We start from the raw sequence: 55,602 nt of genomic DNA, 5'->3' as shown, positions 1-55,602 counted from the left end.
CAGTACCAGGCCCGCCAGCAGCATCGGCCATCCCGCTGCACCGCCGCCCCCGCCCCCCCCGCCGGAGCCGCTGCCGGAGGTGCTGCCGACCGCGCCCGGCGAGCCGCCCGCGTCCTTGCCGTCCAGCGTCAGCGCGCCGCTGCCGGTCGGGTCCAGGTGCGCCTTGAGCTGGCCGCTGCTGGCGCTGTTGGCCGTCCAGCCGCGCTCGAAGCGGGCGTAGATGTCGCTGCCGCCCGGATTGCTGCAGCTCGACGAGCCGCCCGACAGCGTGCCCACCAGCCGGCGGTCCTGGTTCCACAGCCCGCTGCCGGAGGAGCCCTGCTCGGTCACGCCACGGGCCCAGCGCACCTGCCAGCCGTCGACCCGGAAGGTATCGATCTGGGCATTCTCGATCGACTGCAGGCTGCTGCTGTAGGTACTGATCTTCTTGTCGTCGCCGCCCGGGTGATGGATGCCGACGCCGGATCGCGCCGCGACGCCGCCGCGCGCGTCCCAGCCGCTGTAGTGGACGCCATAGGAGGACGGAGGCCTGGAGGCCAGTTCGAACAGCGTGAAGTCGGACTCGCTGTCGCGCGCCAGGAACAGCCCGCCGCGGATGTTCTGGTTGATCGGCCCGTCGGCGCTGCTGCCGCAGCTGGACTTCTGCACGTTGAAGTACACCGTGACATCCGACATGCGGGTCGAGGAGGTGATGCCGCAGTGGTTCGCCGTCAGCACCAGCGCCCGGTCGTTCTGGGCGGTGTTGTTGACCATGGCTCCGGAACAGGTGACCAGCGTCGAGCCCACCAGCAGGCGGTTGACGCGCGTGTACACGACCGTGGAGCGGATCTGGTCGCGCCAGCCGTTGCCATCGGAGCAGGCCACGTCAATGTGGCAGTTGCCCTGGGAATCGCCGATGGCCCCCTTGGCCGGCAGGCTGGCGCTGCCCAGCGGACGGAAACCATGGAAGGCCTCGGCAACGCGCAGCCGGAACGCGTCGCGGCCGGCGGCCGGCATGCGCGCCTCCAGCACCGCCTCGTCGTCACGCACGATCGGCAACAGCAGTTCGCCGTCACCGCGGAAGGGGCCCTGGACGTCGCGGCCGTCGGCGGAAGACAGCCAGATCTCTCCGCCCGCGGGCAATTGCAGCTGTTCCAGCCGGGCGCTGAGGTTCAGGGCGCCGTCGGAACCCAGGCGCAGGCGCCAGCGCGCGGTGCCCGGCTGGGGTTCGTCCCAGGCACCGTCCTGCTCGGACAGCGACATCGGCACGCCGGTGGCGAAGGACAGCGGAGCGCTGCGCAGCACCTCGGCGGTGTCCATGCGCAGGCCGGCGGGGAGCAGTTGCAAGGGAACGTCGCCCAGGCTGAGCGCCGCTGGCGCGGCGAAGCTGGTGAAGCCCAGGCTGAGGGCAAGGCAGACGGCGGACAGGCGCATGGAAGGTCTCCCCCTTCGGTTGCCTGCACTATATCGGAGCGCCCCGGTCCTGCGAGGGCTCCCGACGGGCCAAAGCTGCCGTTTGGCCACCCTGGTCAGGGGGTGTCTTTTTCACCGGCAGGCGCCAGCGCCTGCGCCGGGCCCAGCCGCGGGCCGTCGATCGCCGCCAGCGCCAAGCCGTCCGAGCCGGCATGGCTCAGCTGCAGCACCGCCGTCAGCAGCGTGGCATCGCCGTCGGCCACCGCATCCACCACCTCGCCCACGGCCTGGCCGTCGCCGGCGGCGTCATAGACCGCCATGCCCGGCCGCGCATCGACCGGCGCGCGCAGCAGGAACATGCGGCGCTTGAGCTGGCCGAGATAATGCAGGCGCGCCACGATCTCCTGCCCGGTATAGCAGCCCTTGCTGAAGCTGATGCCGCCCAGCAGGTCGATGTTGGCCATCTGCGGCACGAACATCTCGCGGCTCTCGGCGTAGACCGTCGGCACGCCGGCCAGCAGGTCGGCCCGGCGCCAGGCCTCGAAGCCGATCGGGGGCAGGGCGGCCAGGCCGGGGACCTCGCCGTGGACCGACCAGCGCGGCGTGCTGCCCAGGCGCCGGATCACGGTGACGCCGTCCCTGGCCGCGCTCTGCATCGGCTCCTGGGGCAGCGGCAGGCCCAGGGCCTCCAGCCGGCGCGCGCCTTCGTCGCCGATCAGGCCGGTGGCCGGCAATTCGGCCGTGCAGTCCTGCAGGCTGACCTTGGAACGCAGCACGAACATGCGCAGGCGCTTGAGCGTCGATTCGGCGACGCTGCGATGCAGTTCCAGCACGATATCGCCCCCGTGCCGGAACAGCGTCAGCACCGCCAGCATGCGTCCCTTGGGGTTGCTGTAGGACGAAAGCTGCGCACGGTTCTCATTCACCAGGCGCGTGTCATTGCTCAGCTGGCCCTGCAAAAAGCTTTCTGCATCCGCACCTTGCGCGCGGACGTACACGAGTTCATCAAGCGGGATACGAGCGTTCACAGGAATTTCACGTTGCGATGCACAAGAGAAGTTTGTCACACTATCAGGGCTTTGCAGCCCAGAATTTTCCGTGTCGCATTCGCCCGATCCAAATACTGCCGGTGCATCCAAGCCGGATGAAGTGGTTTCCCTCGCGGAACTGCTGGAGAAGACGCAGCCTGCGGCGGAAGCGGAACCCGAGCCGGCACCCGAGGTGGGTGGCCGCAGCGACGGTCCCGATCCGACCCGCTATGGCGACTGGGAAAAGAACGGGCGCTGTATCGACTTCTGAATTCCCCCTGAAGTTCACGTCCCGGATATGGGAGCCGGAATGACCACGAAAACGCCCGCCGACAATCGCCCGCTGTCCCCCTTCATGCTGGGGCAGTATTACCGCTTCCAGTGGACCTCCCTGCTCTCGATCATCCACCGCGTGACCGGCGTCGGTCTGAGCGTCGGCACCCTGCTGGTGGCGGCCTGGCTGATCGCCCTGGCGCTGGGCCCGGTGGTCTACGCCGACTTCGCCAGGCACCTGACCGCCTGGTACGGCCAAATCTTGCTGTTCGGCTGGAGCTGGGCCCTGATGTACCACCTGGGCAACGGCATTCGCCACCTGTTCTGGGACATCGGCTGGGGCTTTGACATCAAGACCGCCGAGAAGACCGGCTACGCCGTGGTCGCCGCCTCCCTGCTGCTGACGGCCGCCGCCTGGGCCGTCGCCTACTTCCTCTGACGGAGCCCCCGATGAGCCTGCGTTCCCCCCTGAGCCGCGCGCGCGGCCTCGGTTCCGCCAAGGACGGCGTCCATCATTTCTGGGTGCAGCGCGTTTCCGCGGTAGCCCTGATCCCGCTGACGCTGTGGTTCGTGTTCTCCGTGGCCAACCTGGCCGGCGGCGACTACCACGCGGTGCGCCATTGGGTCTCCGCGCCCAGCGTCGCCATCACCCTGGTGCTGTTCATCCTCACCATGCTCTACCACTCCGCCCTGGGCGTGCAGGTGGTGATCGAGGACTACGTGCACCACGAGGGCCTCAAGCTGCTGTCGCTGATGGGCCAGAAGTTCCTCCACGCCGTCGTCGCCGCCGCCAGCGTCTACGCCGTCCTGCGCGTCGCGCTGTGACACGAGCCTAAGTTTCCGGGATAAGAAGAATGTCCGCATACGAAATCGTTCATCACGAATACGATGCCATCGTCGTGGGTGCCGGCGGAGCCGGCCTGCGCGCGACGCTGGGCCTGGCCGAGGCCGGCCTGAAGACCGCCAACATCACCAAGCTGTTCCCCACGCGCTCGCATACCGTCGCGGCGCAGGGCGGCATCTCCGCCGCGCTGTCCAACATGGGCAAGGATGACTGGCGCTGGCACTTCTACGACACCGTGAAGGGCTCCGACTGGCTCGGCGACCAGGACGCCATCGAGTACATGACCCGCGAGGCCATCCCCGCGATCATCGAGCTCGAGCACTACGGCGTGCCGTTCTCTCGCACCAAGGAAGGCAAGATCTACCAGCGTCCGTTCGGTGGCATGACCACCGAGTTCGGCAAGGGCCCGCCGGCCCAGCGCACCTGCGCCGCCGCCGACCGCACCGGCCACGCCATGCTGCACACGCTGTACCAGCAGAGCCTCAAGTGCCGCGCGCAGTTCTTCATCGAGTTCTTCGCGCTGGACCTGCTGATGGACGAGGACGGCTCCTGCCATGGCGTCCTCGCCTGGGAGCTGGCCACCGGCAAGCTGCACCGCTTCCGCGCCCACCAGACCATCCTGGCCACCGGTGGCTATGGCCGCGCCTACTTCTCCGCCACCTCGGCTCATACCTGCACGGGCGACGGCAATGCCATGGTGCTGCGCGCCGGCCTGCCGCTGCAGGACCTGGAGTTCGTGCAGTTCCACCCGACCGGCATCTACGGCTCGGGCTGCCTCATCACCGAGGGTGCGCGTGGCGAAGGCGGCTACCTCACCAACCAGAAGGGCGAGCGCTTCATGGAGCGCTACGCGCCGTCCGTGAAGGACCTGGCGCCGCGCGACATGGTGAGTCGCGCCATGGCCACCGAGATCCGCGAAGGCCGCGGCGTCGGTGCCGAGGCCGACCACATCCACCTGCACCTGGAGCATCTCGGTCCCGAGGTCCTGCACCAGCGCCTGCCGGGCATCTCCGAGTCGGCCAAGATCTTCGCCGGCGTGGACGTCACCAAGGAGCCGATCCCGGTCGTGCCGACGGTGCACTACAACATGGGTGGCATCCCGACGCTGTATACCGGTGAAGTGGTGACGCTGAAGAACGGCAACCCGGATTCCGTGGTGCCGGGCATCATGGCCGTGGGCGAAGCCGCCTGCGTGTCGGTGCACGGCGCCAACCGCCTGGGCTCCAACTCGCTGCTCGACCTGGTGGTGTTCGGCCGCGCCGCCGCCATCCAGGCCGCCAAGCTGGTCAAGCCGGGCACCCCGCACCGCAAGATCAGCGGCGCCTCCGAGGAAAAGGCCCTGGCCCGCCTCGACGGCTTCCGCAACGCCAAGGGCGGTACGCCCACCGCCAAGATCCGCCTGGACATGCAGAAGACCATGCAGAAGCACTGCGCGGTGTTCCGCGACGGCCCGCTGATGCAGGAAGGCATCACCAAGCTCAACGGCGTGATCGACAACTTCACGCAGGACGTGAAGGTTTCCGACCGCTCCATGATCTGGAACTCGGACCTCTGCGAGACCCTGGAACTGGACAACCTGCTGGGCCAGGCGCTGCTGACCATCGTCGGCGCCGAGAACCGCAAGGAGTCGCGCGGCGCCCACGCCCGCGACGACATCAAGGACCGCGACGACGGCAACTGGATGAAGCACACGGTCGCCTGGCGCACCTCCGACAAGCAGGTGAAGATCGACTACCGCCCCGTGCACATGCAGCCGCTGGACAACGACGTGGAACACATCCCGCCCGTTGCCCGCAAGTACTGATCGCAAGGATTCCACGTCATGGCACAGTTCACGCTCCCGCAGAATTCCAAGCTCGACAAGTCCGCCGGCAAGCACCACAAGGCTCCGGAAGGCTCGAAGAAGGTCCGCAACTTCAAGATCTACCGCTACGACCCGGATAGCGGCGCCAACCCGCGCATGGACACCTACGAGGTGGACATGGCCAGCTGCGGCCCGATGATTCTGGACGCGCTGATCAAGATCAAGAACGAGACCGACGCCACGCTGACCTTCCGCCGTTCCTGCCGCGAGGGCATCTGCGGCAGCTGCGCGATGAACATCGACGGCACCAACACGCTGGCCTGCACCAAGACCTGCGAGGAAGTGAAGGGCGAGGTCGTCATCTACCCGCTGCCGCACATGCCGGTGGTGAAGGACCTGGTGCCGGACCTGACGCACTTCTACGCCCAGCTGGCCTCGATCGAGCCCTGGCTCAAGACCGACTCCCCGGCACCGACGCGTGAGCGCCTGCAGTCGGAAGAGGACCGCGCCAAGCTCGACGGCCTCTACGAGTGCATCCTCTGCGCCTGCTGCACCACCAGCTGCCCCAGCTACTGGTGGAACGGTGACCGCTACCTTGGCCCGGCGATCCTGCTGCAGGCCTACCGCTGGCTGGCCGACAGCCGCGACGAGGCCACCGGCCAGCGCCTGGACGAGCTGGAAGACCCGTTCAAGCTGTACCGCTGCCACACGATCATGAACTGCGCCAAGACCTGCCCCAAGGGTCTGAACCCGGCCAAGGCGATCGCCGAAACCAAGAAGATGCTGGTGGAGCGCCGGGTCTAAGCGACCCGGCCGTCCCACGGCAGACCGATGATGGAAGAAGGCAAGCTCCGCTGGCTGCTGCGCCGCGGCATGAAGGAACTGGACGTCCTGACGGAGCGCTATTACGCGCAACGCTGGCCCTCGGCCACGGAGGCCGAGCGTGCCCTTTTCATCCAGATGCTGCAGACCACCGAAGATCCGGACCTCTGGTCCTGGTCGATGGGCTACGAGCAGCCTCCCGAGATCTACGCCGATGTCGTCGAACAGCTTCGCCGCCACCACTGACCTGAACTTGCGGCCGTCCTATCGGGCGCACCGCTACCTGTTCGTCCTGCACCTGCTGGGGCTGTGCCTGCTGCTGGCCGCGATGTCGCCGGGCTGGCCGATGCTGCTGCTGATTGCCGCCTTCGGGGCGTCCTGGATCTGGCTGCGCCGCCATGCCGCCTTCGGCTTCGGCCGCCGTGCCCTGGTGCGCCTGGTCTGGCAGGCCGACGGCCAGTGGCTGGTGGTGGACAGCGCCGGCCGCAAGGACGAGGCCGAACTGCTCGGCAACAGCTGCGTCCACTCGCGGCTGATGGTGCTGAACTTCCGGCTCAAGTCCGGCGGTCGCCGCACCCGAGTGGTGCTCGGCGACGAGCTGGGTGCCGATCCCCTGCGCCGCCTGCGCGCCCGCCTGATGTCCTTTGCCTGCGCCGCGGGCGCCTGATCCGGCAGCTCCGCGGTTTCCCCGAGGTGAATCAAGGCCCGCTCCGCGGGCCTTGTCGCTTGCGCCGTTCGCCGGAGATGACGGCAGATGGCCCTTCCCGAGTTGGCATCCCCTGTGCATGCCGAATCCCAGAGGTCCGGACCGGTCGAGGGTACGGGCAGGAAAGGGAGCGAATCGTGATTCTGAATTCCAGGTGGGACCGGATGGGGTTGATCCTCGTTCTGGTGGCGGGGCTGGCCTTTGCCGGCAGCGCGGCGGCGGCACCGACCATGGTGGCCTTCGACCAGATCAGCGCCGGCGATACGGCCTGGATGCTGGCCTCGACCGCCCTGGTGCTGCTGATGACGATTCCCGGGCTGGCCCTGTTCTATGCCGGCATGGTGCGCAAGAAGAACGTCCTGGCCACCACGCTGCAGAGCTTCGCCGTGACGGCCCTGGTCACGGTGATCTGGATCGTGGCCGGCTACAGCCTGGCCTTCTCGCCGGGGTCGCCCTTCATCGGCGGTTTCGACCAGATGTTCCTGGGCGGGCTGAAGTACCTGAAGGAAGCCGGACAGCTGAGCGTCAGCCCGATCGCGCCGACGATCCCGGAGTCGGTCTTCATCATGTACCAGCTGACCTTTGCGATCATCACGCCGGCGCTGATCACCGGCGCCTTCGCCGAGCGCATGAAGTTCGGGTCCATGCTGCTGTTCGTCGCCGCCTGGTCGCTGCTGGTGTATGCACCGGTGGCCCATTGGGTGTGGTCGCCGGACGGCTGGCTGGCCAAGCTCGGCGCGCAGGACTTCGCGGGCGGCACCGTGGTGCACATCAACGCCGGCGCCGCAGGCCTGGCCTGCGCCTATATGCTGGGGCGCCGCAATGGCTATGGCACCGAGCCCTTCATTCCCTACAACCTGGCCTTCACCCTGATCGGTGCCTCGCTGCTGTGGGTGGGCTGGTTCGGCTTCAACGCCGGTTCCGCCGTAGCCGCGGACGGCCGTGCCGGCATGGCGATGCTGGTGACCCAGGTCGCCACCGCCACCGCCGTACTGACCTGGATGGCGGTGGAATGGATCATCCGCAAGCGCGCCTCGCTGCTCGGTGCCTGCTCCGGCGCGGTCGCCGGCCTGGTGGCGATCACCCCGGCCTCCGGCTTTGTCGAAATCCCGGGCGCTCTGGCCATCGGCGCGGCCTCCGGCCTGCTCTGCTACTGGGGTGCCACCGGCCTCAAGCGCCTGCTGGGTGCCGACGATTCGCTGGATGTGTTCGGCATCCATGGCGTTGGCGGCCTGGTCGGCGCCCTGCTCACCGGTGTGTTCTCCAGCAAGGCGATCTCCGGTGCCGAGGCCAGCATGATGGTCCAGGCGGTAGGTGCCTTCGCCACGCTGTTCTACAGCGCCGGCATGACCATCGCGATCCTGCTGCTGCTGCGCTTCACCTTCGGGCTGCGCGTGAACGGTGATGAGGAACAGGCCGGCCTCGACCTGGCGCTGCACGGCGAACGCATTGTCTGAAGCCAGGGACTGGCATGGGAGCGGAGGGAGGTCTGTGGGAGGGTGCGCCGGTCGGGATGAGGCCGGCCGCACCTGGAACAGGAGGGTTTTCGATGACCGACGGTGACAAGCTGGCCCTGGCGACACGTCTGTACGTGCGGCTGCGGCATTGCACCGGACGCATTACCGATGCGATGTGGATGACGCAGAACATGGAGTACGCCCGCGAGATCGTGCGCATGGCGCGCATGGGCGGCGACGACGAGCTGATGCGCCTGGCCGACCGTTTTGAAGAGGTGATCATGGGGCGTCCGCGCGCGATGGTGGCGGCATCGGCCACGCCCCCGAAAACCGAGGGCGGCGAGGCGCCGGCGAATCCGCCGGCGTTCGGCAAGTACACTGGTTCCCTGCGCTAGCGCCAGGACAAGCGCCGGGCAGGGCGCCTCTGCCGTTGCCGCCGATGCTCAGGCGGCCTTGCGTCCGTCCAGGATGGTCGGCATCGCCCGCGCCAGCGTATGCGGGTAATCCAGCGTGTAGTGCAGCCCGCGCGATTCCTTGCGCGACAGCGCCGAGCGTACGATCAGGTCGGCACAGACCACCAGGTTGCGCAGCTCCAGCAGGTGTGCGCTGATGCGGTAGTTGCCGTAGTACTCCTGGATCTCCCGCGCCAGCAGCTCGATGCGGTGCTGCGCGCGCTCCAGGCGCTTGGTGGTGCGCACGATGCCGACGTAGTCCCACATGAAGGTGCGCAGTTCCAGCCAGTTGTGCGAAACCACCACGTCCTCGTCGGAGTCGGTGACGCGGCTTTCGTCCCAGGCCTTGAGTCCCTGCGGCATGGCGCGCTGGTCCAGCGTCGCCAGCAGGTCGTCCGCCGCCGCGGCGGCGAAGGCCAGGCACTCCAGGATCGAGTTGGAGGCCAGGCGGTTGGCGCCGTGCAGGCCGGTGCAGGCGACCTCGCCCATGGCGTAGAGCCCGTCGACGTCGGTGCGCGCACGCAGGTCCGTCAGGACGCCGCCGCAGGTGAAATGCGCCGAGGGCACCACCGGAATCGGCTCCCGGGTGATGTTCAGGCCCAGTTCCAGGCAGTGCGCGTAGATGCTCGGGAAGTGGCTCTTGATGAATTCGGGCGGCTTGTGGGTGATGTCCAGCAGCACATGGCGCAGGCCCAGGCGCTTCATTTCGTGGTCGATGGCGCGGGCGACGATGTCGCGCGGCGCCAGTTCCCCGCGGCTGTCGAAGCGCGGCATGAAGCGCTCGCCGGCGCTGCCGTCCGCATTGGGCAGGCGCAGCAGGGCACCTTCGCCGCGCAGGGCCTCGCTGATCAGGAAGTTGCGCGAGTCCTCGTGGTACAGGCAGGTCGGGTGGAACTGCATGAATTCCATGTTCGACACGCGGCAGCCGGCGCGCCAGGCCATGGCGATGCCGTCGCCGGAGGCGCCGAAGGGATTGCTGGAATAGAGGTAGACCTGGTTGGCGCCGCCGGTGCACAGAGCCACCGCCTTGGCGGCCACCGCCTCGACCCGGCCGCTGTCGCGGTCGAACAGGTAGGCGCCCAGCACCCGCTTCTCGGCGGGGGCCACGATCAGGTCCACGCCGACGCTGCGCTCGCGCACCGTGATGTTGGGATGGGCCGCCGCCAGGGAGGCGAGGGTGGTTTCCACCGCCCGGCCGGTGGCGTCGGCGGCGTGGACGATGCGCCGGTGCGAGTGGCCGCCCTCTCGGGTCAGGTGCAGGCCGCGGCCCGTGGGATCATCCTCGTCGCGGGTGAACTGCACGCCCTGTTCGAGCAGCCAGTGGATGCAGCCGGGGCCGCGTTCCACGGTAAAGCGCACGGCGGCTTCGTCGCAGAGGCCGGCGCCGGCCACCAGGGTGTCCGAGACATGGTTTTCCAGGGAGTCGGCGGCGTCCAGCACGGCCGAGATGCCGCCCTGGGCCCAGAGGGTGGACCCGGAGCTGAGCTGGCTCTTGGAGACGACGCAGACCTTGCGGCCGGCCTGGGCCAGGCGCAGGGCCAGCGACAGGCCGGCGGCTCCGCTGCCGAGGATGAGGACTTCCGTATCGGACATGTGGGGGATGCTAGAATCGCGAATTCGTGTCGAAAACCGCCGTGTTTGCCGTAACGGGCAGGCGGCCATTGATTTTGGGGTCTAACTTAGCCGTTCGCGCCACCCTTGTCGAAAGGCCGGGCGCGGCAGCCTGATGTGCAATGAGCGAAGAACAACTTGACGAACAGCTGGTCGCTCGCGCGCAGAAGGGGGACAAGCGCGCCTTCGAGCTGCTGGTCCGCAAGTACCAGTACAAGATCATCCAGCTGGTCAGCCGCCTGGTCGGAGACGCCGACGCGCCCGACGTGGCCCAGGAAACCTTCATCAAGGCCTTCCGGGCGCTCAACGGCTTCAAGGGCAACAGCGCCTTCTACACCTGGCTGTATCGCATCGGCATCAATACCGCCAAGAACCACCTGGTATCCCGCGGGCGCCGGCCGGCGGGCAGCGACATCGACATCGCCGACGCGGAACTGTACGGGCATACCGAGCATCTAAGCGATGTCGATACCCCCGAGGCCGTGCTGCTGACCGAGGAAATCAAGCACAAGGTCGCCGAGGTGATCTCCGGTCTGCCGCCGGACCTGCGCAAGGCCATCACCCTGCGCGAGCTGGACGGGCTGTCCTACGAGGAAATCGCCGAGATCATGGACTGCCCCATCGGTACGGTCCGTTCGCGCATCTTCCGCGCCCGCGAGGCGATCGACGCGGTCATCAAGCCGCTGATCGAGTAGCCCCCATGCGCACTGCAACAAAATCTCTAGTCGGGCTCCGCGGAACTTTTTGCCGCGGCTGCGGTTAAGCTTATATTCAGGTAGCAAGGTACTTGGCCCATGTCTGAAGAAACCCTTTCCGCCCTGCTCGACGGCGAGTGCTCGCCGGAGGAGCTGGACCGGCTGCTGGACCAGCTGGATCGTGACCCCGGAATGAAGCAGGCCTACAGCCGCCTGTGCCTGTCCCGGGAGGCCCGGGAGGGAACCCGCGTCGCCAAGGAACAGCCCTGCATCTGTGCCGGCGTGATGGCCGGCCTGGACGAGGCGCCCCTGCCGGCCAGCGACAAGCTGGTGGACCTGGACAGCCGCCGCTCCGGCCGCCGTGCCGTGCTGGCGCGCTGGAAGCCCTTGGCGGGCTTTGCCGCCGCGGCGTCCTTCGGTGCCGTGGCGGTATTGGTGACCATGCCGCAGGCGGCCCTGGTCGCCGAGCGTGGCGAGGCCGCCCCGGGGTTTGCCCCGGCCGCCGTGACCGCTCCGGTGTCCCTGCCGCTGCCGACGGCCCGCCCGCAGGGCCTGCGCGCGGTTTCGGCCAGCGCCGCGGAGATCCAGCAGCTGCAGGAAGACGACCTGTCCAACTACCTGATCGAGCACAGCAATACCGCGGCCAGCCGCGGCATGGGCGGCACCTTGTCCTACGCCCGCTTCGCCGCGCACAACGCGGTCTACCGCCCGCAGGCGGAGGGGCAGCGCTGATGCGCGGTCGCGCCTTCCTCGGGGCCCTGGCACTGGCGGCGGCTCCCACGGCCTTCGCGGCGGATCCGGCGGACTTCCTGGTGCGGATCGGGGAGGCGGCGCGCAACAGCAACTACCAGGGCGTGATCATCTACCAGGGTGACGACATGCTCGAGACGATGCGCGTGACGCATCGCTTCAAGGAAGGCACCGAGCACGAGCGGGTCCAGTCCCTCAACGGGGATCCCCGTGAAATCCTGAAGGAAAACAACAAGGTCATCTGCCTGTTGCCCAAGGATCGCAAGCTCACGATGAACCTGCCGACGCCCAAGGCGCTGTTTCCGGCCCTGAGCGCCGAGCGCCTGCAGCAGATTTCGCAGGTCTATGAGTTCAAGGACCTGGGCACCGCCCGGGTCGCCGGCCGCAACTGCCAGGGCCTGGCCATCGCCCCGCGCGACCAGTTCCGCTACGGCTATGAGATCTGGGCCGACCAGCAGAGTTCGGTGCCGCTCAAGGTCAGCCTGATCGGCCGCAACGGCTCGGTGCTGGAACAGATGATGTTCACCGAGATCGAGTTCCCGTCCAGCATCCCCGACAGCGCCTTCCGTCCGCAGCTGCCGCCGGGCGAGACCCGCCAGGTGGTGCAGATGATCGAGAACCCGCCGCTGCCGCAGCAGACGGGGCTGGCCGCTGCTGGCAACGCAGGCCTGCGGCTGGACCGCCTGCCGCCGGGTTACCGGGTTGCCTTCCGGGAGCTGCGTCCGCTGCCGGGCGGGCAGGGCCAGGTGGAGCACGTGGTGCTGTCCGACGGACTGTCGGCCATCTCGGTGTTCAGTGCGATGAAGGCGGCGCCGCCGGGCAACGTACAGGCCCAGAGCGTGTCCCAGATGGGTACGGTCCATGCCTATCGCCGCATGGTCGGGGGATTCCACGTGACCGTGGTGGGCGAGGCGCCGCAGGAAACCGTCCGCATGATCGGCGACGGGGCCAAGCCGGCCGCCCGGGTCGAGGCCGCCGCCGCGGCGCCCTGATCGCTGCGGCCATCCCGCCCCGGCGTGCACGACGCAGGGCCGGGAGTTTGAATTTCCTCTGGTTTTCCTTTGAAATTCGCGTTGCCCCGCTTTTTTGGGCTGTCCGGCCCGGAGTCCTCGATGCGTATTGCCGCCCCCTCCCTGCGGCTGACCGCGCTTGCGGTCGTTGTGCTGCTGTCCGCCTGCCAGCGCGGGCCGGAGGTCGTTGGCGCGCCGGATTTCGCGGACCTGGTGGAGCAGGTGTCGCCCTCGGTGGTGAACATCAGCACCGTGGTGGCCGAACTGCCCGCCGATGCCCCGGCGCTGCCCAACGGCGAAGCCGAGCCGGACAATCTCGAAGGTGCGCCCGACTGGTTCAAGCGCTTCCTCGAGGAGCACCAGGGGGAAAGCGAGGACGAGCCCTCCCTGGAGAATACGCCGCAGTCGCTGGGTTCCGGGTTCATCCTGTGGAAGGATGGCTATGTCGTCACCAACTACCACGTGGTGCGCGACGCCAAGGAAGTGATCGTGCGCCTGCTGGACCGGCGCCAGTTCACCGCCCAGGTGGTCGGCAGCGACGAGGCCAGCGACCTGGCGCTGCTGCGCATCGAGGCCAAGGATCTGCCGGCGGTCAAGCTGGGCGACGCCAGCAAGCTGCGCCCGGGCCAGTGGGTGCTGGCGATCGGCTCGCCATTCGGCTTCGATTATTCGGTGACCGCCGGGATCGTTTCGGCCAAGGGCCGCAGCCTGATCACCGAGCAGTACGTGCCCTTCATCCAGACCGACGTCGCCATCAATCCCGGCAATTCGGGCGGCCCCCTGTTCAACCTCAAGGGCGAGGTGGTGGGCGTCAACTCGCAGATCTATTCCCAGTCGGGCGGGTACCAGGGCCTGTCGTTCTCGATCCCCATCGACGTGGCCGCCAAGGTGGCCGGCCAGCTCAAGGAGCATGGCCGGGTCAAGCGCGGCTGGCTCGGCGTGGTGGTGCAGGAGGTCGATCGCGACCTGGCCATCTCCATGAAGATGGACAAGCCCGAAGGCGCCCTGGTGGCCCGCGTGATGCCGGGCAGCCCGGCCGAGAAGGCCGGCCTGCGCGCCGGCGACATCATCCTGAGCTACAACGGCGTCGAACTGGCCAGCTCGACGGCCCTGCCGCCCATGGTCGGCATCACCGACCCGGGCGAGAGCGCCGAGGTGAAGCTGCTGCGCGAGGGCAAGCAGATGAGCCTCAAGGTCGCCGTCGGCGTATTGCAGCCGGATGCCGAACCCAGCCTGGGCAAGCATGCCCCCGAGCCCTCGCCTCCGGCGGCGCCGGTACCGACCGACGCCCTGGGCCTGACGGTGCGCCCCCTGACCGATGCCGAGCGCCGGGATGCCCAGTTGGGCGGCCCTGCCAGCGGCGTGATGGTGGCCGAGGCCCGCGACGGCCCGGCGGCCCGCGCCGGCGTGCGCGCCGGGGACGTGCTGCTGCAGATCAGCGGCCAGGAGATCGGCAGCCCGGCGCGCTACCGCGAGGTGGCCGGCCGCCTGACCCCGGGGCAGACCGTGCCGGTCCTGGTGCAGCGCCGCGGCGCGCCGCTGTTCCTGGCCATGGACGTGCCGGAAGCCGCGGTTGCGCCGTCGAAGAAGCCATGAGCAGGGGCGCCATCCATGGGGGGACTGTTGCTCGCCCATCTACCCACTGCCCGGCATTTGGGCTGAACGGGAGGCGACATCGAGTCGCTTCCCGCCTGTGCCAGATGCTCCATGGCCGGGCCATCGGCGGCGCAGGCGATGACATCTAGTCATCGCCAAGGCCTGCCTCTGCTGCTGCTGTCGCGGCCCGGCTGCTGTCTCTGCGACGAACTGGAGGAGGACCTCCTGGCCGAGTTCGGCCCCGGCCGCTTTGCGCTGGAGCGGGCCGACGTCGACTCCCGCCCGGAATGGCGGCAGGAATACGGCCTCCGCATCCCGGTCCTGCTGGATGCCTCGGGCCGGGTCCTGAGCGAGGGGCGCCTGGACCCCGAGCGGGTGGCCGAAGCCCTCTAGGCCCGCTCGCTATATACTGCGCGGCCTCGCTGGCGGCCCCCGGCCGCAGATTCCCATGAAACAAGAAAACATCCGCAATTTCTGCATCATCGCGCACATCGACCACGGCAAGTCCACGCTGGCCGACCGCTTCATCCAGCTGACCGGTGGTCTCGAACTGCGCGAGATGACGGAGCAGATCCTCGACAACAACCCGATCGAGCGCGAGCGCGGCATCACCATCAAGGCCCAGGCGGTGCAGCTGCACTATCGCGCCGCCAGCGGCGAGATCTACCAGTTCAACATCATCGACACCCCGGGTCACGTCGACTTCTCCTACGAGGTGTCGCGCTCGCTGTTCGCCTGCGAGGGCGCGCTGCTGGTGGTGGATGCCTCGCAGGGCGTCGAGGCGCAGTCGGTGGCCAACTGCTACACCGCGCTGGAGCAGCACCTGGAAGTGCTGCCGGTGCTGAACAAGGTGGACCTGCAGAACGCCGAACCCGACCGCGTGGCCGACGAGATCGAGCAGGTCATCGGCATCAGCGCGGTGGATGCCCTGCGCATCTCGGCCAAGACCGGCCTCAACGTCCCGGCCGTGCTGGAGGCGGTGGTGGCGCAGCTGCCGGCGCCCAAGGGCGACCCGGATGGCCGCCTGCAGGCGCTGATCGTCGATTCCTGGTTCGACAACTACCTGGGGGTGGTGTCGCTGGTGCGCATCGTCAACGGTTCCATCGCCAAGGGCGAGAAGATCCGCGTGATGTCGACCGGCAAGGACTACGAGATCACGATGATGGGCGTCCATACGCCCAAGCGCGTGTTCAAGGAAAAGCTGGAAACCGGCGAGGTGGGCTTCATCATCGCCGGCATCAAGGACATCTTCGGCGCCCCGGTGGGCGATACCCTGACCCGTGCCAGCGCGCCCTGCGGAGAACAGCTGCCGGGTTTCCGCCAGGTGCAGCCGCGCGTGTTCGCCGGCATGTTCCCGATCGACGCCGAGGATTTCGAGGACTTCCGCGAGTCGCTGCAGAAGCTGCGCCTCAACGATTCCGCGCTGCAGTTCGAACCCGAGAACTCCACGGCCCTGGGTTTCGGTTTCCGCATCGGCTTCCTGGGCATGCTGCACATGGAGATCGTGCAGGAGCGCCTGGAGCGCGAGTACAACCTGAACCTGATCACCACGGCGCCTTCGGTGGTCTACGAGGTGCTGACCACCCAGGGCGAGGTGAAGAAGGTCGACAACCCGGCCGAGCTGCCGGAGCCGGGCAACATCGACGAAATCCGCGAGCCGATCATCGTCGCCCGCGTGCTGATGCCGCCCGACTACGTCGGCTCGGTGATGCAGCTTTGCATGGAGAAGCGCGGCGTGCAGCGCAACCTGCGCTATCTCGGCTCCCAGGTGCAGCTGGAGGTGGAGATGCCGATGGCCGAGGTCGTGCTCGACTTCTTCGACCGGCTGAAGAGCGTGTCGCGCGGCTATGCGTCCTTCGAGTACGACTTCCTGGAGTTCCGCGCCGCGGACCTGGTGCGCCTGGACGTGCTGGTCAACGGCGACAAGGTCGACGCGCTGGCCACCATCGTGCACCGGGACAACGCCTACAACCGCGGCCGCGATCTCTGCGAGAAGATGCAGGACGTCATCCATCGCCAGATGTTCGATATCGCGATCCAGGCGGCGATAGGATCCAAGATCATCGCCCGCAGCACGGTCAAGGCGCTGCGCAAGGACGTGACCGCCAAGTGCTACGGCGGCGACGCCTCGCGCAAGCGCAAGCTCCTGGAAAAGCAGAAGGAAGGCAAGAAGCGCATGAAGCAGGTGGGCTCCGTGGAAATCCCGCAGGAAGCCTTCCTCGCCGTGCTGGGCGTGGACAAGAAGAAGTAAGCTCCCGAGGATAGAAGCCGATGCAGGATTTCCACGTCGATTTCGCGGTGCTGCTGACGGCGGCGACCCTGCTGACCGGCATCGGCTGGGCGCTGAACAAGTGGGTGCTGGCGCCGCGCCGCGGCGAGGGCGTGCCGCCCAATGCCATCGTCGACTTCTGCCAGTCCTTCTTCCCGGTGATCGCCGCCGTGCTGCTGTTGCGGTCCTTCGTCGCCGAGCCCTTCCGGATACCCTCCGGGTCGATGATTCCCACCCTGCTGGTGGGCGATTTCATCCTGGTGAACAAGTTCGCCTACGGCCTGCGGGACCCGGCCTTCCATACCAAGTTCCTGGCCAACGGTGAGCCGCAGCGCGGCGACATCGTGGTGTTCCGCTATCCCCTGGATCCGCGCCAGGACTACATCAAGCGCATCATCGGACTGCCGGGCGACCATATCGCCTACAAGGAAAAGCGCCTGACGGTGAACGGCCAGGAGATGTCCCAGGAGGCCGACGGCGCCTTCCCGGTGCAGGGGCCGCATGCCTCCGGGGTGGTCTACCGCCTGTCGGAAGACCTAGCCGGCGTCCGGCACCATGTCCTGGTCGACCCGGACCGTCCCTCGGATGACTTCGAGTTCACCGTGCCGGAGGGGCAGTACTTCGCCATGGGTGACAACCGCGACGGCAGTTCGGACAGCCGCGTCTGGGGCACCGTGCCGGAGAAGAACCTGGTCGGCAAGGCGTTTTTCATCTGGATGAGCTGGGACAGCGTCCGGACGCGGGTCGATTTCTCGCGTATCGGAACCGTGATTAAATAGCGGTATCCACGGGTAAGGGGAGGGAACCCATGCAGTCTCGTCATCGTCAGAAGGGTATCGGCTGGTTCGGCCTGCTGTTCATTTTCGGGGTCATCGCTTTTGTAGCCATTGTCGGCGCGAAGTGTTTCCCGATCTATATGAATCAGTTCAAGCTTGTTAGCGCATTGAACAAGTTCGCCACTGAAGGCGATGTCAGCAAAGATGACAATGGCTATTCGATGCGTCGTGGCCTGGAGCGATATTGGTCGATTGATGACATCACGCGCATAGACCCAAAGGACATCAAGCTCAAACGCAGTGAGGGCGGTCGCTTTCTGGTCTACGATTATGAGGCACGTGAGAAGCTGTTCTACAACATCTATATCGTCATTCATTTCGAGGGTGAGGTGAAGATGTCGAGTTCTGCGGGCTAGCCTCACATAAGCCCTTGATGGAACTGTCTCGACGCCTTGGATACAACTTCCGAGATTCGGCTCTGCTGCAGCAGGCGCTGACGCACCGCAGCTACGCGCACGGCAACAACGAGCGGCTCGAGTTCCTCGGCGACGGCCTGCTGAACTTCGTGATCGGCGAGCGGCTGTATTCGCTGCAGCCGAAGGCGGAGGAAGGAGCGCTGTCGCGCCTGCGTGCCAGCCTGGTCCGCGAGGAAACCCTGGCGCGGCTGGGGCGCGACCTGCAGCTCGGCGAGCTGCTGCGGCTGGGCGAGAGCGAGCTGAAGTCCGGCGGCTACCGGCGCGACTCGATCCTGGCCGATGCGGTGGAGGCCGTGATCGGCGCCGTCTATCTCGATGGCGGCTTCGAGGCGGCGCGTGCCGTCTGCGAGCGCCTGTATGCGCCCCTGCTGGCCGACCTGCCGGACGCCGAATCCCTCAAGGATCCCAAGACCCGCCTGCAGGAGGCCCTGCAGGCCGATGGCCGTCCCCTGCCGCGATACGAGATCCTGTCGGAATCCGGTCCGCCGCACGCGCGCCGCTTTGCCGTGCGCTGCCTGTTGCCCGACAACGAATCCTTCACCGAGTCCGAAGGGGCTTCCCGCCGCAGCGCCGAGCAGCGCGCGGCCGAACTGATGATTGCCAAGATCCATGCGTAGCGGAATGGTTTCGGTTATCGGGCGTCCCAACGTGGGGAAATCCTCCCTCGTGAACGCCCTCGTGGGCCAGAAGGTGAGCATCGTCTCCCACAAGCCGCAGACCACGCGGCACCGCATCCAGGGCGTGCTGCACGACGAGCGCGGCCAGGTTGTCTTCGTCGATACCCCGGGCCTGCACCGCAAGGAGACCCGCGCGCTCAACCGCGTGATGAACCAGGCGGCCGCCGGTGCCATCCACGACATGGACCTGGTGCTGTTCGTGGTGGAACTGGGGCGCTGGACCGAGGAGGACGCGGCGGTCCTGCAGCGCCTCGAGGGCCTGCCCGTGCCGGTGGGCCTGGTGGTCAACAAGATCGACCGCATCGACGACAAGGAAAAGCTGCTGCCGGAACTGCAGAAGCTTGCAGCCCGGCGCGACTTCGCCTTCATCGTGCCCCTGTCCGCCCTGAAGAAGTCCAACCTCAAGGGACTGGTCGACGAGTTGTTCAGCCGCCTGCCCGAGGGCGACCCCCTCTACCCGGAGGACATGGTCACCGGCAACGACCTGGGCTTCACCGTGGCCGAGGTGGTGCGCGAGAAGCTGATCCGTACGCTGCACCAGGAGCTGCCGTACTCCACCACCGTGGAGATCGAGGACTACAAGCGAGAGGGCAATCTCGATCGCATCCATGCCGTGATCTGGGTGGAGCGCGAAGGCCAGAAGAAGATCGTGATCGGCGAAGCCGGCGAAACGCTGAAGGCCATCGGCAGTTCCGCGCGACGCGACCTGGAGCGCATGCTGGGGCGCAAGATCTTCCTGAAGCTCTGGTGCAAGATCCGCGAGAACTGGAGCGACGACCCGAAGATGCTCAAGCGCTTCGGACTGACGCCCGACTAGGGCCGGCAGCGCCGTCATGGACCATGGGCGCGTCCAGCTGGAACCCTGCTGGCTGCTTAGCGCCAGGCCCTACAGCGAAACCAGCCTCCTGGTCGAAGCCTTCAGCGAACGGCACGGCCGCATCGGCCTGGTCGCCAAGGGCGCACGGGGGGCGAAGTCCCGCCATCGCGCCCTGCTGCAGCCCCTGCGTCCCCTGCTCCTGAGCTGGACCCAGCGCGGCGAACTGGCAGCCCTGACCGGAGTCGAGGCCAACGGCCCGCCTCCGGGACTGGCGGGCGAGCGCCTGTTCTACGGCTGGTATCTCAACGAGCTGCTGCTGCGCCTGCTGCATCGCCAGGATCCGCATCCGGATGCCTACCGCGCCTACGGCGAGGCCCTGGCAGCCCTGCCGGGGGCGGAGGCCGAGTTTGCGCTGCGCCTGTTCGAGAAGGCCCTGCTGGCCGACATCGGCTACGGCCTGGATATCCCGGAGGACATCGACCCCGCTCTGCGCTATCTCTACAGCGAACAGGAAGGATTCCAGCCCTCCGCGCGTGGGCACTGCTCCGGCCGCGCCCTGATCGCCCTGCGCGACGGGGAGCCCGCGGGTGAGGGGGAATGGCGCACGGAGCTGCGCCGCCTGATGCGCGAGCGGGTGCGTCGCCAGCTGGGCGGCCGCGAACTGGAGACTGCCAAGCTGCTGCGGCAGCTCCGCGCAAGGGTATGATGCGGCCCTCCTTGCAGCCGGCTGCCACCATGCCCTCCAAGCTTTCCGCCATCCGTCTCGGCGTCAACGTCGATCATGTCGCCACGCTGCGCCAGGCCCGGGGCACGCCCTACCCGGACCCGGTGGAAGCCAGCCTGGTCGCCGCCAGCGCGGGCGCCGACAGCATCACCATGCACCTGCGCGAGGATCGCCGGCACATCCAGGACCATGACATCGAGCGCCTGCTGCGTGTCAGCCCGGTGCCGCTGAACCTGGAAATGGCGATCACGCCCTTCATGATCGACTTCGCCTGCCAGATGCGGCCGAAGTACGTCTGCCTGGTGCCGGAGAAGCGGGCGGAGCTGACCACCGAGGGCGGCCTGGACGTCGCCGGCCAGCTGGAGGCGGTGAAGGATGCCTGCCGCCGGCTGGAGAAGGCAGGCATCGTCGTGGCCCTGTTCATCGACGCCGACCCGGCGCAGCTGAAGGCGACCCGGGCCGCCGGCGCGCCGCAGATCGAGATCCACACCGGCGGCTATGCCGATACGCGCGGCAGCAAGCAGGCGGCGGAACTGGAGCGCATCATGAAGTTTGCACGCAGTGCGAAGAAGGCCGGGCTGGAGGTGCATGCCGGACACGGGCTGACGGTGCAGAACGTCGGCGCCATCGCACGCATCCCGGAGATCGAGGAGCTGAACATCGGACACAGCATCGTGTCGCGATCGGTGTTCGTGGGTTTCCCGGCGGCGGTCGCCGAGATGAAGCGGGCGATGACGGAAGCGCGGACGCTTCGCTAGTGCTGAGTGCTGAGTGCTGAGTGCTGAGTGCTGAGTGCTGAGTGCTGAGTGCTGAGTGCTGAGTGCTGAGTGCTGAGTGCTGAGTGCTGAGTGCTGAGTGCTGAGTGCTGAGTGCTGAGTGCTGAGTGCTGAGTGCTGAGTGCTGAGTGCTGAGTGCTGAGTGCTGAGTGCTGAGTGCTGAGTGCTGAGTGCTGAGTGCTGAGTGCTGAGTGCTGAGTGCTGAGTGCTGAGTGCTGAGTGCTGAGTGCTGAGTGCTGAGTGCTGAGTGCTGAGTGCTGAGTGCTGAGTGCTGAGTGCTGAGTGCTGAGTGCTGAGTGCTGAGTGCTGAGTGCTGAGTGCTGAGTGCTGAGTGCTGAGTGCTGAGTGCTGAGTGCTGAGTGCTGAGTGCTGAGTGCTGAGTGCTGAGTGCTGAGTGCTGAGTGCTGAGTGCTGAGTGCTGAGTGCTGAGTGCTGAGTGCTGAGTGCTGAGTGCTGAGTGCTGAGTGCTGAGTGCTGAGTGCTGAGTGCTGAGTGCTGAGTGCTGAGTGCTGAGTGCTGAGTGCTGAGTGCTGAGTGCTGAGTGCTGAGTGTAGGAGCCCGCTTGCTGGCGACGGTCGCCAGCAAGCGGGCTCCTACATGCCGAAGACCCCAGGGCGCCTGCTGTTACTCGGCACTCAGTCCTCAGCACTCAGCACTGTCTTTTCACGTCCTCGTCGCCACGCTCTTTCGCGCGATCGCCGTCAGCGTCTCCGCCACCGCTGTGCGCACGGCATGCAGCTGCTCCGCGATTTGCGCATCGCCGGCGATGGCCTGGACGCGCTTGAGGCTATGCTCCAGGGCGGCGGTGCTCTGGCGCAGGCTGGTGAGGTGGTAGAAGGCGGCGGTGCCGTGCACCGTGTGGGCGGACTCCCGCGCCAGGTCCAGGTCGTTGACGGCGCAGGCGGTTTCCAGGGCGGCGAACTGGTGCGGCAGTTCCTCGCGCAGCAGGGCCAGCAGGTCCGGGTCCTCGGTCAGCATCGTCGAGACCGGCGCGCTGGCGGCGGTCGTGGCCGGGACCAGGGCGCGCAGCAGCTGGCGCTCGTCGAAGGGCTTGAGCAGGATCTCGTCGGCACCGGCTTCCAGGAAGTCGCGGCGCTCGTGCGGCTCCAGGTAGGCGCTGATCGCCAGGATGCGGCTGCGCGTGGCGGCCTTGCCCTCCGCTTCCAGCTTGCGCACCTCGCGCGCGCAGGCCGGGCCGTCCATCTCCGGCATGTGCGCATCCAGCAGCAGGTAGTCTCCCGGGCTGCGGCGCCACAGCGTCAGCGCCTCGCGGCCGTCGTTGGCTTCCACCACCTCCAGGCCCAGGCCGGTGCAGAGCGCGGCGATGTAGCGGCGGTTGACCGGATTGTTGTCGGCTACCAGGGCAAGCTTGTCGGACAAGGGCCGTTCCTGCTTGTCCTCCGGCGGCGAGATCAGGCGCAGCAGCTCGGTCTGCAGCAGGCGCCGGCCGATCGACTTGGCGTGGCAGGCAGCGGCACCGGCATCGCGCACGGTCTGGTGCACGTCCAGCGAGGCGGAGGCCACCAGGATCAGCAACGGCGGGCGGTGCTGCCGGCAGAGGCCGCAAAGCTCCATCACCGATTGCTCGTCGGCCTCGATCTCCTTGAGACCGGCGATGGCGACGTCGGGCAGGCGCGTGGAATGCAGCAGGGCCTCGTTGAGTCGTTCCACGGAGTCGAAGGCGCGCACCTGCATGCCCCAGAACTCCAGCCAGTGCGTCAGTGCCAGGCGGGCGATGGGGTGGGCCTCGTGCAGCCAGGCGGATTTCTCCTGCAGGGGCTGCGGCGCCGGCTTCTCGGCGGTGCCGCGGAAGGGCAGCACGGCGCTGAAGATGGAGCCCTTGCCCGGGGTGCTTTCCAGCTCCACGCGGCCACCCATCAGTTCGGCCAGGCGGCGCGTGATCGACAGGCCCAGGCCGCTGCCGCCGCGCGTGCTGCGGCCCACTTGGTGGAAGGGCTGGAACAGGCGCCGCTGCTGCTCGGGAGCGATGCCCACGCCGGTGTCGGAGATCGCAAAGCGCAGCCATAGCCGCTCGCCTTCCTCCTTCTCGCGCATCACGCGCAGCACCACCTCGCCGTTCTCGGTGAACTTGATGGCGTTGGAGATCAGGTTGGTCAGGATCTGACGCAGGCGCGGGCCGTCGCCCACGAGCTTCTGTGGCACGTCGTGGTAGACGATCTGCACCAGCTCCAGCACCTTCTCGTAGGCCAGCGGCGCCAGCAGGGCGGTGGTGTCCTCCACCGTGTCCTGAAGGTCGAAGTTCTCCTCGTTCAGGCGCAGGTGGCCGGCCTCGATGCGGCTCCAGTCCAGCAGGTCGTTGATCATGGACAGCAGCGCGCGCGCCGACTTGTCCAGGGTGTTGAGCTGCTGGCGCTGCTCCTCGTTGAGGCCAGAGCGGCGCAGCAGGTCGGCATAGCCCAGGATCGCGGTCAGCGGGGTGCGCAGCTCGTGCGACAGGTTGGAGAACAGCTCCGACTGGGCCCGGGCGGAGTCCTGGCTGTCGGCCAGCGAGCGGCGCAGCAGTTCGCTTTTCTCGTGGACCCGCTGCAGGTCCTGGCGCAGGCGGGTAGTGGCCTGGCCGACCTGCTGGTCGAGCTGGTCGCGGTACTGGGCCAGCAGGCGGCCGGTCTGGTTGATCTGCAGGCTCAGTTCGCCCGACAGGCCGGGCAGGTCGGCGGCGGCGCGGGTTTCCACCCGGCCGGCGGCCAGCTGCTTCAGCACGTCCAGCTGGCCCCGCTGGGCCTGGCCCAGCCGGCGGTTGGCGATCAGGGCCAGGGCCAGGCCGATGACGCCCAGGCCCAGCCAGAGGGCTATCGCCACCGGGGACTCCCGGATCAGCAGGAATCCCGCGCCCCAGACCAGCCCGCCCGGGGCCAGGAGCCAGGGCCAGCCGGCCACACGCTGCTGCCACAGGGCCTGCAGCCTCATCCAGTCGACCCAGCGGTTAGAATAGACGCCATGAACTTCCCCTCGCTCGCCGATTTTATCGGCAATACCCCGCTTGCCCAGCTCCGGCGCATGCCCGGTACCGGCAACAATACCTTGCTGGTGAAGCTGGAGGGCAACAACCCGGCCGGCTCGGTCAAGGACCGCCCGGCGTATTCGATGATCCGGCGCGCCGAGGAGCGCGGCGAGATCAAGCCCGGCGACACCCTGATCGAGGCCACCTCCGGCAATACCGGCATCGCCCTGGCGATGGCGGCGGCGGTGAAGGGCTACCGCATGGTGCTGATCATGCCGGAGCACCTGTCGGTGGAGCGCCGGGCCGTCATGAAGGCCTTCGGGGCCGAGCTGATCCTGGTGACCCAGCAGCAGGGCATGGAAGGCGCCCGCGACCTGGCGCTGGAGATGCAGGCGGCCGGCAAGGGCAAGGTGCTGGACCAGTTCGGCAACCCGGACAACCCGCGCGCGCACTACGAGGGCACGGCACCGGAAATCTGGCAGGCCACCGGCGGGCGCATCACGCACTTCGTTTCGTCGATGGGCACCACCGGCACCATCATGGGCTGCTCGCGCTTCTTCAAGGAGAAGAACCCGGCGATCCAGGTGATCGGGGTGCAGCCCGACGGCGAGAGTTCCATCCCCGGCATCCGCAAGTGGCCCGAGGCCTACCTGCCGACGATCTTCGACCGCAGCCGCGTGGACCGGGTGATCGAGGTCAGCGCGGCCAATGCGGAGGACACCATGCGCGACATGGGGCGCCTCGAAGGACTGTTCTGCGGCCCCAGCAGCGGCGGCGCCCTGTGGGCCGCCCTGCAGATCTGCCGCGAGGTCGAGAATGCCGTGGTCGTCAGCATCGTCTGCGACCGAGGCGACCGCTACATCTCCACCGGCGTGTTTCCGTCTTGACCGCGCGGGTGTCCCCATGACCCCCCCGGTCCTGGTCTTCGACATCGAAACCGTCCCTGACCTCGAGGGCGGCCGCCGCATCCATGGCCTGGAGGGCATGAACGACGGCGAGGTGGCCGCGGCCATGAGTACGCTGCGCCTGGCCGCCAAGGGCACGGACTTCCAGCCGGCGCACCTGCAGCGCATCGTCGCCATCTCGGTGGCGCTGCGCCAGGGCGAGGGTTTCCGCTGCTGGTCGCTGGGAGAGGAGTCCAGCGACGAGGCCGAACTGGTGCGGCGCTTCTTCGACGGCATCGAAAAGTACCGGCCGGTGATCGTGTCCTGGAACGGCGGCGGCTTCGACCTGCCGGTGCTGCACTACCGGGCCCTGGTCCACGGCGTGCAGGCGCCGCGCTACTGGGATACCGGGCACTTCGACCGCGAGGCGAAGTGGGACAACTACATCGGCCGCTATCAGTTCCGCCATACCGACCTGATGGACGTGCTGGCGATGTACACCGGCCGCCAGAATGCGCCGCTGCACGAGATCGCCCTGCTGCTGGGCCTGCCCGGCAAGCTGGGCATGGACGGGTCGATGGTCTTCGGCGCCTTCCGTGCCGGCAAGCTGCCGGACATCCGCGCCTACTGCGAAACCGACGTGCTCAACACCTGGCTGGTCTACCTGCGCTTCCAGTTCATGCGCGGGCTGCTGGACAAGCCGGGGCTGACGCAGGAGATCGAGAAGGTCCGCGAGTTCCTGCGCGCCAGTCCCGCGGCACACTGGAAAGAATTCCTGGAAGCCTGGAGCCCGGGCTGAGTCTGATGGCACACCGCAAGAAGCAACTCCCCGCCGGCGATCACGCCGCCGAGATCATCGACCTGGACCACGAAGGCCGCGGCTTCGCGCGCGTCAACGGCAAGGCCACCTTCATCGCCGATGCCCTGCCGGGCGAGCTGGTGCAGTTCCGCTACACCGCGGTCTCCCGCGACGCCGACGAGGGACAGGTGACGCGCGTGGACCGCGCTTCGCCGGACCGCGTCGATCCGGGCTGCGCCCACTTCGGCACCTGCGGCGGCTGTTCCATGCAGCATCTCGCCGCCGACCGCCAGATCGAGTTCAAGCAGAAGCAGATGCTCGACGGGCTGCAGCGCATCGGCAAGGTCATGCCGGAGGCGGTGATGCCGCCGGTCCGCGGGCCGGTCTGGGGTTATCGCCGCCGCGCACGGCTGGGCGCCAAGCGCCTTCCGACCAAGGGGGGCGTGCGCGTGGGCTTCCGGGAGCGCAACAGCAATTTCATGTCGATGCTGGAATCCTGCGCCGTGCTGGAGCCGCGCGTGGGCCTGAAGCTGCGCGACATCGGCCGCGTGATGGATACGCTCTCCATCGCCGACAAGCTGCCGCAGATCGAGCTGGCCTGCGGCGAGCACGTGGCCCTGGTGTTCCGCGTGCTGCAGCCGCCGACCGAACAGGACCGCGCGAAGCTCGCCGCCTTCGGCAAGGCCGAGGGTTTCGAGGTCTACCTGCAGTCCGGCGGCCCCGACACCATCACGCCGCTGGACCCCACAGCGCCGCCGCTGGAGTACTCCCCCGACGGGTCCGACCTGCGCCTGCGCTTCGAGCCCTCCGACTTCATCCAGGTCAACGGCGGCATCAGCCAGCAGGCCGTGCGCCAGGCCGTCGACTGGCTGGAGATCCAGCCGGGCGAGCGCGTGCTGGAGCTGTTCTGCGGCCTGGGCAACTTCTCGCTGCCGCTGGCCCGTGCCGGTGCCCGCGTGATCGCCGCCGAGGGCGAGGCCAAGCTGGTGCAGCGCGCCCGCGAGAACGCGGAGCGCAACGGCATCACCGGCATCCGCTTCGAGAAGGCCGACCTGTTCAGGACCGAGGCGAGCGTCGACTGGCTGCAGCAGCCCTTCGACAAGGTGCTGCTGGATCCGCCGCGTGCCGGCGCCAAGGAAATCCTGCCGGCGGTGGCCGGCCGCAAGCCCTCGCGCATCGTCTACGTATCCTGCCACCCGGGCACGCTCGCGCGCGATGCCGGCACCCTGGTGCACGAGTACGGCTACCGCCTGACCCGGGCCGGCGTGATGGACATGTTCCCGCATACCAGCCATGTCGAGAGCATGGCCCTCTTCGAGCTCTGAAATGGCGATGGAGATCGAGCGCAAGTTCCGTGTGGTAAGCGATGCCTGGCGCGCCCAGGTGAATCGCTCGCTGGCCATGCGCCAGGGCTACCTGGCGGGCGAGGGCGGCAAGGCCTCGGTGCGCGTGCGCCTGGAAGGCGAGGACGCCAAGCTCAACATCAAGGCCGCCGTGGTGGGTGCCGCCCGCGCCGAGTACGAATACGATATCCCCGCCGCGCAGGCGCGCGAGATGCTGGACAACCTTTGCATCGGGCGCCTGGAGAAGACGCGCCACTACATCGAGATCGACGGCCTGACCTGGGAGGTCGACGAGTTCATCAACGACAACGCCGGCCTGGTGGTGGCGGAGATCGAACTCGACAGCATCGACCAGCCCTTCGAGCGGCCCGCCTGGCTGGGCCGCGAGTTGACCGAGGACCGGCGCTACTACAATCATCATCTTGCCCTGCATCCCTGGCGGACCTGGCCCGATGAAGATCGACATTGACCTGACGCGCCAGCGCCTGCGGCTGCTCGACGGCGGACGCTTGCTGAAGGAATACGCCGTCTCCACCGGCGCCAACGGTCCCGGCGAGATCCAGGGCAGCGGCTGCACCCCGCGCGGCCGTCACGTCGTGCGCGCCAAGATCGGTGCCGGCAAGCCGGCCAATGCCGTCTTCGTGGCCCGCCGCCATACCGGGGAGTTCTGGACCCCGGAAGGCCACCAGCGCCAGCCCAAGCGCGACTGGATGCTGACCCGCATCCTCTGGCTCAGCGGCCGCGAGCCTGGCCGCAACCGGCTGGGCTGCGTCGACACCTTCCGCCGCTACATCTACCTGCATGGCACGCCGCCGGTGACCGAGCTGGGCAAGCCCGGCTCGCACGGTTGCGTGCGCATGCGCAATGAAGACGTCATCGAACTGTTCGATCTTGTTCCCGCAGGTACCGAAGTTGAAATCCACGAGTAAGAAATCCGCCCTCATCGGCCCGCTGATGCTCGACGTGCCCGGCCAGGAACTGACTGCCGAAGACCGCGAGGTGCTGTCGCACCCGCTGGTTGGCGGCGTCATCCTGTTCACGCGCAACTACCGGGATCCGGAGCAGCTCAAGGCGCTCTGCGACGACATCCTCGCCATCAAGAAGTCGCCGCGCCTGCTGCTGGCAGTGGACCATGAAGGCGGGCGCGTGCAGCGTTTCCGCGTGGGCTTCTCGCGCATCCCGGCGATGGGTTCGCTCGGCAAGCTGTTCACCGAAGATGCCGAGCGCGCCTGCGTGGACGCGCGCGAGCAGGGGTTGACGATTGCCCGCGAGCTCTCGGCTTATGGCATCGACCTGTGCTTCGCCCCGGTGCTGGACCGTGATTGCGGGGTCAGCACGATCATCGGCGACCGCGCCTTCTCGCAGGACACCGAGACCATCGTGCGCCTGGCCAGTGCCTTCCGCAGCGGCCTGAACGAGCTGGGCCTGGCGGCCACCGGCAAGCACTTTCCCGGCCATGGCGCCGTCGCGGCGGATTCGCACCTGGAGCTGCCGGTGGACCGCCGCAGCGAGGAGGAAATCCGCGCGACCGACCTGGTGCCCTTCAGGCGCCTCATCGACGAGGGTGTGGAGTCGCTGATGATGGCGCACATCCGCTACCCGGCCGTCGACCAGACGCCGGCCTCGCTGTCGGTCAAGTGGATCGAAACCATCCTGCGCAAGGAACTGGGCTTCGATGGCGCCCTGTTCTGCGACGACCTGTCGATGAACGGAGCCGCCGCCGTCGGCAGCATGGAGGAACGCGCGCGCCTGGCGCTGGCGGCCGGCTGCGACATGCTGCCGGTCTGCAATGACCGCGCCGCCGCCGTTGCCCTGCTGGATGCCCTGAAGGACGTGAAGCCCTCCAAGGCCGGCAGCGACCGCCTGAAGAAGCTCTACCGCAAGGAGCCGAAGTGAGCGACGCCGCTGCCGAGCACGCCAACCAGGTCCTCGCCGAGGCCGACTGCCTGCACGACGCGGCAGCCGTTCGCCTGGCCTATGACCGTCTGGCCGAGCGCATCCGCGAGGAGTACATCGGCAGGAATCCGCTGATCCTGTGCGTGATGATCGGCGGCCTGCACGCCACCTCGGAGATCACCCAGCGTCTCGATTTCGCCTTCGAGATCGACTACCTCCATGCCACCCGCTACCGCGGCGCCACCGCCGGCGGGGGGCTGCTGTGGAAGCGCCAGCCGGACCGCGAGCTCAAGGGCCGCCACGTGCTGGTGATCGACGACATCCTCGACGAAGGCCACACGCTGGTCGCCATCCGCAAGGCGCTGGCGGAGTTCCGGCCGGCCAGCCTCAAGGTGGCGGTGCTGGCGGAGAAGATCCATGATCGGCGCGCGCCCGAAGCGCACGCCGAGTTCATCGGCCTGCAGCTGGTGGACCGCTATGTCTTCGGCTGCGGCATGGACTACAAGGAATACTGGCGGCAGCTGCCCGCCATCTATGCTGTGCGAGGCATGTAAATGACGACGAAGATCGCCGTGATCGGCGGTACCGGCATGAACCAGTGGCCGGGCCTGGAAATCGAGCGCCGCATCGAGCTGACCACGCCCTACGGCGCGCCCAGCGCGCCGCTGCTGGAGGGCCGGGTCTACGGTACCCGCGCGATCTTCCTGGCGCGCCATGGCGAGGGCCACAAGCTGCCGCCGCATGCCATCAACTACCGCGCCAACCTCTGGGCCCTGCGCGAGGCCGGGGTGCAGAGCATCGTCGCCATCGCGGCGGTGGGCGCCATCGCGCCCTGGTTCGAGCCGGGCGCCGTGGCGGTGCCGCAGGACATCGTCGACTACACCTGGGGCCGCGAGCACACCTACTCCGACGGGCGCGAGGGTTCGGGCCTGGAGCATGTCGAATTCACGGAGCCCTACTCGGAGCGCCTGCGCCAAGCCCTCATCGAGGCCGCCGGCCGGGCCGGCGTCGCGATGGGCGCCGGCATCCATGGCGTCACCCAGGGGCCGCGGCTGGAGTCCTCCGCGGAGATCCGCCGCATGCAGCGTGACGGCTGCGACATGGTCGGCATGACCGGCATGCCCGAGGCGGCGCTGGCGCGCGAACTGAAGCTGGACTACGCCTGCCTGGCGGTATCGGTCAACTGGGCCGCCGGCGTCATGGGTTTGGGGGACATCCACGCGGAAATCCACCAGTCCATCGAGACCGGCATGGGCCGGGTGCGCGCGGTCCTGGCCGAATCTCTGCCGCGGTTGTGACGGCGGCCCCGGTTCGGGCGCCCGTCCATCGTCGTACTGAGCTATCCTCCTGTGACCTGCAGGAGTCCCGCGCCCCGTTCCATGCCGCCCCATAGCCGAAACCCTGCCTTCGTCCGGGCCGCCGCTGCCGGTGACCGGGGGGAACTGCGGCTGGCGGGCGGCGCAGGCAGCTACTCCGAGCGCCTGGGTTCCTTCTTCCTGTCGGCCTTTCGCCTGTCGGCCCTGCCGGCCGCCCTGCTGGATACCGATCGCCGCATTCTTTGCGTCAACGATGCCATGTCGGCCCTGCTGGGCGTGCCTGAACTGCCGCCACAGGGGCGCAAGCTGGAGGAGTTGTTCGACTTCAGCGACCGCGACCCGATCCTGGCGGCCTCCACGCTGCAGGTGGACAGCCGCAGCGAACTGGACGTGCGCCTGCAACTGGGATCCCTGACGCGGCCGCACCGGCTGGTCCTGACGCGGCCGGCGCCCGATGCCGGCTGCATCGTGGCGGAACTGCACGAGCGGCGCGGCGAGTCGACCCTGGCCGCGACGGGCGGCGGACAAGCCGGCTACAGTGCCATCGGACTGGCCCTGATGCGCGAAGGCGTGATCGAGACCGACGAGCATGGCCTGGTCGTCGGGATGAACGAGCGGGCGGAAGAGCTCACCGGCTGGCCTCGCGCGCGTGCGCTGGGGCAGTCGCACGAGCGTGTGCTCCGGCTGCTGTCCCCGCCCGACGCCCCCTCGCGCAATCCCGTGCGCCTCTGCCTGCAGGGCGGTGCCGCGCGAATCTCCTCGGAGCACCAATCGCTGACCCGCGACGGGCGCCGCCTCAACCTGCGCTGTTCGGCAGGGGCCCTGCTGCGCGCCGATGGCGGCATCAGCGGCGCGGTCGTGGTGTTCGAGGACTACACGCGCATGAGCCTGCTGTCGGAGGAGTTGGCTTACCGCAGCACGCACGATCCCATTACCGGCCTGCTGAACCGCGACGAGTTCGAGCGCCGCGTCAACCTGGCGCTGGCGCGCTCACGCAACGGCGGCGACGAACACCTGCTGTGCTACATCGACCTGGACCAGTTCAAGGTGGTCAACGACGTGCATGGCCATTTTGCCGGCGATGAGATGCTGCGGCAGATCGCCGGGGTATTCCGCGCCTCGCTGCGCCCCGAGGATGCGCTGGCGCGCCTGGGTGGCGACGAGTTCGGCGTGCTGCTGGAAGACATCAGGGTGTCCGAGGGCATGCCGCTGCTGGAGGGGCTGCTCGAGGCCGCCCGCAACAACCGCTTCGTCTGGGAAGGCCAGAGCTTCGTCACCACGGCCAGCATGGGCGCCGTGACGATCAATGCGCGCACGCCCGACAGCTCCCGTGCGTTGTCGCTGGCCGATGCCGCCTGCCACGCCGCCAAGGAGGACGGCCGCAACCGCGTGCGCCTGGCGGAAGACAACGACGAGGCCGCGCGGCGCTACAACCAGATGAGCATGGTGGCGCGCATCAACCGCGCCCTGGACCACAACCAGTTCAGCCTCTACTACGAGGACGTGGTGCGCAGCGATGCCCTGGGCGAGGTGGTATACCGCGAACTGCTGCTGCGCATTCGCGGCGACCGCGGCGAGATTCAGCCGCCGGCGGAGTTCATCGCCGCCGCCGAGCGCTACTACATGATGAGCGCCCTGGATCGCTGGGTGGTCAACGCGGCGCTGGAAGGCATCGCCTGGCGCCATGACGAGGTCATCTACGCCATCAATATCTCCGGCCTGTCGCTGGGCGACCGCCGCTTCCTGGACTACGTCGTGGAGCGGATCCACGAGTCGGGCGTCAGGCCCGAGCAACTCTGCTTCGAGATCACCGAGACCGCGGCGATCTCGCACCTCAGCGAGGCGCGCGCCTTCATCGAGCGCCTGGCCGGGCTGGGCTGCCGCTTCGCCCTGGACGACTTCGGCTCGGGCATGGCGTCGTTCTCGTACCTGCGCAACCTGCCGGTGCACTACATCAAGATCGACGGCAGCTTCGTGCGGTCCATGCAGGCCAACCGCCTCGACCGCGGCATGGTCGAAGCCATCAACCGCATCGGTCATGACATGGGGCTGAAGACCATTGCCGAGCATGTCGAGGACCACAGCCTGGTCGAAGCCCTGCGCGGCATCGGCGTGGACTGGGTACAGGGCCATGCGATCTCGGTGGCGCGGCCCTTCGACGAGCTGATTGCGTCCTAGGGCCTGCCCGCGCCGCCGGCGGGCCCCAGCTCGTCCAGTGCGGGCCGCTCCGGTACCCGCCCCTGCGTGAGCAGGGCCCGCACCTCGGCCAGCAGCATGATCCAGCTCTGCAGGTTGCGGATGCCGAAGCGCAGCGAGACGTAGACCAGTGCCTGCCGCAGGCTGGAGCGGCCGCTGCGGGCAAGGTGCGAGGACTCCTGCTGCAGGTATTCCGCCAGCTTGTCGCGGAACTGCGCCAGATTCCGGTCCAGTTCCTCCAGCACGGGGGCGGAGTCCGCCAGGTTCGCCGCATACAGCCGCAGGAGGATCGCACTGCTGATCCGCTCGGGCTTCCAGGGACCCTCCAGCCAGGCCTTCAGCGCCGCGCGGCCCTCGGCGGTGATGCGGTAGTGCTTGCGGTCGGGCCGGGAGGCCTGCTCCTGCAACTCGAACTCCACCAGGCCATCCTGGCCCAGGGCTTTCAGCTCCTGGTAGATCTGCTGGTGGGAGGCGGACCAGAACTGGCCGATGCCGCCGCGGAAGCGCTGGGCAAGATCGTAGCCGGTGCCGGGCTTGCCCTCGAGCAGCACGAGGATGGCGTTCTTCAGCGACATGGCGGGCTCCGCTTGGACTGATATGCAATATGTTGCATATGATCCTCGTCTGTGCAAGGATATGCAATATCTTGCATATGGAGTGAGTCATGGCCCTGCCTGTCCAATTGAAGAACCGCCTGCGTCTGCCCGTCGTCGGCGCCCCCCTGTTCATCGTGTCCAATCCGGACCTGGTCATTGCCCAGTGCAAGGCCGGCATCATCGGCTCCTTCCCGGCGCTGAATGCGCGCCCCGCCGACCAGCTCGAGGTCTGGCTCAAGCGCATCAACGAGGAGCTGGATGCCTGGAACCAGGCCAACCCGGACACGCCGGCGGCGCCCTATGCCGTCAACCAGATCGTCCACAAGTCCAATGCGCGCCTGGAGCATGACCTGGAGGTCTGCGTGAAGTACAAGGTGCCGGTGGTCATCACCTCGCTGGGTGCCCGGCCCGAGGTCAACCAGGCCGTGCATTCCTACGGCGGCATCGTGCTGCACGACATCATCAACAATTTCTTCGCGAAGAAGGCCATCGAGAAGGGTGCGGACGGCCTGATCGCCGTGGCGGCCGGTGCCGGCGGCCATGCCGGCACGCTGTCGCCCTTCGCGCTGATCCAGGAGATCCGCGAGTGGTTCGACGGCCCGCTGCTGCTGTCGGGCTCCATCGCCAACGGCAACGCCATCCTCGCCGCGCAGGCGATGGGCGCGGACCTGGCGTACATGGGCTCGGCACTGATCGCGACGCAGGAGGCCAATGCCGACGCGCGCTACAAGCAGATGATCGTCGACTGCGGCGCGGACGACATCGTCTACTCCAACCTCTTCACCGGCGTGCACGGCAACTACCTGCGCCCCTCCATCGTCAATGCCGGCCTGAATCCGGACGCCCTGGAAAAGGGCAGTGCCTCCGACATGGACTTCGGTGCCGCCGCCAGCGGCGAGATCGGCGACGTCGGCAAGAAGGCCTGGAAGGACATCTGGGGCTGCGGCCAGGGCATCGGCGCCGTGAAGCAGATCGAGACGGTGGAGACGCTGGTCAATCGGCTGAAGGCGGAGTATCGCGGCGCGCGCGAAAGGCTTGCGGTGAACTGAGCCCTGATCTTCCCCTCTCCCGCTCGCGGGAGAGGGGACAAAAACCGCTAGCGAAGGCTCCCCATCGCCTTCAGCAGCATCTCCGCCCGCTCCTCGACCTTCTCCAGGTTCGTGTACCAGTGCAGGCGCTTCTGTCCTTCCAGCTTCCAGTACTTGGGCTGGGTCTGGATCAGCCGGATCATCTTCACCGGGTCGATCGTGGTCTGCGGGCCGAAGTCGAAGGCCGCGGAGCGCGCCCCGGCACGCAGCTTCGACAGGCCCAGCGCCTGCGCGGCGATGCGCAGGCGCGTCGCATCGAACAGGCGCTCCGCCGCCGGCGGCAGCAGGCCGAAGCGGTCGATCATCTCCACCTTCAACTCGTCCAGTTCGGCGTCGGTGCCGGCTTCCGCGATGCGCTTGTACAACGTCAGGCGCGCGTGCACGTCGGGGATGTAGTCGTCGGGGATCAGGGCCGAGGCGCCCAGGTCCACCTCGCAGTCGGAGCGGCCGAAGGGGCTGTCGTCGATCCTGCCGGATTTGATCGCCTTGACCGCGCGGGCCAGCAGCTCGGCGTACATCGTGAAGCCCACTTCCTCGATCTGGCCGGTCTGGTCCTCGCCCAGCAGTTCGCCGGCACCGCGGATCTCCAGGTCGTGCGTCGCCAGGGCGAAGCCCGAGCCCAGGTCGCCCAGGGTCTCGATGGCGTCCAGGCGCTTCTGCGCGTCGGTGGACAGCGCGCGCTTGGACGGCACCATCAGGTAGGCGTAGGCGCGGTGGTGCGAGCGGCCGACGCGGCCGCGCAGCTGGTGCAGCTGCGCCAGGCCCAAAGTGTCGGCACGGTCAATCACGATGGTATTGGCGGTGGGCACGTCGATGCCGGACTCGATGATCGTGGTCGCCACCAGGATGTTGAAGCGCTGGTGGTAGAAATCCAGCATCACCTGCTCCAGCTCGCGCTCACGCATCTGGCCGTGGGCATAGCGCACGCGGCCCTCGGGCACCAGTTCCTGGATGCTGCGCGAGAACGGCTCGATGTCCTTGACCTCGTTGTGCAGGATGTAGATCTGGCCGCCGCGGCGCAGCTCGCGCAGGCAGGCCTCGTAGACCAGGGTGTTGTTCCACTCGTGCACCGCGGTCTTGATGGCGATGCGCGAGGGCGGCGGCGTGGCGATGATGGACAGGTCGCGCAGGCCGGCCAGCGACATGTTGAGCGTGCGCGGGATCGGCGTCGCGGTCAGCGTCAGCAGATCCACCTCGGCGCGCAGGTTCTTCAGCGCCTCCTTGTGGCGCACGCCGAAGCGGTGTTCCTCGTCCACCACGACCAGGCCCAGGTTCCTGAACTTCACGTCGGGCTGCAGCAGGCGGTGGGTGCCGATGACGATATCCAGCGCGCCGCTTTCCAGCTCCTTGAGCATCGCCGTCTGCTCCCTGGCGGTGCGCATGCGCGACAGGCTGCCGACGCGGATCGGCCAGCCGGCGAAGCGGTCGGCGAAGTTCTTGGCGTGCTGCTCGGCCAGCAGCGTGGTGGGCGCCAGCATGCAGACCTGGCGGCCGGCCCGTGCAGCAGCGAAGCAGGCGCGCAGCGCCACCTCGGTCTTGCCGAAGCCGACGTCGCCGCAGACGACGCGGTCCATGGTCTTTTCGCTGCGCAAGTCGTCCAGCACGGCGTCGATGGCCTTCTGCTGGTCCTGCGTCGGCGTGAAGGGGAAGCTGTCGCAGAAGCGCGCGTACTCTTCCTCGTCGAAATCCAGCGCCAGGCCCGGCTTGGCGGCACGGCGTGCCTGGATCTGCAGCAGTTCGGCGGCCACGTCCGCCGCCTTCTCGCGCGCCTTGGCCTGGGCCTTGGCCCAGCGTTCCGAACCCAGGGCATGAAGCGGGGCCTTGTCGTCCTCGCTGCCGGTATAGCGGTGGATCAGGTTCAGCGAACCCACCGGGACGTAGCGCTTGCCGTCGGCGTACTCCAGCAGCAGGTACTCGGCGACGATGCCGCCGGCATCGAGTTTCTCGAGCCCCCGGTAGCGTCCCACGCCGTGCTGCACATGGACCACCGGCGAACCGATGGACAGCGTCGAGAGATCGCGCAGGATCGTCTCGGGGTCGCGTATCTTGCTGCGGCTTCGGCGGGTCTGGGTCGGTGCTCGGTTGCCGAACAGCTGCGACTCGGACACCACGGCCACGCTGCCGGCGGCATAGCGGAAGCTGTCCTGCAGCGGGCCGAGCACGATGCCGTAGCGCTTGCCGTCGGTGGTGAACTCGGCCCAGTCCTTGTACTCGCGGGTCTGCAGGCCCAGCGGCTTGAGCCAGGCCAGCACCGCTTCGCGGCGGCCCGGCGATTCGGCCACGAACAGCACGCGCGCGGTGGTCTGCCTGAGCCAGGCACGCAGGTCCTCCACACCGGCCGGGGGGGCGGAGGCGTCGAGATCGGGGCGCCGGGTTTCATACAGCGCCATCTCGCGCAGCGCCTGCGCCGGCTCCCGGTACAGGTCCGCTGGCTTCATCAGCGGGCGCTCGATGTCGCCGCGGTAGCGCTCGTAGCGCTCCTCGATCTGCTGCCAGTCGGTCTGCAGCGCCTGCTCCAGGTCCGCCACCGGCATCAGGATCGCGCTGGGCGGCAGGTAATCGAGCAGGCCGTGGGTCTGGTTGAAGAACAGCGGCAGGTAGGACTCGATGCCGCCGGGCATCAGCTTGCGGCTGACCTCGGCATAGATCTGCGAGCGGGCCGGGTCGCCCGGGAAGTACTCGCGGTAGCGGCGGCGGAAGGTCTCGATTCCCTCGCGGTCGGTCGGGAATTCGCGCGCCGGCAGCAGGCGGATGTCCTCCACCTTGTCGAGGCTGCGCTGGGTTTCCGGATCGAAGCTGCGGATCGTCTCGATCTCGTCGTCGAACAGGTCGATGCGGAAGGCGGAGCTGCTGCCCATGGGAAACAGGTCCACCAGCGCGCCGCGCACGGCGAACTCGCCCTGGGTCTGCACCTCGGACACGGACTGGTAGCCGGCGGCCACCAGGCGCTCGCGGAAGGCGTGCGGGTCCAGCTTGTCGCCCACCCCGAGCTGGAAGCTGCGCCCGGACAGCCAGTCACGCGGCGGCAGGCGATGGATCAGGGCATCGGCGGTCGCCAGCAGGATGCCGCGCTGCAGCTGCGGCAACCGGGCCAGTGCGCGCAGGCGGTCCGACAGGATCTCCTGGTGCGGCGAGAACTGGTCGTAGGGCAGGACCTCGGTATCCGGTAGGTGCAGCAGCGGCAGCCGGCCGGCCAGGAAGAAGCGCAGGTCCTCCTCCAGCCGGTGCGCCTGCTGCTCGTTGCCGGCCAGGACCACCACGGGGCCTTCGTGCGCCAGCGCCAGCTCCACGGCTGCGAGCGCCTGGGCGGCGCCGGAGAGGGGGGCGGGGAGGGACGATTCGGCGGACATGGCAGCGGTTCGACAGACAGAGCCGCCAATTATCTCACGCGGGCTCCGGCATCGGCAGCCGCGCCGCCTAGGCGCCCCGGTGGAACCGTATCGGCGCGTCCTTCCGGGGCTCGGGCTTGGGCGTGTCGCAGCTGCCGCAGCTGTTGCAGCTGCCGCAGCCGCCGGTCGAGCCGGCCTTGGGGGCCGGCTGGCCGCGCAGGCGGGCCACCAGGGTGGCCCGCCAGTGGGGTGCCAGCTTGCCCAGCACGGTCCACAAGCTCAGCAGCAGGGCGCCGCCGATCACCGCGAACTCGAACAGGGCATAGGTGTTCATGGCTTCATCCACCCGTCAGTGCCAGGGTGACCTGGTAGGTGACCAGCGAGGCCAGGTAGGCCAGGCCGAAGAGGTAGCCGGCGGCGATGCCGACGGTACGCCAGCCGCCGCCCTCGCGGCGGATCGTGGCCAGCGTGGCCAGGCACTGCGGGGCGTAGACGTACCAGGCCAGCAGCGACAGCGCCGTGGCCAGGGTCCACTGGTCGGCGATGATCGGGATCAGCGAGCCGGAGGGGTCCTCCCCGGTGGCGGACAGGGCGTAGACCGTGGCGAGCGCGCCCACGGCCACCTCGCGCGCCGCCAGGCCCGGGATCAGCGCAATGCAGATCTGCCAGTTGAAGCCGATGGGATCGAACAGCGGCTGCATCCACTTGCCGATGGTGCCGGCCAGGCTGTAGTCGATGGCGGCGCCGGTCGCTCCCGGCGGCGGCGCCGGGAAAGTGGACAGGAACCACAGCAGGATCGTCAGCGCCAGGATGATGGTGCCGACGCGCTTGAGGAAGATGCCGGCGCGTTCCCAGAGGCCGATGGCGATGTCGGCCGGATTGGGCAGGCGGTAGCTCGGCAGTTCCAGCAGCAGGGAGTGTTCGCTGTGGTCGCGGCGCGTCCACTTCATCACGTAGGCCACCACCAGCGCGCTGAGGATGCCGGCGGCATAGAGTGCGAACAGCACCAGGCCCTGGAGGTTGAAGATGCCCACGTCCTGCTGCGGGATGAAGGCGGCGATCAGCAAGGCATAGACCGGCAGGCGCGCCGAACAGGTCATCAGCGGCGCCACCAGGATCGTGGCGAGGCGATCGCGCGGGTCCTGGATGGTGCGTGCGGCCATGATGCCGGGGATCGCGCAGGCGAAGCTGGACAGCAGCGGGATGAAGCTGCGGCCGGTGAGGCCGGCGCCGACCATCATGCGGTCCAGCAGGAAGGCGGCGCGCGGCAGGTAGCCGGACTCCTCCAGCAGCAGGATGAACAGGAACAGGATCAGGATCTGCGGCAGGAAGATGATCACGCCGCCCAGGCCCGCGATGATGCCGTCCACGAGCAGGCTCTTGAGCAGGCCCTCGGGCATGGCCTCGCCCGCCGCAGCGCCCAGCCAGGCGGCACCGGCATCGATGCTGTCCATCAGCGGCGCGGCCCAGGAGAACACCGCCTGGAAGATCGTGAACATCAGCACCGCCAGCAGGGCCAGGCCGAACACCGGATGCAGCACCACGCGGTCGATGGCGTCGTCGATGCGCGCGGTGCGCTCCGGCACGCTGACCGCCGCGGACAGCAGGCGGCTGACCTCGGCGTGCAGGTCCGAGCCTTCCGGCAGCGGTGCCGGCAGCGGCGGCAACTGGCCATCGAGCTGCTTCACCAGGGCCTCGGCGCCGCCGCGGCGTACGGCCACGGTCTGCACCACCGGCAGGCCCAGGCCGGCCTGCAGCTTCGCCACGTCGATCCGGATGCCGCGGCGCTCGGCGGCGTCGCACATGTTCAGGGCCAGCACCATCGGCAGCCCCAGGCGCTGCAGTTCCAGCACGAAGCGCAGATGCAGGCGCAGGTTGGTGGCGTCCACCACGCAGACCAGCAGGTCCGGGCGCGCCTCGCCCTCGAAGCGGCCCAGGCAGACGTCGCGGGTCACGGCCTCGTCGGGGCTGGTGGCGGCCAGGCTGTAGGCGCCGGGCAGGTCCAGCACCTGGATATGGCGGCCGGAAGGCGCGGCGAAACGGCCTTCCTTGCGCTCCACGGTCACGCCGGCGTAGTTCGCCACCTTCTGGCGGCTGCCGGTCAGGCGGTTGAACAGCGCGGTCTTGCCGCAGTTGGGGTTGCCGACCAGGGCGATGCGCAGGGACTGGGCGGTCATGCCCGGGCCTCCGCCAGTTTCACGGACACGCGCGCGGCCTCGGCACGGCGCAGGGCAAAGCGGGTATAGCCGATCTGCACCAGCAGCGGCTCGCGCCCGGCCGGGCCATGGGCGGTGACGCGTACCGGCTCCCCGGCGACGAAGCCCAGCTCCCGCAGGCGCACGGCGATGGGGTCGCCGGCGGAGACATCCTGGACCCCGACCACGACGGCGGGGGTGTTGCGGGGCAGCTCGGACAGGGTCATGGGGCTGGCGGCAGCTAGATAAGAATGATTTGCATTGTAGCCCGCCTGCCCCGGGGGTGCGAACCGGGGTGGAAAAGCAGAACCCCGCCCCGGCAAGGCCGAAGCGGGGTTCATGCGTGGCCCTCAGCGCGTGAAGCTCAGCCGGCCCTCGACGGCATCCACCTTCACCCGGTCGCCGGTCGCGAAACGGCCGTCGAGGATTTCCCGCGCCAGCGGGTTCTCCACCAGGGCCTGGATCGCGCGCTTGAGCGGGCGGGCGCCGTAGACCGGGTCGTAGCCCGCCTGGGCCAGCTGGTCCAGGGCGGCGTCGCTGAACTCCAGGGCGATGCCGCGTTCCGCCAGGCGCTGGGTGACGCGCGCGGTCTGGAACTTGGCGATCGCGCGGATCTGGGCGGCGCCCAGCGGGTGGAATACCACGGCCTCGTCGATGCGGTTGATGAACTCCGGCCGGAAGTGGCTGCCGACCACCCCCATCACGGCTTCCTTGATCGCGTCGTACTCCGGCCGGCCCTCCTCGGGCTTGCCCAGCATCTCCTGGATCAGCTGCGAGCCCAGGTTGGAGGTCATCACCAGCACGGTGTTGCGGAAGTCCACGGTGCGGCCCTGGCCGTCGGTCAGGCGGCCGTCATCCAGCACCTGCAGCAGCACGTTGAAGACATCCGCGTGCGCCTTCTCGACCTCGTCGAGCAGGATCACGGAATAGGGCCGGCGCCGCACCGCCTCGGTCAGGTAACCGCCCTCGTCGTAGCCGACGTAGCCCGGCGGAGCGCCGATCAGGCGCGACACGGAGTGGCGCTCCATGAACTCCGACATGTCGACGCGCACCATCGCCTCTTCCGTGTCGAACAGGAAGCTGGCCAGCGCCTTGCACAGCTCGGTCTTGCCCACGCCGGTGGGGCCCAGGAACAGGAAGGAGCCGATCGGCTTGTTGGGGTCCGACAGGCCGGCGCGCGAGCGGCGGATGGCGTTGGACACGGCGCTGATCGCCTCGTCCTGCGAGACCACGCGCCGGTGCAGCTCGTCTTCCATGCGCAGCAGCTTCTCGCGCTCGCCTTCCAGCAGCTTGGACACCGGGATGCCGGTCCAGCGGCCGACGATCTCGGCGATCTCGTCCTCGCTCACCGAATTGCGCAGCAGCTCGAACTTCTTCGGCGCGCCCTCGGGGGCGGCCGTGGCCTGCGCGGCTCGGCGCTCCAGTTCCGGGATGCGGCCGTACTGCAGTTCCGCCATGCGCTGCAGGTCGCCCGCGCGGCGGGCCGCCTCCAGGTCCAGGCGGGCGCGCTCCAGCTCCTCCTTGACGCCGGCGGAGCCGGCGACGGACGCCTTCTCGGCCTTCCACTTCTCTTCCAGGTCGGAGTACTCGCGCTCCAGGCCGGCGATGGTCTTCTCCAGCTCGGCCAGCGAGCGGCGCGCGCCCTCGTCGTCTTCCTTCTTCAGGGCTTCGCGCTCGATCTTGAGCTGGATCAGGCGGCGGTGCAGGCGGTCCAGCGCCTCCGGCTTCGAGTCGATCTCGATGCGGATGCGCGAGGCGGCCTCGTCCACCAGGTCGATGGCCTTGTCCGGCAGGTTGCGGTCGGTGATGTAGCGGTGCGACAGCTTGGCCGCGGCGATCAGCGCGCCGTCGGTGATGTCCACGCCGTGGTGCACCTCGTAGCGCTCCTTGAGGCCGCGCAGGATGGCGATGGTGTCCTCCACGCTCGGCTCGCCCACCAGCACCTTCTGGAAACGGCGTTCCAGCGCCGCGTCCTTCTCGATGTACTTGCGGTACTCGTCCAGCGTGGTGGCGCCCACGCAGTGCAGCTCGCCGCGCGCCAGCGCGGGCTTGAGCATGTTGCCGGCATCCATCGCGCCGTCGGCCTTGCCGGCGCCGACCAGGGTATGGATCTCGTCGATGAACAGGATCACGCTGCCCTGGTCCTTGGCCAGTTCGTTGAGCACGCTCTTCAGGCGCTCCTCGAACTCGCCGCGGAACTTGGCGCCCGCGATCAGCGCGCCGAGGTCCAGCGTCAGCACGCGCTTGTTCTTCAGGGACTCCGGCACCTCGCCGTTGACGATGCGCGAGGCCAGGCCCTCGACGATGGCGGTCTTGCCCACGCCGGGCTCGCCGATCAGGGCCGGATTGTTCTTGGTGCGGCGGCTCAGCACCTGGATCACGCGGCGGATTTCCTCGTCGCGCCCGATCACCGGGTCCAGCTTGCCGGCCTGGGCGCGGGCGGTGAGGTCGATGGTGTACTTCTGCAGCGCCTGGCGGTTGTCCTCGGCGTTCTCCGAGTCCACCTTCTGGCCGCCGCGCACCTGCTCGATGGCCTTCTCCAGCAGCTCCTTGCGGGCACCGGCGGCACGCAGCGCCTCGCCGGTGGCGCCCTTGTCGTCCAGGGCGGCCAGCACGAACAGCTCGCTGGAGATGAACTGGTCCTTCTTCTGCTGGGCCAGCTTGTCGGTCAGGTTCAGCAGGCGCGACAGGTCCGGGCCCACGGTCACCTCGCCGGTGGCCTGGCCCAGCTTGGGCAACTGCTCCACCGCCCGGGAGAGGCGGGTACGCAGCAGGTCGGTATTGACCCCGCCGCGCTGCAGCAGGGGCAGGGTGGAGCCGCTGTCCTGGTCGAGCAGGGCCAGCAGCAGGTGCGCCGGGTCGATATGCGGGTTGTCCCGGCCCACGGCCAGGGACTGGGCGTCGGCAAGGGCCTGCTGGAAGCGGCTGGTCAGTTTGTCCATGCGCATGGCAAGGGGTTACTCGGTTGAATGGTACTGGCCTGAATCTGGTGGCGACAGGGTGGGGTTCAAGGGGGCGGTACCCTTTCTCCGGGCGAGCCCAAGGCTTCGTGCACCCGTTGACGCCCCTCATTGCGTATGTACACTGTATGTATGATTGACTTCCAATGGGATCCGGCCAAGGCACGCGCGAATCTCGCGAAGCATGGTGTGTCCTTCGAGGAGGCCAAGTCGGTTTTCTTCGATGAGTACGCGCGGCAGTTCTTCGATGAAGGCCATTCCGGCGAAGAAGAGCGCTTCATCATGCTGGGCGTCAGCCATCGTTCCCGCATCCTCGTGGTTTGTCACTGCGAACGGCAGCGGGGGAAGGCGATCCGGATCATTTCGGCTCGAAAGGCCACGGCCAGCGAGCGACAGCACTACGAGGGACCCACGCCATGAAGAAGGAGTACGACTTTTCAGTGATGAAGTCGCGCAAGAACCCCTATGCATCCAAGCTGAAGCGGCAGGTGACGATCCGCATGGGTGATGACGTCATCGGCTACTTCAAGAGCATGGCCGAGGAAACGGGAATTCCGTATCAGAGCCTGATCAACTTATATCTGAGGGATTGCGTAGCGAATGATCGCAAGCCGGACTTGAGCTGGCAGTAACGGCAAGATAGGCAATACCCTGCTGGCGCTAGTGGACTGGAAGCTAAGCCGCCTTTCCGTCCCGCTCCCTTCTCGTCGTCAGCCACCAGCCCACCACCACGCCCAGCGACACGATCAGGATCATCAGCGTCGCCAGTGCGTTGATCTTGGGGCTCAGGCCCAGGCGCACGGAGGAGAAGACCTTGATCGGCAGGGTGGTGGAATCCGGGCCGGCGAGGAAGCTGGCGATCACCACGTCGTCCAGGGACAGGGTGAAGGCCAGCAGCCAGCCGGATACCAGGGACGGTGCGATGATCGGCAGGGTGATCAGGAAGAACACCTTGAGGCGGTTGGCGCCCAGGTCCATCGCCGCTTCCTCCAGCGAGCGGTCCATCTCCTGCAGGCGCGAGGACACCACCACGGTGACGAAGGACAGCGTCAGGGTGACGTGGGCGATCCAGATCGCGATCACGCCCTTGGAGGGGATGCCCAGCAGGGCGCCAGCCGAGACCAGCATCAGCAGGATCGACAGGCCCAGGATCACCTCGGGCATCACCAGCGGGGCGGTGATCAGGGCGCCGAAGGCGGTCTTGCCGGGAAAGCGGTGGAAGCGTGTCATCACCAGCGCGGCCATGGTGCCGAGCACGGTGGCGGCGCTGGCGGTCCAGAACGCGATCTTCAGGCTGACCCAGGCGGCGGCCAGGATCTGGCGGTCGCGGAACAGCTCGCCGTACCACTTGGTGGAGAAGCCGGACCAGACCGTGGCCAGGCGCGACTCGTTGAACGAGTACACCATCAGCAGCACGATCGGCAGGTACAGGAAGGCGAAGCCCAGCAGCAGGACCGAGCGGCCCGCCCAGCGCTGTCCGGCAGTGGCCTTCATCGGGCCTCCAGCTGCCGCTGCTGCTGGCGGTTGAAGATCACGATGGGAACCAGCAGCAGGAGCAGCAGCACGGTGGCCACGGCCGAGGCGGCCGGCCAGTCGCGGTTGTTGAAGAACTCGCTCCAAAGCACGCGGCCGATCATCAGGGTGTCCGGCCCGCCGAGCATTTCGGGGATCACGAACTCGCCGATGGCCGGGATCATCACCAGCATGCAGCCGGCGATCACGCCGGACCGCGACAGCGGCCAGGTGATGCGCCAGAACGCCGACCAGGGCCGGGCACCGAGGTCGTAGGCGGCCTCCAGCAGGCGCTGGTCCAGTTTCACCAGGGTGGCGTACAGCGGCAGGATCATGAACGGCAGGTAGCAGTAGACGATGCCGATGTAGGCCGCCGCCGGCGTGTAGAGGATCTGCAGCGGCTCCGAGATCAGCCCGGCGGACATCAGCAGGCGGTTGAGGATGCCGTTGCCGTCGAGGATGCCGATCCAGGCATAGACGCGGATCAGGAAGGAGGTCCAGGACGGAAGCACCACCAGCATCAGGGCGATGTTGCGCGCGGTGGGGCCCATGCGGGCGATGGCGTAGGCCATCGGGTAGCCGATCAGCAGGCACAGCAGGGTGGAGATGGCCGCGATCTTGATCGAACTGAGGTAGGCGACCACGTACTGCGAGTCGCTGAACAGCTTGAGGTAGTTGGCCAGGTTCAGGCGCAGCGTCAGTGCGTCGTCGATGTACTCCAGCACCGGCGTGTACGGCGGCATGGCGATGGCCATGCGCGTGAACGAAATCTTCAGCACGATCAGGAAGGGGATCGCGAAGAACAGGATCAGCCAGAGGTAGGGCGCGGCGATCACGCCCCAGCGGGGCTGCGGCAGCCAGCGGCGCAGCGCGGCGCGCAGGTCCTCGTTCACGAGCTCAGCACCACGCCGTCTTCCTCCCCCCAGGACACCCAGACCTCGTCGTACCAGGTGAGGTTGTCGCTGTCCCAGCGGTGGCGGTTGGTGAAGTTGGCCATGAACTTGTAGCCGCCCGGCAGGTGCACGTGGTAGACCGAATGGCTGCCGAAGTAGGCGATGTCCTGGATCACGCCCTTGGCCTTGTTGTGGCGCTGCTCCGGTTCCTTCTTGCCGATGCGCAGCTTCTCCGGGCGCAGGGCAAAGGCCACTTCCTGGCCCTCGAAGCCGGAGATGCCGTGGCCGACGTAGATCAGGTCCGGGAAGGCCGGCGTGCCGATGGTGACGAAGTCCTTCTCGTCGTCCTTCACCACGCCCTCGATCAGGTTGACCGAGCCGATGAAGCTGGCCGAGAAGCGGCTGGTGGGCTGCTCGTAGATCTCGTCGGGCGTGCCTACCTGGCGGATGCGGCCGTGTTCCATCAGCGCGATGCGCGTGGCCATGGTCATGGCCTCTTCCTGGTCGTGGGTCACCATCACGCAGGTGACGCCGGAGGTCTCGATGATCTCCACCAGTTCCAGCTGCATCTGCGTGCGCAGCTGCTTGTCCAGGGCGCCCATGGGCTCGTCGAGCAAGAGGAGTTTCGGCCCCTTGGCCAGCGAGCGCGCCAGCGCCACGCGCTGCTGCTGGCCGCCGGAAAGCTGGTGCGGCTTGCGCTTGGCCAGCTTCTCGAGCTTGACCAGCTCCAGCATCTCGGCGACGCGCTGGCGAATCCGTTCCTTGGGCAGCTTGTCCTGCTTCAGGCCGAAGGCGATGTTCTGCTCCACCGTCATGTGCGGGAACAGCGCATAGGACTGGAACATCATGTTGATCGGCCGCTCGTAGGGCGGGGTGTCGCCCAGGGCCTGGCCGTCCAGCAGGATGTGCCCCGCGGTGGGCGTCTCGAATCCGGCCAGGCAGCGCAGCAGCGTGGACTTGCCGCTGCCGGAGCCGCCCAGCAGGGCGAAGATCTCGCCCCGGTTGATGCTCAGGCTGACGTCCTCCAGCGCGACGAAGCCGTCGAATTCCTTGCGCACCTCCTGGATGCGCAGGTAGCCGGCCTTGTCGGCAGCGTCCTTGTCCGGCGCGGGAGCACCCATGACGGCCCCCTTACTTGCCGGTCTTCAGCTCGGTCCAGATGCGGGTGTACTGGCGATCCACTTCCGGCGGCACCACCGCATAGGTGAACAGCTTGGCGGCGACCTCGGCCGGCGGGTAGATCGTGGCGTCGTTGCGGATGTCTTCCTCGATATCCGGCAGCGAGGACGGCACCGGGTTGGCGTAATGGATGTAGTTGGTGTTGGAGGCGGCCACCTTCGGGTCCAGCAGGTGGTTGATGAAGGCGTAGGCGTTGTCCACGTTCTTGGCATCCTTGGGGATCGCCAGCATGTCGAACCACTGCGGCGCACCTTCCTTGGGGATGGAATAGCCGATGTTGACGCCGTTCTTGGCCTCCTCGGCGCGGTCGCGGGCCTGGATCACGTCGCCGGACCAGGCCACCACCAGGCAGGTGTTGCCGTTGGCCAGCGCGCCCACCAGCTGCGAGGAATGGAAGTTCTGGATGTAGGGACGGATGCTCTTGAGCAGCGCCGCGGCCTTGTCGATGACCTTCGGGTCGGTGCTGTTGGGATTTTCGCCCAGGTAGTGCAGGGCAATGGGGATCAGGTCGGAGGGCGTGTCCAGCAGCGTCACGCCGCAGGACTTCAGCTTGGAGATGTTCTCCGGCTTGAACACCAGGTCCCAGCTGTTGACCACGTCCAGCGTGCCGAAGGCCTTCTTGACCTTGTCGACGTTGTAGCCGATGCCGGTAGTGCCGCTCATGTAGGGCACGCCGTACTGGTTGCCCGGGTCCTGCTGGGCGATGCGCTGCATGATCGCCGGGTCGAGGTTGGCCAGGTTGGGAATCCTGGCCTTGTCCAGCTTGAGGAAGACTCCGGCCTGGATCTGGCGGCCGAAGAAGTTCAGCGTGGGCACCACGATGTCGTAGCCGGTGGAGCCGGCCAGCAGCTTGGCCTCCACCACCTCGTCGCTGTCGTAGACGTCATAGGTCACCTTGACGCCGGTCTTGGCCTCGAAGCCCGGGATCACGTCCTCGGCGATGTAGTCCGAGTAGTTGTAGACGTTGAGGTCCTTGGAAGCCGGCGCGGCGGCGGTGGGCGCGGCACCCGGGGCGGCGGGCGGAGCGGCTTGCTCCTTCTTGCCGCAGGCGGCCAGCAGGGCGCATAGGGAAAGGGCAACCGCGGCGCTTTGCGATTTCATGAAGCGACTCCTGGAAAGTTTGGAACCGGGCACCCTGCGGCGCCGCAGATGCGCGCTACATTCGTGGTTAAGGCCCCGCACGTCAAGCAAATTGCGCGCCGTTCCGGCCGTACTGGCTTGCGTAGGGGCGGCATAGGGGATACTGTTCAAATAGCTTTAACATTGCTGGTATCCAATGCGCTGAATTCCAAGACGGTCTTTCGCGTGAACGGAAGATCGCCCGAGCAAGGTTTTTCATGGAGACGATCCCCGCCATCCTCAAGCTGGATGTCGGCGGGCTCCCGGTTTCATGGGTCCGCTGGCAGACCGCCGTCACCCTCTACGCACGCGACCGCGTGCGCTGGGAGGCCGGAGAAGAGCGCTTCACGATCCACGGCGGCATCTGCGCCGCTACCGGCCTCCGCTCCCGCATGGAGATCGGCTCGATCATCGCCGTCGCCGACAAATCGCGCCGCTTCGAGAAGGGCGTGCCGCTGCTGACCAACCGCACCCTGTTCCAGCGCGACCGCAACCTCTGCCTGTACTGCGGCTTGCAGTTCGCGGCTTCCCATCTGACCCGGGACCATGTCATGCCGGCCTCGCGCGGCGGCGCCTCGGCCTGGGAGAACTGCGTGACCGCCTGCCGCCACTGCAACCAGCGCAAGGACGACCGCACCCCCGAGGAAGCCGGCATGAAGCTGCTGGCGGTGCCCTACACGCCGAACCTGGCGGAGTACCTGATCCTGCAGAACCGCCGCATCCTGGCCGACCAGATGGAATTCCTGGCGTCGTACGCGCGCAAGACCGCAACACACGCCGCCTGAAGCGGCTAGAGCGCGATCCAGCGCACCGGCGTGCCCGCGGCCAGCGGCGTCTCGCTGGCCGGCAGCCAGGCCAGCGCATCGGCTCGCGCCAGGTTGCTCAGCATGTGCGAATCCTGCTTCGCCAGACGGCCCAGCGTCACGCGGCCGGATGGGTCCTGGCCCACGGTCACGCGCAGCAGGCTGTCGCGCACGCGGTCGGCCCTGAAGTCCGCGGCCAGCGCGCCTTCGCGCCATAGCGGCGCGGGCTGGTCGAGTCCCTCCAGCAGCTGCAGCGCGCGGATGACATGCACGTGCAGGCCGATCAGCACCGCACCGGGGTTGCCGGGCAGGGCCAGCAGCGGCTGGTTGCCGCGCATGCCGTACCAGATCGGCTTGCCGGGTTTCTGGGCCACCTTCCAGAACACGCGTTCGAAACCGGCGGCCTTGGCGGCGGCGGGCAGGTGGTCGTGGTCGCCCACCGACACGCCGCCGGAGGTGATCACCAGGTCGGCGCCGGCTGCGGCGTCCTGCAGCGCGGCGGTGACCGCATCCAGGCTGTCCGGCACATAGCGCAGCATGGCCAGAGGGTAGCCGCGCTCGGCCAGCCAGCCGGCGCAGAGCGGCCCGTTGGCGTCGTGGATCTGGCCGGGGGCCAGGGCCTCGCCGGGGCGGGCCACCTCGTTGCCGGTGACCAGCACGGCCACGCGCGGGCGTGGGCGGGTGGCCACCTGCTGCACGCCGGCCATGGCCAGCGCGGCGAGCAGGCCGGAGTGCAGCCGCCGGCCTGGGGGGGAGATGGGATCGCCGGCGCGGACTTCCTCGCCGCGGTGGCGGATGTCCACGTTGGCGGCCAGCGGCTCGGTCAGCGTGATGCGGTCGCCCTCGCGCTTGACGATCTCCTGGCGTGCAACCGTATCGGCGCCGGCGGGAACGGCGCCGCCGGTGAAGATGCGCAGGGCCTCGCCGGGGCCGACGGACAGCTTCGCCGCATCGCCGGCCGCGATCTCGCCGGTGACGCGCAGCGTCCCGGCGGCATCGGCGCTGCGCAGGGCATAGCCGTCGACGGCGCTCTGGGTGAACAGCGGCAGGTCCACGGCGGAGGCGGCCGGTTCTGCCAGCACGCGGCCCAGGGCCTCGTGCACCGGCCCGCGCTGCGCAGCCAGCGGCCGGATGCGTTCGCCGTAGACCGCCAGTGCCGCTTCCAGCGGCAGCAGCGGCGACTTGCCGCCGTGCGCGACGTCGCCGCAATCGTGCGCCATCAGCGGATGTCCATCGTGTAGCCGCCGGGGTGCGGCTTGTCGTGGCGGCAGACCTCGAAGATATGCACCAGGCCCGGCATCAGCGGCGCCAGCGTTTCCAGCGCGCCGCGGCGCGAGCCGGGACAGGTGATCAGCAGGGTGTTGCCGATGAAGCCGGCGACGCCGCGCGACATCAGCGCGAAGGGCGTGCGGCGCTGGCCGAAGGCGCGGGCGGCCTCCATCATGCCCGGCAGCTCGCGCGTGATCAGCGGCTTGAGCGTATCCACGGTGATGTCGCGCGAGCCCATGCCGGTGCCGCCGACGGTGACGATCAGGTCCACGCCCTGCTTCACCTTGGCCTTGACGCTGGCCAGCAGCTGCTCCGGCTCGTCCGGCAGGATCTCGTAGGTCATGGGGTCGAAGCCCGCGGCGGCGAGGTCGTCGCGCACGCCGGCACCGGCGGTGTCGGGCTTCTTCTTCGCCGACACGGTGTCGGACAGCACGATCACCGCGGCCGTGGCCGGCACGCGCAGCTTGCGGCGGAACTGCGACTTGCCGCCCTTCTTCTGCAGCAGCCTGCAGTTGGTCATCTCCAGCTCTTCCGGCTCGCAGTAGGGCTTGAGCATGTCGTAGAGCGTCAGCACGGCGATGCTGGCGGCGGTGAGCGCCTCCATCTCCACGCCGGTCGGGGCGATGGTCTCGACCTCGCTGATCACCTCGACCTGGCCCTCGCCCAGTTCGAAGCGCAGGTCGGCGCGGTAGATCGGCAGCGGGTGGCACAGCGGTATCAGTTCGTCGGTACGCTTGGCGGCAAGGATGCCGGCGATGCGCGCGGTCTTGACCGGGTCACCCTTCTCGGTATCGCCGCTGCGCAGTCGCTCGATGCAGTGCTGCGGCGCGCGCAGCGTCGCCGTGGCGGACGCCGTGCGCAGGGAGTCCGGCTTCAGGGAAACGTCTTTCATGCGTGATGATGGTGGTGATCGCCGTGCTCATGGTCGTGGGCATGGCTGTGGCCGTTGTCGTGTTCAGGGGGCAGGTCGGGGCGGATGCAGCAGCCCTGGTTGAAGGCGCTGGTGCCGTCCTCGAAGAACTCCTCCTTCCAGATCGGCACGCGATGCTTGACCGCGTCCACCGCGTACTTGCAGGCCGCGAAGGCCTCGCCGCGATGGGGTGCGCGCACGGCGCAGTAGATCGCGATGTCGCCGATCTCCAGCAGGCCCAGGCGGTGGATCACGCGGCAGTGCGGCACGCCGAACTTCTCGCGCGTCTCCTGCTCGATCTCGCGCATCAGCTTCTCGGCCAGCGGCGCGAAGGCGGTGTACTTCAGCCGCAGCACGCGCTTGCCCTCGTTGTGGTCGCGCACGGTGCCGCCAAAGACGTTCAGCGCGCCGCAGTCGCGGTGCTCGGCCATGCCGAGGATGGGGTCGAGTTGCAGGGGGGTGTCGAAAAGATACATGGGCATAGCTTCCTAACTTTGGTGGCTGCCGTCCATGGCGCGACTGCAGGAACCCGAATTCACCCCGGCCCGGCCATCCATGGCCGGGTGTTCGGCGGGGCAACAGTCCACTGGACTGTTGCCTTGATCCGCCTCACCCGCCAGCCACCGGCGGCAGCAGCGCCAGTCGCATGCCGTCTTCCAGTTCCTCGGTCCGCAGCAGCAGCCGGTCGCCCTGCGCCACGGCGGTGGTTTCCAGGTATTCGCCCAACGCCGGGATGGCGTCGGCCAGGGCCTCCAGGGCGTCGCCGATGCTGCCGGCACCGGCGGGCAGCGCCAGCGTGCGCTCGTCGCCGCCGGCGGCGCGCCGCAGGGCGCCCCAGAATTCGAAGGTGATCTGCAAAGCTACCCTCCGAGGGTATGCATGGTGATGGGCCGCTCCACCGGTCCGCGGTGGGCGGCATAGCCGGCTTCCTTGTTCCAGACGGCGCTGGCGATGCGGCTGCTGAGTTCGGTCGGGCTGCCCTCGCGCAGCAGGGGCGCCAGCGGCGTCCCCTGGCGTGCGAACAGGCAGGTGTAGAGCTCGCCGCGCACGGTCAGCCGCAGCCGGTCGCAACTCGAGCAGAAGGGGTTGCTGATCGTGGAGATCACGCCCAGCCGGTAGTCGCCGTCCAGCGTGTAGAGCGTGGCCGGATCCTCGCTGCGCGGCAGGCGCTCCACCCGGTAGCGGGTGCGCAGCGTCTCCAGCAGCTCCGGTTCGCCGATGACCGCATCGGCCTGCCAGCGGCCCGGCGCATCCAGCGGCATGTACTCGATGAAGCGCAGCGGCATGCCGCGCTCCTTGGACCAGGCGGTCAGCGGCAGGATGTCCTGCTCGTTGTGGCCGCGCACCAGCACGCTGTTGAGCTTGAAGGGGATGCCCAGGGCCAAGGCAGTGTCGATGCCGGCCATCACGGGCGACAGCTCGGCGCCGGTCATGTCGCGGAAGCGCTGCGGGTCGACGCTGTCGAGGCTGATGTTCAGGTCGTCCAGGCCGGCGCGGCGCAGCTCGGGCAGGGCCTCGGCCAGGCGCGAGCCGTTGGTGGTCATGGAGATGCGTTCCAGGCCCAGCGGGCGCAGCGCGTTGAGGTCCGCGACGATCCCGGCCAGGTCCGGGCGCAGCAGGGGCTCGCCACCGGTGAGGCGGATGTTGCGGATGCCCAGGCGCACGAACTCGGCGACCAGGCTGCGCAGCTCCAGGCGCGTCAGGAACTGCTGCTTGGGAATCCACCGCGGCTCTTCCGGCATGCAGTAGCGGCAGCGGAAGTTGCAGCGGTCGGTCAGCGACAGGCGCAGCTTGTGCTTGGCGCGGCCATGCTGGTCGACGAGTGCGGGGCGGCGGCCGCCGTCAGCCATGGCAGGATTCCCCGGACGATGAAAGATACTGCTCGGCGGCTTCCAGTTCGGCGGGAGTGTTGATGCTCCAGACCGGCGTGGGTTCGGCGTCGGTGAAGTCGGCGCTGACGGCACCGATGTCGGCCAGCCAGCGCCTGGGGGCTCGCTCGCCGGCGTCCAGGGCTTCGTGCAACGCCGCGGCCAGGTCCCGGCGCAGCAGGCTGCAGACATACTGGGCATCGCCGTCCGCGACGGCGTAGGCCGCCCGGGCGCCACCGGTGTCCACTGCCCGGCGCAGCCGCGCCAGCAGGTCCCCCGGCAGCCGCGCCGCGTCACAGGGAGCGGTCAGCAGCCAGTCGGTCCGCGAAGCCTCCAGCGCGGCGAACATGCCGGCGAGGGGACCGCGGAAATCGGGCCAGGGATCGGATACCACGGTGAGTCCTGAATCGGCGTATTCGTCGAGATGGCGGTTGGCGACGATCAGGATAGCACCCGCCTGCCGCTCCAAGGCGGCCTGCACGCGACGGTAGAGCGGGACGCCGGCGAGGCGGACCAGGCCCTTGTCGGCGCCGCCCAGCCGCTCGCCGCGGCCGCCGGCGAGGATCGCGGCCGTCACGTTCAGCGGGCTGGCCGCTACACTGTGCAGGTGCTGGCTCACCGGCGCATCCTACATCCGAAGGCCGGGTCGCCGTACTACCCGAACCCAAGCAGCAAAAACATGAATGAAGTCAATCTCCAAGGCCGCCGGATCGCGGTGCCCGAATCGCGCGAGCTGGACGTTTTCGCCGGCCTGCTGGAGCGCCGCGGCGCCCAGGTCCTGCGCTGCCCGCTGATCGACATCCTCGATGCCCCGGACCCGGCGCCGGTCCTGGCCTGGATCCGCGCCTTCAATGCCGGCTCCTGCGACGACCTGATCCTGTTCACCGGGGAGGGCCTGCGGCGGCTGCTGGGGGCCATCGAGCGCCACGAGCCGGCCCTGCGCGAGCCCTTCGTCGCCCGCCTGGGGCAGGTGCGCAAGATTTCGCGCGGGCCCAAGCCGGCGCGGGTGCTGCGGGAACTGGGCCTGCGGCCGGAACTGATGGCCGAGCCGGCCACCACGGCCGGCGTGATCGACCTGCTGCGCGGACTGCATCTGGAGGGGCGCCGCGTCGGCGTGCAGCTCTACGGTGCCGAGCCCAACCTGCCGCTGATGGAGCACCTGCGGGTGGCGGAGGCGACAGTGCTGCCGGTGGCTCCCTACGTCTACGCCGATGCCGCGGCCGATGCGGAGGTGCTGGCGCTGATCGATCGCCTGGACCTGGGTGAACTGGATGCGATCGCCTTCACCAGCATGCAGCAGGTGGAGCGGCTGTTCCGCGTGGCCGACGGCTCGGGCCGGCACGACGCGCTGCTGCGCGGCCTGCGCCGGGTGGTGGTGGCCTCGGTGGGGCCGGTGGTAGCGGACCTGCTGGCGGCCCGCGGCATCGACAGCCAGGTGATACCGGCCGACAGCTTCTACATGAAGCCGCTGACGCAGGCATTGGTCGAGAAATTGGGGCGATAGGCGCATAGGTCGTGGGCGCGGCCTCGGCCGCGATCTTTTCCGCACCGTCGAATCGCGGCCAGGGCCGCTCCCGCCAGGTCTCAAGCCGCTTCTGTCGCGCGGACTTCCGCCAGCAGTTTCTTGAGCTCCGGCACGCAGGAGCCGCAGTTGCCGCCGGCCTTGAGGCAGCCGGTGATCTCGGCAGGGGTCTTGAGGTTCTTGTCGCGGATCGCCGCGCAGATCGTGTTGCGGCCCACGCCGAAGCAGGAGCAGACGGTGGGGCCGGTATCCGCGCCCTTTTCCAGCGGCTCGCCCACCAGCAGGCCGACGCGGTCGATCTCCTCCAGCTGCTCCTTCACGAACAGGCTGGCCAGCCAGGCGCGCGAGGGCAGGTCGGGGCGCGGCGAAATGAATACGCAGCATTCGATGCGGTCCTCCACCACCAGTGCGGCGCGGTAGACGCCGGCGCTGCGGTCCTCGTACTCGATCCAGTCCGCTTCCGGGCCCTCGGCACCGAACAGGCTGCGCGCCCAGGGGCTGCGGTCCAGCGACTTGTCGCGGCCGGCGATTTCGTAGCGCAGGAACTGGCGTCCCTGGATGCGCGTCCACCAGGTGGTGTTCTCCATCGCCAGTTCGTGGCGCGATAGCACGAAGCCGTGCCAGAGCACGCGGAATTCCTCCACGCGCACCGGCGTGTGCTTGAACTCCGGCTCGCCGGAGATGGGGTCCACGATCGGGTTCACCAGGCTGCCGACGCGGGCATCGGAGGCGAACTGGCCGTTCCAGTGGATCGGCACGAAGACGTTGCCGCGCGGGATGCCGCCGCCGTGCTGCACGCGCGCCACCAGCGAGCCCCAGCGGGTGGCGACGCGGGCCAGCTCCCCGGCACGGACGCCGGACAGCAGCGCGTCCTGCGGGTGCATGTCCACGAAGGGTTCCGGGATGTGGTCGGCCAGCTTCGGCGACTTGCCGGTGCGGGTCATGGTGTGCCACTGGTCGCGCACGCGGCCGGTGTTGAGGATCAGCGGATACTGCTCGTCCGGCGCATGGGCCGGCGCGCGCACCGGAGTCGGCACGAAACGGGCCTTGCCGTCGGCATGGAAGTAGCGCCCGTCCTCGAACAGCCGGGCGGTGCCGCCGGAGGCGGTCACCGGCCATTGCACCGGTGCCAGCGCGTCGAATCCCGCGGCGCCCAGCCCGACGAGCCCGCCGAGGTCGAAGCAGCGGCTGCCCTCGTTGCGGTACGCGGACAGGCGGGCATGCTCGTCGAACACGGCATGGACATCCTCGAAGCCGAAACCGGAGTAGCCCATGCGCCGGGCCACGTCGCAGATGATGTCCCAGTCCGCGCGGGCTTCGCCGGGCGCGGCCAGGAACCGGCGCTGGCGCGAGATGCGGCGTTCGGAATTGGTGACGGTGCCGTCCTTCTCGCCCCAGCCCAGCGCCGGCAGCAGCACATGGGCGAAGCCGTTGGTGTCGGTCTTTTCGATGATGTCGGAACTGATCACCAACTCGCACTTCTCCAGCGCGCGCTTGACCTGGTCGGCGTCCGGCAGGCTGACCACCGGATTGGTCGCCATGATCCACACGGCCTTGACCTTGCCTTCCTCGATCGCCTTGAACAGGTCCACCGCCTTGAGGCCCGGCTTGTCGGCGATGCGAGGCGAGTCCCAGAACTCCTGGACGATGTCGCGGTGCCGGGCGTTGCCCAGCTCCATGTGCGCGGCCAGCATGTTGGCCAGGCCGCCGACCTCTCGGCCGCCCATGGCATTGGGCTGGCCGGTGATCGAGAAGGGGCCCATGCCGGGCCGGCCGATGCGGCCGGTCAGCAGGTGGCAGTTGATGATGCTGTTGACCTTGTCGGTACCCGCGGAGGACTGGTTGACGCCCTGCGAGAACGCGGTGATGACCTTCTCGGTTCGGGCGAACAGCCGGTAGAACTCCAGCAGGTCGGCCTCCCCGATCCTGCAGGCGCGCGCCACGGAGCGCACGTCGCCGGCGGTGTTGTCGGCGATGGCCATGGTGCGCGCCAGGTCGGCGGTATGCC

The 55,602-nt window shown here is 68.2% G+C and carries 56 protein-coding genes (2 of these 56 running past the window's edge); 35 read left to right on the top strand and 21 right to left on the bottom strand.

Annotated features, from left to right (window positions below; all coding sequences use genetic code 11):
• Positions 1-1,413, bottom strand: the 5' portion of a protein-coding gene (locus tag C3942_RS02880) for a trypsin-like serine peptidase (RefSeq protein ID WP_104228812.1). The gene continues 27 nt to the left of window position 1, outside the view; 1,413 of the gene's 1,440 nt are visible here — the first part of the coding sequence; its start codon is at positions 1,411-1,413; the stop codon falls past the left edge of the window.
• Between the two features lie 95 nt (positions 1,414-1,508).
• On the bottom strand, positions 1,509-2,318 hold the full coding sequence (gene ygfZ / locus C3942_RS02875; protein ID WP_133164218.1) for a CAF17-like 4Fe-4S cluster assembly/insertion protein YgfZ: 810 nt from the start codon (positions 2,316-2,318) through the stop codon (positions 1,509-1,511).
• Between the two features lie 172 nt (positions 2,319-2,490).
• On the opposite strand from ygfZ, the gene C3942_RS02870 reads away from it, so the two are divergent.
• The 9 genes from C3942_RS02870 (at position 2,491) to C3942_RS02830 (ending at position 8,721) form a co-directional block, all read left to right on the top strand.
• Positions 2,491-2,691 (top strand): DUF1674 domain-containing protein, encoded by a 201-nt coding sequence (locus C3942_RS02870; RefSeq protein WP_243393494.1) that lies wholly within the window; start codon positions 2,491-2,493, stop codon positions 2,689-2,691.
• Between the two features lie 39 nt (positions 2,692-2,730).
• Positions 2,731-3,132: a succinate dehydrogenase, cytochrome b556 subunit gene (sdhC, locus tag C3942_RS02865; RefSeq protein WP_165797293.1), complete on the top strand. Its 402-nt coding sequence runs from the start codon at positions 2,731-2,733 to the stop codon at positions 3,130-3,132.
• 11 nt (positions 3,133-3,143) lie between these two features.
• Positions 3,144-3,518 (top strand): succinate dehydrogenase, hydrophobic membrane anchor protein, encoded by a 375-nt coding sequence (gene sdhD / locus C3942_RS02860; protein ID WP_104228809.1) that lies wholly within the window; start codon positions 3,144-3,146, stop codon positions 3,516-3,518.
• Between the two features lie 29 nt (positions 3,519-3,547).
• Positions 3,548-5,341, top strand: coding sequence for a succinate dehydrogenase flavoprotein subunit (gene sdhA / locus C3942_RS02855; RefSeq protein ID WP_104228808.1), 1,794 nt, complete (start codon positions 3,548-3,550; stop codon positions 5,339-5,341).
• An 18-nt stretch (positions 5,342-5,359) separates the two neighbouring features.
• The gene (locus tag C3942_RS02850; protein ID WP_104228807.1) at positions 5,360-6,145 is read left to right on the top strand and encodes a succinate dehydrogenase iron-sulfur subunit; all 786 of its coding nucleotides are present in this window, start codon (positions 5,360-5,362) and stop codon (positions 6,143-6,145) included.
• 30 nt (positions 6,146-6,175) lie between these two features.
• Positions 6,176-6,409 (top strand): FAD assembly factor SdhE, encoded by a 234-nt coding sequence (locus C3942_RS02845; protein ID WP_104229008.1) that lies wholly within the window; start codon positions 6,176-6,178, stop codon positions 6,407-6,409.
• A complete protein-coding gene (locus tag C3942_RS02840; RefSeq protein ID WP_104228806.1) occupies positions 6,378-6,830 on the top strand; it encodes a protein YgfX in 453 nt (150 codons plus the stop codon). Before C3942_RS02845 ends, C3942_RS02840 begins: the two co-directional genes overlap by 32 nt.
• Positions 6,831-7,033: 203 nt before the next feature.
• Entirely contained in the window at positions 7,034-8,326 is a 1,293-nt protein-coding gene (locus tag C3942_RS02835) for an ammonium transporter (protein WP_104228805.1), read from the top strand.
• 92 nt (positions 8,327-8,418) lie between these two features.
• Positions 8,419-8,721, top strand: coding sequence for a hypothetical protein (locus tag C3942_RS02830; RefSeq protein ID WP_104228804.1), 303 nt, complete (start codon positions 8,419-8,421; stop codon positions 8,719-8,721).
• 48 nt (positions 8,722-8,769) lie between these two features.
• Here C3942_RS02830 and nadB read toward each other — a convergent pair whose 3' ends face one another.
• Positions 8,770-10,371, bottom strand: a complete 1,602-nt coding sequence (gene nadB, locus C3942_RS02825) for an L-aspartate oxidase (protein ID WP_104228803.1) — start codon at positions 10,369-10,371, stop codon at positions 8,770-8,772.
• A 140-nt stretch (positions 10,372-10,511) separates the two neighbouring features.
• On the opposite strand from nadB, the gene rpoE reads away from it, so the two are divergent.
• The 12 genes from rpoE (at position 10,512) to pdxJ (ending at position 20,937) form a co-directional block, all read left to right on the top strand.
• The gene (rpoE, locus tag C3942_RS02820; protein ID WP_104228802.1) at positions 10,512-11,084 is read left to right on the top strand and encodes an RNA polymerase sigma factor RpoE; all 573 of its coding nucleotides are present in this window, start codon (positions 10,512-10,514) and stop codon (positions 11,082-11,084) included.
• Between the two features lie 99 nt (positions 11,085-11,183).
• Complete coding sequence (locus tag C3942_RS02815; protein WP_104228801.1) at positions 11,184-11,816, top strand: sigma-E factor negative regulatory protein; 633 nt, start codon at positions 11,184-11,186, stop codon at positions 11,814-11,816.
• Positions 11,816-12,826 (top strand): MucB/RseB C-terminal domain-containing protein, encoded by a 1,011-nt coding sequence (locus C3942_RS02810; RefSeq protein ID WP_104228800.1) that lies wholly within the window; start codon positions 11,816-11,818, stop codon positions 12,824-12,826. The genes C3942_RS02815 and C3942_RS02810 overlap by 1 nt, the downstream gene beginning before the upstream one ends.
• A gap of 120 nt (positions 12,827-12,946) precedes the next feature.
• Positions 12,947-14,440: a DegQ family serine endoprotease gene (locus C3942_RS02805; protein ID WP_104228799.1), complete on the top strand. Its 1,494-nt coding sequence runs from the start codon at positions 12,947-12,949 to the stop codon at positions 14,438-14,440.
• Between the two features lie 138 nt (positions 14,441-14,578).
• Positions 14,579-14,833: a glutaredoxin family protein gene (locus C3942_RS02800; protein WP_165797292.1), complete on the top strand. Its 255-nt coding sequence runs from the start codon at positions 14,579-14,581 to the stop codon at positions 14,831-14,833.
• Positions 14,834-14,888: 55 nt separating this feature from the next.
• On the top strand, positions 14,889-16,691 hold the full coding sequence (gene lepA, locus C3942_RS02795; RefSeq protein ID WP_104228797.1) for a translation elongation factor 4: 1,803 nt from the start codon (positions 14,889-14,891) through the stop codon (positions 16,689-16,691).
• Positions 16,692-16,711: 20 nt separating this feature from the next.
• Positions 16,712-17,488 carry a signal peptidase I gene (lepB, locus tag C3942_RS02790; protein WP_104228796.1) on the top strand — a complete coding sequence of 259 codons (777 nt, stop codon included), beginning with the start codon at positions 16,712-16,714 and terminating at the stop codon, positions 17,486-17,488.
• Positions 17,489-17,517: 29 nt separating this feature from the next.
• Entirely contained in the window at positions 17,518-17,901 is a 384-nt protein-coding gene (locus C3942_RS02785; protein WP_104228795.1) for a DUF4845 domain-containing protein, read from the top strand.
• Positions 17,902-17,918: 17 nt separating this feature from the next.
• Complete coding sequence (gene rnc, locus C3942_RS02780) at positions 17,919-18,578, top strand: ribonuclease III (RefSeq protein WP_104228794.1); 660 nt, start codon at positions 17,919-17,921, stop codon at positions 18,576-18,578.
• The gene (era, locus tag C3942_RS02775; protein WP_104228793.1) at positions 18,571-19,455 is read left to right on the top strand and encodes a GTPase Era; all 885 of its coding nucleotides are present in this window, start codon (positions 18,571-18,573) and stop codon (positions 19,453-19,455) included. The genes rnc and era overlap by 8 nt, the downstream gene beginning before the upstream one ends.
• Positions 19,456-19,471: 16 nt before the next feature.
• Positions 19,472-20,161 (top strand): DNA repair protein RecO, encoded by a 690-nt coding sequence (gene recO, locus C3942_RS02770; protein WP_104228792.1) that lies wholly within the window; start codon positions 19,472-19,474, stop codon positions 20,159-20,161.
• A 29-nt stretch (positions 20,162-20,190) separates the two neighbouring features.
• Entirely contained in the window at positions 20,191-20,937 is a 747-nt protein-coding gene (gene pdxJ, locus C3942_RS02765; protein ID WP_104229007.1) for a pyridoxine 5'-phosphate synthase, read from the top strand.
• A 681-nt stretch (positions 20,938-21,618) separates the two neighbouring features.
• On the opposite strand, the gene C3942_RS02755 is transcribed toward pdxJ, so the two are convergent.
• Positions 21,619-23,883: an ATP-binding protein gene (locus C3942_RS02755; protein WP_104228791.1), complete on the bottom strand. Its 2,265-nt coding sequence runs from the start codon at positions 23,881-23,883 to the stop codon at positions 21,619-21,621.
• 30 nt (positions 23,884-23,913) lie between these two features.
• On the opposite strand from C3942_RS02755, the gene cysM reads away from it, so the two are divergent.
• From cysM to C3942_RS02710, 9 genes are all read left to right on the top strand, one after another.
• Positions 23,914-24,804 (top strand): cysteine synthase CysM, encoded by an 891-nt coding sequence (gene cysM / locus C3942_RS02750; protein ID WP_104228790.1) that lies wholly within the window; start codon positions 23,914-23,916, stop codon positions 24,802-24,804.
• Positions 24,805-24,820: 16 nt separating this feature from the next.
• A complete protein-coding gene (locus tag C3942_RS02745; RefSeq protein ID WP_104228789.1) occupies positions 24,821-25,600 on the top strand; it encodes a 3'-5' exonuclease in 780 nt (259 codons plus the stop codon).
• Between the two features lie 5 nt (positions 25,601-25,605).
• A complete protein-coding gene (gene rlmD / locus C3942_RS02740) occupies positions 25,606-26,925 on the top strand; it encodes a 23S rRNA (uracil(1939)-C(5))-methyltransferase RlmD (protein ID WP_104228788.1) in 1,320 nt (439 codons plus the stop codon).
• A 1-nt stretch (position 26,926) separates the two neighbouring features.
• On the top strand, positions 26,927-27,412 hold the full coding sequence (locus C3942_RS02735; protein ID WP_104228787.1) for a CYTH domain-containing protein: 486 nt from the start codon (positions 26,927-26,929) through the stop codon (positions 27,410-27,412).
• The gene (locus C3942_RS02730) at positions 27,396-27,872 is read left to right on the top strand and encodes a L,D-transpeptidase (protein WP_104228786.1); all 477 of its coding nucleotides are present in this window, start codon (positions 27,396-27,398) and stop codon (positions 27,870-27,872) included. The genes C3942_RS02735 and C3942_RS02730 overlap by 17 nt, the downstream gene beginning before the upstream one ends.
• Complete coding sequence (gene nagZ, locus C3942_RS02725) at positions 27,856-28,839, top strand: beta-N-acetylhexosaminidase (RefSeq protein ID WP_243393492.1); 984 nt, start codon at positions 27,856-27,858, stop codon at positions 28,837-28,839. The genes C3942_RS02730 and nagZ overlap by 17 nt, the downstream gene beginning before the upstream one ends.
• On the top strand, positions 28,836-29,393 hold the full coding sequence (locus C3942_RS02720) for a hypoxanthine-guanine phosphoribosyltransferase (RefSeq protein ID WP_104228784.1): 558 nt from the start codon (positions 28,836-28,838) through the stop codon (positions 29,391-29,393). The genes nagZ and C3942_RS02720 overlap by 4 nt, the downstream gene beginning before the upstream one ends.
• On the top strand, positions 29,394-30,137 hold the full coding sequence (locus C3942_RS02715) for an S-methyl-5'-thioinosine phosphorylase (RefSeq protein ID WP_104228783.1): 744 nt from the start codon (positions 29,394-29,396) through the stop codon (positions 30,135-30,137). It begins immediately after the preceding gene.
• Between the two features lie 81 nt (positions 30,138-30,218).
• The gene (locus C3942_RS02710) at positions 30,219-32,333 is read left to right on the top strand and encodes a bifunctional diguanylate cyclase/phosphodiesterase (RefSeq protein ID WP_104228782.1); all 2,115 of its coding nucleotides are present in this window, start codon (positions 30,219-30,221) and stop codon (positions 32,331-32,333) included.
• Here C3942_RS02710 and C3942_RS02705 read toward each other — a convergent pair.
• A complete protein-coding gene (locus tag C3942_RS02705; protein WP_104228781.1) occupies positions 32,330-32,926 on the bottom strand; it encodes a PadR family transcriptional regulator in 597 nt (198 codons plus the stop codon). The two genes, C3942_RS02710 and C3942_RS02705, sit on opposite strands and share 4 nt — an antisense overlap.
• Before the next feature lie 89 nt (positions 32,927-33,015).
• Between C3942_RS02705 and C3942_RS02700 the strand changes: the two genes are divergently transcribed.
• Positions 33,016-33,996, top strand: coding sequence for an NAD(P)H-dependent flavin oxidoreductase (locus C3942_RS02700; protein ID WP_104228780.1), 981 nt, complete (start codon positions 33,016-33,018; stop codon positions 33,994-33,996).
• A gap of 47 nt (positions 33,997-34,043) precedes the next feature.
• On the opposite strand, the gene mfd is transcribed toward C3942_RS02700, so the two are convergent.
• From mfd to clpB, 5 genes are all read right to left on the bottom strand, one after another.
• Positions 34,044-37,385 carry a transcription-repair coupling factor gene (gene mfd, locus C3942_RS02695; protein ID WP_104228779.1) on the bottom strand — a complete coding sequence of 1,114 codons (3,342 nt, stop codon included), beginning with the start codon at positions 37,383-37,385 and terminating at the stop codon, positions 34,044-34,046.
• Between the two features lie 67 nt (positions 37,386-37,452).
• Positions 37,453-37,698 (bottom strand): hypothetical protein, encoded by a 246-nt coding sequence (locus C3942_RS02690; protein WP_104228778.1) that lies wholly within the window; start codon positions 37,696-37,698, stop codon positions 37,453-37,455.
• A gap of 4 nt (positions 37,699-37,702) precedes the next feature.
• Positions 37,703-39,541 (bottom strand): ferrous iron transport protein B, encoded by a 1,839-nt coding sequence (gene feoB / locus C3942_RS02685; protein ID WP_104228777.1) that lies wholly within the window; start codon positions 39,539-39,541, stop codon positions 37,703-37,705.
• Positions 39,538-39,786 carry a FeoA family protein gene (locus tag C3942_RS02680; RefSeq protein ID WP_104228776.1) on the bottom strand — a complete coding sequence of 83 codons (249 nt, stop codon included), beginning with the start codon at positions 39,784-39,786 and terminating at the stop codon, positions 39,538-39,540. Before C3942_RS02680 ends, feoB begins: the two co-directional genes overlap by 4 nt.
• 123 nt (positions 39,787-39,909) lie before the next feature.
• Positions 39,910-42,507 (bottom strand): ATP-dependent chaperone ClpB, encoded by a 2,598-nt coding sequence (gene clpB, locus C3942_RS02675; protein WP_104228775.1) that lies wholly within the window; start codon positions 42,505-42,507, stop codon positions 39,910-39,912.
• Between the two features lie 144 nt (positions 42,508-42,651).
• Between clpB and C3942_RS02670 the strand changes: the two genes are divergently transcribed.
• Together C3942_RS02670 and C3942_RS02665 are read left to right on the top strand one after the other, a co-directional pair.
• Positions 42,652-42,939, top strand: a complete 288-nt coding sequence (locus C3942_RS02670) for a BrnT family toxin (protein WP_104229006.1) — start codon at positions 42,652-42,654, stop codon at positions 42,937-42,939.
• Positions 42,936-43,151 carry a BrnA antitoxin family protein gene (locus tag C3942_RS02665; RefSeq protein ID WP_104228774.1) on the top strand — a complete coding sequence of 72 codons (216 nt, stop codon included), beginning with the start codon at positions 42,936-42,938 and terminating at the stop codon, positions 43,149-43,151. Before C3942_RS02670 ends, C3942_RS02665 begins: the two co-directional genes overlap by 4 nt.
• Positions 43,152-43,194: 43 nt before the next feature.
• On the opposite strand, the gene C3942_RS02660 is transcribed toward C3942_RS02665, so the two are convergent.
• Genes C3942_RS02660 through C3942_RS02645 form a run of 4 tightly spaced genes read right to left on the bottom strand, consistent with a single transcriptional unit; the run spans position 43,195 to position 47,204 of the window.
• Positions 43,195-44,013, bottom strand: a complete 819-nt coding sequence (locus tag C3942_RS02660) for an ABC transporter permease subunit (RefSeq protein ID WP_104228773.1) — start codon at positions 44,011-44,013, stop codon at positions 43,195-43,197.
• The gene (locus C3942_RS02655; RefSeq protein WP_165797304.1) at positions 44,010-44,888 is read right to left on the bottom strand and encodes an ABC transporter permease subunit; all 879 of its coding nucleotides are present in this window, start codon (positions 44,886-44,888) and stop codon (positions 44,010-44,012) included. Before C3942_RS02655 ends, C3942_RS02660 begins: the two co-directional genes overlap by 4 nt.
• 32 nt (positions 44,889-44,920) lie before the next feature.
• On the bottom strand, positions 44,921-46,045 hold the full coding sequence (locus C3942_RS02650; RefSeq protein ID WP_104228772.1) for an ABC transporter ATP-binding protein: 1,125 nt from the start codon (positions 46,043-46,045) through the stop codon (positions 44,921-44,923).
• Positions 46,046-46,055: 10 nt separating this feature from the next.
• Positions 46,056-47,204, bottom strand: a complete 1,149-nt coding sequence (locus C3942_RS02645) for a polyamine ABC transporter substrate-binding protein (protein WP_104228771.1) — start codon at positions 47,202-47,204, stop codon at positions 46,056-46,058.
• A 236-nt stretch (positions 47,205-47,440) separates the two neighbouring features.
• On the opposite strand from C3942_RS02645, the gene C3942_RS02640 reads away from it, so the two are divergent.
• Positions 47,441-48,007 carry an HNH endonuclease gene (locus C3942_RS02640; protein WP_104228770.1) on the top strand — a complete coding sequence of 189 codons (567 nt, stop codon included), beginning with the start codon at positions 47,441-47,443 and terminating at the stop codon, positions 48,005-48,007.
• Positions 48,008-48,012: 5 nt separating this feature from the next.
• Here C3942_RS02640 and C3942_RS02635 read toward each other — a convergent pair whose 3' ends face one another.
• The 6 genes from C3942_RS02635 to mobA all read right to left on the bottom strand — a co-directional run bounded on the left by C3942_RS02635 (position 48,013) and on the right by mobA (position 52,691).
• The gene (locus C3942_RS02635; protein WP_104228769.1) at positions 48,013-49,245 is read right to left on the bottom strand and encodes a molybdopterin molybdotransferase MoeA; all 1,233 of its coding nucleotides are present in this window, start codon (positions 49,243-49,245) and stop codon (positions 48,013-48,015) included.
• Entirely contained in the window at positions 49,245-50,186 is a 942-nt protein-coding gene (gene moaCB, locus C3942_RS02630; RefSeq protein WP_104228768.1) for a bifunctional molybdenum cofactor biosynthesis protein MoaC/MoaB, read from the bottom strand. Before moaCB ends, C3942_RS02635 begins: the two co-directional genes overlap by 1 nt.
• Positions 50,183-50,680, bottom strand: coding sequence for a molybdenum cofactor biosynthesis protein MoaE (locus C3942_RS02625; RefSeq protein WP_104228767.1), 498 nt, complete (start codon positions 50,678-50,680; stop codon positions 50,183-50,185). Before C3942_RS02625 ends, moaCB begins: the two co-directional genes overlap by 4 nt.
• A gap of 133 nt (positions 50,681-50,813) precedes the next feature.
• Complete coding sequence (locus C3942_RS22195; protein ID WP_104228766.1) at positions 50,814-51,062, bottom strand: MoaD/ThiS family protein; 249 nt, start codon at positions 51,060-51,062, stop codon at positions 50,814-50,816.
• Between the two features lie 2 nt (positions 51,063-51,064).
• On the bottom strand, positions 51,065-52,054 hold the full coding sequence (moaA, locus tag C3942_RS02615) for a GTP 3',8-cyclase MoaA (RefSeq protein WP_104228765.1): 990 nt from the start codon (positions 52,052-52,054) through the stop codon (positions 51,065-51,067).
• Positions 52,047-52,691 (bottom strand): molybdenum cofactor guanylyltransferase MobA, encoded by a 645-nt coding sequence (mobA, locus tag C3942_RS02610; protein WP_104228764.1) that lies wholly within the window; start codon positions 52,689-52,691, stop codon positions 52,047-52,049. Before mobA ends, moaA begins: the two co-directional genes overlap by 8 nt.
• A gap of 60 nt (positions 52,692-52,751) precedes the next feature.
• Here mobA and C3942_RS02605 point away from each other — a divergent pair, with 60 nt between their 5' ends.
• The gene (locus C3942_RS02605) at positions 52,752-53,576 is read left to right on the top strand and encodes a uroporphyrinogen-III synthase (protein ID WP_104228763.1); all 825 of its coding nucleotides are present in this window, start codon (positions 52,752-52,754) and stop codon (positions 53,574-53,576) included.
• 80 nt (positions 53,577-53,656) lie between these two features.
• On the opposite strand, the gene C3942_RS02600 is transcribed toward C3942_RS02605, so the two are convergent.
• Positions 53,657-55,602, bottom strand: the 3' portion of a protein-coding gene (locus C3942_RS02600; protein ID WP_104228762.1) for a nitrate reductase. 742 nt of this gene lie beyond the right edge of the window; 1,946 of the gene's 2,688 nt are visible here — the last part of the coding sequence; its start codon lies off the right edge, out of view; it ends in the stop codon at positions 53,657-53,659.

Origin of the sequence: Solimonas fluminis (assembly GCF_002930645.1) — a bacterium.
Taxonomy (GTDB): domain Bacteria; phylum Pseudomonadota; class Gammaproteobacteria; order Nevskiales; family Nevskiaceae; genus Solimonas_A; species Solimonas_A fluminis.
The sequence above is the reverse complement of the archived record's forward strand: the minus strand, read 5'-3'. Positions and strand labels throughout refer to the sequence as shown.

Coding starts and splice junctions, on each gene's coding strand:
- C3942_RS02645 (WP_104228771.1), bottom strand. CDS start 47,204: ATGAAATCGCAAAGCGCCGCGGTTGCCCTTTCCCTATGCGCCCTGCTG.
- C3942_RS02805 (WP_104228799.1), top strand. CDS start 12,947: ATGCGTATTGCCGCCCCCTCCCTGCGGCTGACCGCGCTTGCGGTCGTT.
- C3942_RS02635 (WP_104228769.1), bottom strand. CDS start 49,245: ATGGCGCACGATTGCGGCGACGTCGCGCACGGCGGCAAGTCGCCGCTG.
- lepA (WP_104228797.1), top strand. CDS start 14,889: ATGAAACAAGAAAACATCCGCAATTTCTGCATCATCGCGCACATCGAC.
- era (WP_104228793.1), top strand. CDS start 18,571: ATGCGTAGCGGAATGGTTTCGGTTATCGGGCGTCCCAACGTGGGGAAA.
- C3942_RS02710 (WP_104228782.1), top strand. CDS start 30,219: ATGCCGCCCCATAGCCGAAACCCTGCCTTCGTCCGGGCCGCCGCTGCC.
- C3942_RS02700 (WP_104228780.1), top strand. CDS start 33,016: ATGGCCCTGCCTGTCCAATTGAAGAACCGCCTGCGTCTGCCCGTCGTC.
- C3942_RS02745 (WP_104228789.1), top strand. CDS start 24,821: ATGACCCCCCCGGTCCTGGTCTTCGACATCGAAACCGTCCCTGACCTC.
- C3942_RS02640 (WP_104228770.1), top strand. CDS start 47,441: ATGGAGACGATCCCCGCCATCCTCAAGCTGGATGTCGGCGGGCTCCCG.
- C3942_RS02665 (WP_104228774.1), top strand. CDS start 42,936: ATGAAGAAGGAGTACGACTTTTCAGTGATGAAGTCGCGCAAGAACCCC.
- rlmD (WP_104228788.1), top strand. CDS start 25,606: ATGGCACACCGCAAGAAGCAACTCCCCGCCGGCGATCACGCCGCCGAG.
- recO (WP_104228792.1), top strand. CDS start 19,472: ATGGACCATGGGCGCGTCCAGCTGGAACCCTGCTGGCTGCTTAGCGCC.
- pdxJ (WP_104229007.1), top strand. CDS start 20,191: ATGCCCTCCAAGCTTTCCGCCATCCGTCTCGGCGTCAACGTCGATCAT.
- C3942_RS02735 (WP_104228787.1), top strand. CDS start 26,927: ATGGCGATGGAGATCGAGCGCAAGTTCCGTGTGGTAAGCGATGCCTGG.
- sdhA (WP_104228808.1), top strand. CDS start 3,548: ATGTCCGCATACGAAATCGTTCATCACGAATACGATGCCATCGTCGTG.
- C3942_RS02705 (WP_104228781.1), bottom strand. CDS start 32,926: ATGTCGCTGAAGAACGCCATCCTCGTGCTGCTCGAGGGCAAGCCCGGC.
- C3942_RS02800 (WP_165797292.1), top strand. CDS start 14,579: ATGACATCTAGTCATCGCCAAGGCCTGCCTCTGCTGCTGCTGTCGCGG.
- C3942_RS02730 (WP_104228786.1), top strand. CDS start 27,396: ATGAAGATCGACATTGACCTGACGCGCCAGCGCCTGCGGCTGCTCGAC.
- C3942_RS02810 (WP_104228800.1), top strand. CDS start 11,816: ATGCGCGGTCGCGCCTTCCTCGGGGCCCTGGCACTGGCGGCGGCTCCC.
- nadB (WP_104228803.1), bottom strand. CDS start 10,371: ATGTCCGATACGGAAGTCCTCATCCTCGGCAGCGGAGCCGCCGGCCTG.
- C3942_RS02815 (WP_104228801.1), top strand. CDS start 11,184: ATGTCTGAAGAAACCCTTTCCGCCCTGCTCGACGGCGAGTGCTCGCCG.
- C3942_RS02650 (WP_104228772.1), bottom strand. CDS start 46,045: ATGGGTGCTCCCGCGCCGGACAAGGACGCTGCCGACAAGGCCGGCTAC.
- sdhC (WP_165797293.1), top strand. CDS start 2,731: ATGACCACGAAAACGCCCGCCGACAATCGCCCGCTGTCCCCCTTCATG.
- C3942_RS02715 (WP_104228783.1), top strand. CDS start 29,394: ATGACGACGAAGATCGCCGTGATCGGCGGTACCGGCATGAACCAGTGG.
- C3942_RS02755 (WP_104228791.1), bottom strand. CDS start 23,883: ATGAGGCTGCAGGCCCTGTGGCAGCAGCGTGTGGCCGGCTGGCCCTGG.
- lepB (WP_104228796.1), top strand. CDS start 16,712: ATGCAGGATTTCCACGTCGATTTCGCGGTGCTGCTGACGGCGGCGACC.
- C3942_RS02850 (WP_104228807.1), top strand. CDS start 5,360: ATGGCACAGTTCACGCTCCCGCAGAATTCCAAGCTCGACAAGTCCGCC.
- sdhD (WP_104228809.1), top strand. CDS start 3,144: ATGAGCCTGCGTTCCCCCCTGAGCCGCGCGCGCGGCCTCGGTTCCGCC.
- moaCB (WP_104228768.1), bottom strand. CDS start 50,186: ATGAAAGACGTTTCCCTGAAGCCGGACTCCCTGCGCACGGCGTCCGCC.
- rpoE (WP_104228802.1), top strand. CDS start 10,512: ATGAGCGAAGAACAACTTGACGAACAGCTGGTCGCTCGCGCGCAGAAG.
- C3942_RS02660 (WP_104228773.1), bottom strand. CDS start 44,013: ATGAAGGCCACTGCCGGACAGCGCTGGGCGGGCCGCTCGGTCCTGCTG.
- C3942_RS02605 (WP_104228763.1), top strand. CDS start 52,752: ATGAATGAAGTCAATCTCCAAGGCCGCCGGATCGCGGTGCCCGAATCG.
- mfd (WP_104228779.1), bottom strand. CDS start 37,385: ATGTCCGCCGAATCGTCCCTCCCCGCCCCCCTCTCCGGCGCCGCCCAG.
- cysM (WP_104228790.1), top strand. CDS start 23,914: ATGAACTTCCCCTCGCTCGCCGATTTTATCGGCAATACCCCGCTTGCC.
- C3942_RS02835 (WP_104228805.1), top strand. CDS start 7,034: ATGGGGTTGATCCTCGTTCTGGTGGCGGGGCTGGCCTTTGCCGGCAGC.
- C3942_RS02840 (WP_104228806.1), top strand. CDS start 6,378: ATGTCGTCGAACAGCTTCGCCGCCACCACTGACCTGAACTTGCGGCCG.
- C3942_RS02680 (WP_104228776.1), bottom strand. CDS start 39,786: ATGACCCTGTCCGAGCTGCCCCGCAACACCCCCGCCGTCGTGGTCGGG.
- C3942_RS02830 (WP_104228804.1), top strand. CDS start 8,419: ATGACCGACGGTGACAAGCTGGCCCTGGCGACACGTCTGTACGTGCGG.
- C3942_RS02690 (WP_104228778.1), bottom strand. CDS start 37,698: ATGAACACCTATGCCCTGTTCGAGTTCGCGGTGATCGGCGGCGCCCTG.
- clpB (WP_104228775.1), bottom strand. CDS start 42,507: ATGCGCATGGACAAACTGACCAGCCGCTTCCAGCAGGCCCTTGCCGAC.
- C3942_RS02845 (WP_104229008.1), top strand. CDS start 6,176: ATGGAAGAAGGCAAGCTCCGCTGGCTGCTGCGCCGCGGCATGAAGGAA.
- moaA (WP_104228765.1), bottom strand. CDS start 52,054: ATGGCTGACGGCGGCCGCCGCCCCGCACTCGTCGACCAGCATGGCCGC.
- C3942_RS02625 (WP_104228767.1), bottom strand. CDS start 50,680: ATGTATCTTTTCGACACCCCCCTGCAACTCGACCCCATCCTCGGCATG.
- C3942_RS02785 (WP_104228795.1), top strand. CDS start 17,518: ATGCAGTCTCGTCATCGTCAGAAGGGTATCGGCTGGTTCGGCCTGCTG.
- feoB (WP_104228777.1), bottom strand. CDS start 39,541: ATGACCGCCCAGTCCCTGCGCATCGCCCTGGTCGGCAACCCCAACTGC.
- C3942_RS02670 (WP_104229006.1), top strand. CDS start 42,652: ATGATTGACTTCCAATGGGATCCGGCCAAGGCACGCGCGAATCTCGCG.
- rnc (WP_104228794.1), top strand. CDS start 17,919: ATGGAACTGTCTCGACGCCTTGGATACAACTTCCGAGATTCGGCTCTG.